Consider the following 52,209-nt stretch of genomic DNA (forward strand, 5'->3'; position numbering starts at 1 on the left):
ATCATTGCCAATAACTATTTGTGGCTTTTAAATACACAAGTGGCATTTATATCTGCCATGTTAATCACTTTGGGTTCATTTTGGGGATATAAAAAAAATATTCAAAATCGTCTTAAAGGGGTAGAGACATCAAACAATGCTTTGGATGAGCAAGATGCGATTGATAAAATTGATGACCCTTTTGATTTATACTCTGAGATTAATGAAGAAAAAGAGCAGTACTCCGCTTCTGAAATCAAAGAGATCATCACACAAGAGAAGAAGAAAATCAAACAACACAGCATTAAAAATGCCATTTTTTCTGCCAGTGGTTTTGCATCAGTCTATCGTATTCTAGGATACATGGTTTTGATTTTTGGATTTTTTGCTTTAAATAACAATGGCTTATTACATGTCTTTGCATATATTGCAGGGCTTCTTACAGTCACCCTTGCAACACTTGCTGTGAATCTCAGTTCAAAATCAGTGGCAGATCAATCGTAGCTTTTTTATCTTCAATGGTTAAAATGTAAGAGGAGTTTGAAGCATTATCCAGACTCTCTTGGAAGTTTAATTCACCATCACTGATAATCTCAATAGATATCAGGGAGTACTTCTCATTATCAATTCGGATATACTCACCGATTTTTAGTTTGATGGATGTGGTGATAATCGTGCACTCATCAAATGATTCATAAATTTTTCCTATGACCTTTAGAAGCTCTGGAACCATCATTTTAAATTCAGGAATCGAGGGGTCATAGTTTTTAATGAAATTAATCTCTTTTTTGGTTTTTTGAGTACTGATGTTCAAATCAACAATCGTAAAGATATTAGCAATCTCTCCATTTTTAGTAGAGATTTTATTCTCTTTTTTCACCATGGTTGATTTGTAGAGCTTGATATGAAGTTCATCTTCATTTTCATAGCCCACAGTGATGGCATAAAATACATAGTTCTTTATAGGAAGATTGATGTAAGTTGTATTAAAGCCGTACGTCGCAGGCGCATATTTTATTGCGATATCGTATAGCTCTTTAGCGTCTATACGATTGAGCAAGAACTGCGCTTCTGCGTTTGAGTAAAGAAGTTTACCCGTATTCGAAAATGTAATTATCGGGTTTAGATCAAGTTCAACCCAGTTTTCAAAAAAATTCATATATTAAAATTAACTCTCTACGTAATTTTTTAAATTTTTACCAACTTTAGGGTGTTTTAACTTCTTAATTGCACGTGATTCTATCTGTCTTACACGCTCTCTGGTAACCGTAAGCTCTTTTCCAATCTCTTCAAGTGTTCGGTCACTCTCATCATCCATAAGACCAAATCTCATTCTAACAACGGCTTGCTCTCGTTCATTCAATTGTCCAAGGATTTGATCAATTTGATTTTGTAAATCCTCTTTCATGATGTTATCAACGGGAGTTGGTGCTTTTTCATCTGGAACGAAGTCACCAAATTTACCATCATCATCAGACCCAATAGGTGCTTCAAGAGAAACCGGCTCTTTCGTGATTTTAATAACTTGTTTGACTTTATCCACTGGAAGACCCACTTCTTTTGCGATATCTTCTACATCGGGTTCTTTACCGTTCTCTTGGATTCCTTTTCGGATGATTTTATTAATACGGTTAATGGTTTCAATCATGTGAATTGGAATACGAATGGTTCGTGCTTGGTCTGCAATCGCACGTGAGATGGCTTGTCGAATCCACCACGTTGCATACGTAGAGAATTTGTACCCTTTTTTGTATTCAAACTTATCCACGGCTTTCATTAATCCAATGTTTCCTTCTTGAATCAAGTCCAAAAATGGCAAGCCTCGGTTGGTGTAACGTTTCGCAATAGAAACAACGAGTCGTAAGTTTGATTTGGCCATACGTGTTTTGGCTTCATCGGTGATTTTTTTACCCCGTTTAATCTGTTCTAAAACATCTTTTAACTCTTCAGGTTCTAAATCAAAGCCACCTTTACTCGCCTCTTTTGTTTGGAACAACTTCTTGATTTCCATATAGGTAGAAACCATCGTTGCTTCAGGTACAGAAGCTGTAATTTGTGCTTTTGATAAGTTAATAATATTATCTAAAAGCTTTTGGTGGTTTTTCTCCAGAGTTTCGTTAAACAGTGGAAGTTTGTACTCCAATCGTTTGAGTTCTGAATCAAACCCAGTGTCAGATTTAAGTGCCGTTTCCATCGCTTTTACGATCTCTGTAATGAGTTTAGACGTTGGTCCTAAATCAATCAATGCCTCTTTTAAGATCTTCTTTTTAAAGGCAATTGCAAGTTCGTGTTGCATGACATCTACTTCATCGTTTGCGTCATATTCTGGCTCTTTTGCAATGAATTTCATCCAATCTTTTTTTGCTTTTTCTAACACTTTAAACGATGCAATAATTGCTTCCGCTCGTTTGTCAAGTTTCTTTTGTTTTTTAGAATCTTCTGGATTTTCATCATCATCGATATCGTCATCATCGTCGCTGTCGTTATCGTCATCAGAGTCATCATCATTGTCTTCATCATCGAAGTTTTTAAAGAGCTCTTTTACTTTTCTCTCTCTGTTTACAAGAGGTTCTTTGTACTCTAAAATAAAATCGATTAAGTATGGAACAGAGCAGATGGCATCTAAAATAACATCTTCACCTGTTTCAATTTTTTTTGAGATTTCAATCTCTTCCTCTTTCGTTAAAAGAGGGATTTGTCCCATTTCACGTAAGTACATACGTACGGGTGAATCAGAACGACTCCACTCTAACAGCTCTTTATTTTTCAAAAGGTCGTAAACGTTATCTTCATTCTCTTTTTTGTTTCGTAAATCTTCTTTTCTTTTTGCTTCAGCTGCATTCATTCGTTTGGCTTGTTCTTGAGAAGAGATGAGTGTTACATTAAACAGTTGAACCAGTGCTAAAAGTTTTTTAACATTTGCACCTGATGGAGCCTTGGGAAAAATTTTGATTATCTTTTCATAGGTAAGTACTGAGTCTTTGTTATCTTTAACGATAGACTCGATTGCTTTATTTATGTCTTTAACTGCCATTCGTTATAAGTACCTCTCTTTAATAATGGGCTATATTATACCGAAATTCCCTAAAAAAATGATTAATTTGACTCGCTTAATAAATTATTTTTTAAATTTTAGGTACAATACGGTTCTTAAAAACAATATTTACGTTAGGAAAGTCGCTGTTTTAGGCGATTATAACTGGTTTAAAAAGGCAAAATATGAATAAAATTACAGGTAAAGTTTGGAATTTTGGAGCGAATATTGATACAGATATTATTATTGCTGCAAGATATTTAAACAGTTCAGATCCTGAGCACTTGGCAAAATATGTTATGGAAGATGCAGATCCTGATTTTCCTAAAAAACTCAGCAAGGGTGATATTATTGTGGCCGGTGAAAACTTTGGTTGTGGAAGTTCAAGAGAACACGCGCCAATCGCATTGAAAGCTGCTGGTGTTGCCGCAGTTGTTGCACCATCTTTTGCACGAATTTTTTACAGAAATGCATTTAATATGGGATTACCAATCTTTGAACTCCCAGAGTCTTTAGAGATTAAAGAGGGAGAGACCATCTCTATAGATTTAGATGCAGGTGAAATTACCAACAATACAACCAACAAAACATACAAGTTTATTCCCATTCCAGACTTCATGCAAGAACTGATTGCAACGGGTGGATTAATCAACTATGCAAAAGCAGAAATGTCAAAAGGAAACTGAGCATGAAAACATATAATATTTCAATTATCAAAGGTGATGGAATTGGTCCAGAAATTGTCGATGAGGCGATTAAAGTTTTAGATGCAGTTTCATACGCGTGTGGCTTTACATTGAACTACACAGAGTATTTAATGGGTGGTATTGCGATTGATGTGACTGGAAAACCTCTTCCTGATGAGACAGTAAAAGGTGTTTTAAACTCAGATGCGTGTCTGTTTGGTGCTATTGGTGGAGAAAAATGGGACACTTTACCAAGAGATTTACGACCTGAAACAGGGCTTTTAAACTTCAGAGAAGCAATGGGGGTGTATGCAAACCTGCGACCAGCTATTATTTATGATGAGTTAGTGAATGCTTCAACATTGAAACCTGAAGTAATTGAGGGTGTCGATATCATGGTGGTTCGAGAGCTTATTGGTGGAATTTACTTTGGTAAGCCAAGAGAGAATGATGGATTTAAAGCATTCAATACCATGGTATATACAAAACCAGAGATTGAAAGAATCGGTAAAACTGCATTTGATTTAGCAATGAAGCGAGACAAACGTGTGTGTTCAGTGGATAAAGCAAACGTTCTTGAAGTGTCTCAACTGTGGAGAGATACCATGGAAGAGATTGCCAAAGATTACCCAGAAGTAGAGTTAACACACATGTATGTTGACAATGCGGCAATGCAATTAGTTCGTAACCCAAAACAGTTTGATGTAATCGTTACTGGAAACATTTTTGGAGACATTTTATCGGATACTGCTTCTATGGTGGTGGGCTCTATTGGATTGTTACCATCTGCTTCAACAGGGGATAAAACAGCTATTTATGAACCAATTCATGGTTCAGCTCCTGATATTGCAGGGCAAGGAATTGCCAATCCAATCGCAACGATTGAGAGTGCAGGAATGATGCTAAGATACTCTTTAGGTGAAGAAGAGGCTGCCAATATGATTGATGCAGCAATTAAACGAGCACTTAAAGAAGGGTACCGAACAAAAGACATCGCTTCTTATGATGCAAAATCAGTGGTTACAACAACAGAAATGGGCGATGTAATCGCAAACTTCATTAACAAAAAATAGGCTATACACTTCACTTTTTACAGAGCAAATTTATTTGCTCTGTTTGCCTTTTTTCTTTTTTACTTCTCATCACTTTTAAGTCGTATCATGTTAAAATAAATTACTATGTATAATAATGAATATCATTCATAGAAAGAGAAATATCAACGATTAGTTTTAAAAAAGCATTTGGAGTTTTTCATGGCTGAGAAAAAGTTTAGACTTGTTACACGAAGCGATATGGATGGTTTAGTGTGTGGAACACTGCTTAAGTATTTGAACATTGTCAATGAGATTATTTTCGTACATCCCAAAGATATGCAAGATGGCAAAATTGAGATTACAGGCGATGACATCACAACCAACTTGCCCTATGTAAAAGGGGTACATATTGCCTTTGACCACCATTTCAGTGAAACATTAAGAAATGAAAAAGTAGACAATCACATCATTGACCCCGACGCACCAAGTGCAGCACAAGTGGTGTATGACTATTATGGGGGAAAAGAGAAATTTCCTGCCAATTTTGACGCCATGATGGCTGCAGCCAATAAAGCCGATGCAGCACGATTCTCAAAAGAGGATATTTTAAATCCACAAGGCTGGGACCTGCTTAGCTTCTTGATGGATTCTCGAACAGGTCTTGGAAGATTCCGAGAGTTCAGAGTCTCTAACTACCAACTTATGATGGACTTGATTGACTACTGTGCTGACCATAGCATCGAAGATATCTTACAACTGCCCGATGTAAAAGAACGCGTGGATTTGTATTTTAAATACAAAGAGGAGTTTGAAGAACAACTCAAACGTTGCTCAACGATGTATGAAAATCTTATTATCATCGATTACCGAAATGAAGAGATCATCTATCCTGGAAACCGTTTCTTAATCTATGCCATGTACCCTCAAACCAATATCTCTATTCATGCGGTGTGGGGAAAAGATAAACAAAATGTGGTTTACAGTACAGGAAAGTCCATCATCAATAAAACGTCAAAAACCAATGTTGGAGAGCTGATGCTTTCTTATGGTGGCGGGGGACACCATGCTGCGGGCGGTTGTCAAATTGAACACGATAAAGCCGATGCGGTCTTGCAAGAGTTAATCAAAAAAATCAATCAGGACGGATAAAATGCCTATTATTAATATAACCATGACACACGAAGATGGTGGTGCAACCAAAGAGCAAAAAGAGCAATTGGCATACAAAATGACATCTGTGTTTGATGAAGTCTTTGGACGTGGTGGTAAAAGTGCCGTGGTGGTAATCAACGAAGTTTCAACAGACAATTACGCCATTGGCGGTAAAACCATCACGGATATCCGAAAAGAGCAAAAAACGAGTTAAACTAACTCGTTGGTGCTTCCAATTTTGTTAAAAGCTGTTCAAAAAAAGGCTTGAATGCTTTGAGTTTGAGCTTTGACTCTCTTTGTTTCTCTCCCCAAACACTCTCTGGGAAATAAGCATCCTCTTTAAATCGAGCCATGATATGAAAATGTACATGCGGCACATAGTTCCCAAATGAAGCAATGTTAATCTTCTCTGGTTCAAAGTATTCCAACATCTCTTTTTCAATGATATCCAGTGTTTGGAATATCTCTAAACGTGTTCTCATATCACATTGGCTGAACTCTTTATAAGGTTCTTGCGTGAAGATTTTCAGCCATGGCAGTTCGTTATTTTCTATTTTAATTTTAATAAACTCATTTTCATACAGTAATTGTTCTTTCATGCGTACTCCTTATAGTTGTTCAAAGTCAACCGTGACTTCATCCATTTGACTCTCTTTGAGATTCATTTTTGCATACTCCATGTGTAACCCTTTGCTTACGAAGAATTTAATAATATCTTTATCCAACTCTTGATCTTTTGCCATAAATGAAAGGATTCTCAAACTCTGATTGAGCGAGTTAGCATCTTTGTATGGTCGGTCATGTGCGGTCAAAGCTTCAAAGATATCGGCAACCGCTAAGATTCTTGCCTCAAAAGTGATTTCATCACCTTTAAGGTTAAATGGATATCCTCCACCACAAATTTTTTCATGGTGACCACCTGCAATCATTGGCACACGTTTAAGCTTTTTAGGAAATGGCAGTGATTCAAGCATCTTTATAGAGATAAGTGCGTGGTTGTTAATGACATGTCGCTCTTCGTTGGTGAGTGTCCCTTTTCGAATGGAGAGGTTATAGACTTCATTTTCACTTAACAGTGGTCGATCTTCACCATTAATCGTAACAGTGCGTTGTGCAATTTGTTCAATACGTGCCAAATCCTCATCTTTCATAAACTCTCCACCCACGTTTGATTGTTTGATAAAGGCAAACTCTTCATCAAGTGTTTGAAGGGTTTTTTGGTATGATTTTTCATCGATGTTGCCTTTAAGCAGTTCAATGTGCTGTTGGGTTTTAAGCAGTTCAAAACGGGTTTGGATTTCAGAGATTCTGTCATGAATGGTTTGCAGTTTTCGTGCTTTATCAACCACATATTCAGGTGTAGTGATTTTTCCAATATCGTGCATCCACGCCGCAATTTTAATCTCTTTGATTTCATCTTCGTTGAAAAATTTATCTTTATAAACTCCATCATCTTCATTAATTGCATTGACAATCATTTCAGATATTTGTGCCACACGTCCAATATGACCCCCTGTGTAAGGAGATTTCTCATCAATAGCTGCAGCAATAGATTTCATAAAGGAGTTCAATAACCCTTCTAACCCATCAATAAGCTGTCGGTTTGAAATCGAGATGGCTGCTTGTGAGGCCATGGATTGAATAAGCTTTTCATCATCTCGAGTGTAAGTGATGGTTTCACCTTTTGCATCTTTTTTATTAAGCAGTTGTAAAACACCAATAACATCGCCTTCGTGACCAATCATGGGAACAACCAGCATTGACTTAGTACGATACCCTGTGCTTTTATCAAAGTTTTTGGTTCCTTCAAAGTTAAAACCCACTTCATTGTACACATCATGGATATTAATCAGTTTATTCTCCAAAGCACACAGAGCGGCTACCATCTGTTTATTGGGCTTATCATCAATATAAAGTGGCAACGCTGGCCATGTGATTTCGTCTTGTGTTCCACCCATTTTGATGTTCAAGGAATCGGTTTGTACCACAGTAAATTGAAGGTGATTATCCTCTTCATCCATTAAATACAATGTTCCTGCATCCGAATCGGTGAAGTTTTTAGCTGCAATTAAAATTTTTTCCATAAGAACATCAAAGTTCTTTTCACTTGTAAGAGAGTGTCCAATCTCAATGAGTTCTTTAATATCTTTGGGTTTGACGCCACACTCATTGATGATGGGCTCTTGATTGGTTAAATCAATGATGTCCCCATCTTTTAAAATCATGCCATCATTTAAAAGCAGTTCTAAATCATTGATTTCATTGGTGATGGTGTCATAAAAAGAGGGTTTGAGATGATTCACATAAATGCGTACATCTTCTCTTTTTAATAAACTCAATTGTTCTTTTAAAAGTGCAGGAGTGAGGTGTTTGCTTGCAAGGGCAAGTTGTTTAAATGAAGATGGAAATGAAACATCAAAAATGGCAGATTTGATGATATTGTTACTATTAATCTCTTCGATCAAGGGGTCACACAAGTACGTATCCGAACTAAAAAGTGTCGCGACACCATTTTTTGTAATCACATAACCACAACTTGATTCGGTGTGGTTATTCTCTATGGCTTTTAGTGAGCAGTTCTCAAAAGTAATCGTTTCACCCAATTCAATGGGTTTAAAAACAATGGCATTGTGTTGTTTGTTAATAAGTTCAATTTTGGTAAAATCAGGCCATATATCATTGTTTAAAATGTATTGATGCAGATCATCAAGGGTTTTTTGTCGACCATAAATATAAAGAGGTGTTTGTCGATGAGTAAAAAAAGTATCTATAAAAAATGGTATATCAATAAGATGGTCTAAATGGGAGTGCGAAAGAAATATGTGATTGATATATTTAGCATCATCGCCAAGGCCTGCAAGAATATTACCTGCATCAATTAAGATGTGTTTGTCTATCTGTAGACAGGTGGAATTAAAATTGACCCCTTTGCTTCCAAAGGCCCCCAATATTTTAATGGTATTGCTCATTTTAGCTGCTCCTTGCATACATAGTTCTATTCTAGCAAAAAAAATATTAATTTATTAAACGCATTATTCAAGATTCTTTAAGCAAAAATTTATTATAATCCAACTCCATTTTTCAACCATTGAAGAATTTTTTATTAAATACTTGTGTGTTTTATAAAGAGTTGGTAAGGAGCAAAAAAGTGAGGGTACTTGAAGCAGATGCTCAGGTAGTACGCTTGTTTTGTTCTGACCTTTGGTTTGCTTACAGCTTACATTAAATGTCGGTGCGAAGCATAAAAAAGTGATACACTTCACTTTTTTTAGGGCTTCTTGCCTGTTGGAAAATGACAATAAACACAAAGGAAAGCAACAATGAAAGTTAGAGCTTCGGTTAAAAAGATGTGTGACAAGTGTAAAATTGTCAAAAGAAGAGGAATCGTAAGAGTGATCTGCGAAACTAAAAAACACAAACAAAGACAAGGATAAAAAGACATGGCAAGAATCGCAGGTGTTGATTTACCAAACAAAAAAAGAATGGAGTACGCATTAACGTACATTTACGGAATTGGTTTACACAATTCAAGATTAATCTTAGATGCTGTTGGAATTGATTACAACAAAAGAGCTCACGAGTTAACAGAAGATGAAGCAGCGAACATTCGTAAAGAGATCCAAGAAAACTACATGGTAGAAGGGGATTTAAGAAAGAAAGTTGCTATGGATATTAAAGCTTTAATGGATTTAGGTTCATACAGAGGTTTAAGACACAGAAAAGGTTTACCTTGTAGAGGGCAAAAGACTAAAACTAATGCTCGAACTAGAAAAGGTAAAAAGAAAACTGTTGGTGCAGCAGCGAAGTAAGGATAACTGATGGCAAAAAGAAAAGTAACTAGAAAAAAAGTAGTAAAAAAGAATATTGCTGACGGTATCGTACACATTGCAGCAACGTTTAACAACACAATGGTAACTGTTACTGATGCAGCTGGTAATGCGATCGCATGGTCAAGTGCTGGTAACTTAGGGTTCAAAGGGAGCAAAAAATCTACTCCATTCGCAGCACAACAAGCTGTTGAAGATGCTATGAATAAAGCAATGGAACATGGTATTAAAAACGTAGGTATCAAAGTTCAAGGGCCAGGTTCTGGACGAGACACTGCAGTTAAATCAATTGGTGCAATTGATGGTATCACTGTTAAATGGTTCAAGGACGTTACACCATTACCACATAATGGTTGTAGACCTCCTAAGAGAAGAAGAGTGTAAGGAGTAGGTAATGGCAAGATATAGAGGACCAGTAGAAAAAATCGAAAGAAGATTGGATGCAGACCTTGGATTAAAAGGTGAGAGAAGACTTAACGGAAAATCTGCATTAGAAAAAAGACCTTTCCCTCCAGGACAACACGGACAAAGAAGAACGAAAATCTCTGAGTACGGTTTACAATTAAGAGAGAAACAAAAAGCAAAATACCTTTACGGTGTTTCTGAAAAACAATTCAGAAAATACTTTAAAGAAGCAGCACGAAGAGAAGGTAACACAGGGGCAAACCTTATTACTTTAATCGAGCAAAGATTAGACAACGTTGTTTATAGAATGGGATTTGCTACAACTCGAGCAAATGCACGACAATTTACAACTCACGGACACGTTTTAGTAGATGGTAAAAAAGTTGATATTCCTTCTTTCATCGTTAAACCAGGTCAAAAAGTTGAAATCAAAGAAAAATCTAAATCTAATCCACAAGTTGCAAGAGCACTTGAATTAACTAACCAAACGGGTATGGTTGAATGGGTTGATGTAGATAAAGATAAAGTATTTGGTATCTTTACAAGAATTCCAACAAGAGAAGAAGTTGTTATTCCAGTTGAAGAAAGATTAATCGTAGAGTTATATTCTAAATAATAAAGCATAAGGCAGCATATGAAGAAATTCGCAGATACACCGTTTTTACCAACAGAAGTTGAAATCGAGGCCATTAGTGACACGCAAGCAAAAGTAACAGCTTATCCATTTGAAAGTGGGTTTGCTATTACTTTAGCGCACCCTTTAAGAAGACTTCTTCTTTCAAGTTCAGTTGGTTACGCACCAATTGCGGTGAAAATTGAGGGTGCAAGTCATGAATTTGACTCGTTACGAGGTATGCTTGAAGATATTGCTATTTTTATTATTAATCTTAAGAACATTAAATTTAAAATTACTAGTGATGAAGAGCAAGTCGTTGCTGAATACTCTTTTGACGGACCAAAAGAGATTAAAGGTGCAGATTTAGCTAACGCTGATGTTGAGATTGTTAGCCCAGATGTACACTTAGCAACTATCAACAGTGACTGTAATCTTACATTCTCAGTGATCATTCAAAAAGGTATTGGTTATATGCCTTCAGAAGATATCAGAGAGATTGTAAGCAACGATTACATTCCAATTGATGCATTCTTTACACCAGTTAAAAAAGTGGTTTACAACATTGAAAAAATGTTGGTTGAAGACAACCCTAACTATGAAAAAGCGGTATTTGATATTCAAACAAATGGACAAATTTCTCCAATCGATGCATTCAAAGAGTCTGTATCAGTTATGTATTCTCAAATGTCGGTTTTCAATAAAGTATTTGATCTATCAGAAGTAACGGTAAGTGAGAGTGGTGAAGAGCCAACTGAGTTAAAAGATTTGGTTGTTAAGATTGAAGACTTAAACTTAAGTGCTCGAAGCTTCAACTCTTTAGACAGATCAGGGTTAAAATTCTTAGGTGAGTTAGTACTTATGAGTGAAGTGGAAGTTAAGAACATCAAAAATCTTGGTAAAAAATCATTCGATGAAATTGCTGAGAAACTTGAGTCACTTGGTTTCCCAATCGAAGAGACACTTCCAGAAAATATCGCATCAGCTTTACGAAGAAAGCTTGAGCAGTTAAAAGCATAATAAAGGTTTAATATGAGACATAAGCACGGATATAGAAAGTTAAACAGAACTTCTTCTCATAGAAAAGCATTGTTAAAAAACTTAGCAATCGCTATCATTGAGAGAGAAAAAATTGAAACAACAGTTCCAAAAGCAAAAGAGTTAAAAAGATACATTGAGAGATTAGTGACTACTGCTAGAAATGCAGATTTCAACACTCACAGAGCAGTGTTTGCATTACTACAAGATAAAGAAGCAACTAAAAAATTGATCAATGAAATTGCACCAAAGTATGTTGACAGAAACGGTGGATACACATCAATTATCAAAACTCGAATCAGACGAGGGGATGCTACACCAATGGCATTCATTTCATTCGTATAATTTTTTTACGAATTTGAAAAAAGGTCAAAGCGGTGCTTTGGCCTTTTTTTGTACCCAAAAAATGCCGACTACTCTGAAAAAGGCCAGAGTTTTTTAGGCTGATTTTTAATGAATTTTATAGTATAATATTGCCTTGTTTAATAAGTCATATCACCTACTAAATATGACTCAGAGTGAAAGATAGGAGCATTCATTGATCACATTAAAAGAAGCACTTGCTCTAAGCAGCAGTGAAATTGAGAGTTTAAGAGACGAACTAAAAGAAAAAATCAAAAACAATAAAGAGCTGGGTGCGTATATTGAGCAGTTAACGAACCAAGACTTAAATGAGTCAGGTAGCGGTATTCCTATTGCTATTAAAGATAATATCAATGTAAAAAACTGGGAAATCACTTGCGCCAGTAATATTTTAAAAGGGTACATCTCTCCTTATAACGCAACGGTAATCAATAAACTACACGAAGCAGGGTTAGCACCATTAGGTAAAACCAACATGGACGAACTTGCAATGGGAAGTTCCACGGAGACTTCTTGTTATGGTAAGACGTTAAATCCAATCAACACTTTAAAAGTTCCAGGTGGAAGTTCTGGTGGAAGTGCCGCAGCTGTAGCAGCTGGACTTGCAGTGGCTGCACTGGGTACGGATACGGGTGGAAGTATTCGACAACCAGCAGCATACTGTGGTTGCGTGGGAATGAAACCAACCTATGGTCGAGTTTCTCGATACGGGATTGCCGCATACTCTTCGTCACTTGATCAAGTGGGACCTATCACACAAAATGTAGAAGATGCCGCAATTTTATACGACATCATAGCAGGGCATGATCCAATGGACTCAACCTCTTCAAACCAAACATCACCGGCAGTTGCACCTAATTTAAACCCAAATAGAAAGTTGACCATTGCAGTGATTGATAACTTCATTGAACAAGCCAGTGATGATATCAAAGAGGGACACCAAAAAGCTGTTGAAGCGTTAGAAGCAGCTGGGCATACCATTATTCACAAAAACATGGTAGATACCTCTAAGATTTTATCTTCATACTATATCGTTGCAACGGCTGAAGCTTCAGCCAACTTCTCACGACTTGATGGTGTTCGATACGGAAACCGAAAAGGTGAGGGTGGTTTAAAAGAGATGTATGTTAAAACCAAATCAGAAGGATTTGGACAAGAGGTACAAAAAAGAATTATGTTGGGGTCATTTGTTCTTAGTTCAGGATACTATGACGCTTATTATATCAAAGCACAAAAAGTGCGACACTTAATCAAAGATGAGTATGAAGCCATTTTTAAAGAAGCCGATTTAATCCTCTCTCCAGTAGCTCCTACAACTGCTCCTGAGTTTGGAAGCTTCAAAACCTCATTGGAGATGTACTTAAGTGATATTTATACCATTTCCGTGAACCTTGCTGGGTTGCCTGCATTGTCATTGCCAGTGGCAAAAAACAGTGAAGGAATGCCAGTAGGACTTCAATTAATAGGGCGTGCATTTGACGAACAAACCGTGTTTGATGGTGCATTAAGTTTAGAACAACAAGTCAATTATACAAAATAAGGGATAGACCATGAGAATTAGAAAAAGAGCTTTAACATTTGAAGATGTTTTATTAGTACCAGCAAAGTCTGAAGTTTTACCAAAAGAGGTGAGTTTAGAGACAAAACTGACAAAAGAGATTACCCTTAATACTCCTTTTGTAAGTGCGGCTATGGATACGGTAACTGAATACAGAGCGGCGATTGCAATGGCGCGTTTAGGTGGAATTGGAATTATCCACAAAAACATGGACATTGAATCACAAGTGATGCAAGTGAAAAAAGTGAAAAAGAGTGAGAGTGGGATGATCATTGACCCATTTACGATCACACCAGAACAAACCCTTCAAGATGCTGAAGATATTATGGCAGAGTATAAAATCTCTGGGGTTCCAGTTGTGGATGAAAACAATAAATTGATGGGTATTTTAACCAACAGAGACATGCGATTTACAAAAGACTTTACTGCAAAAGTAAAAGATAAAATGACCAAAATGCCTTTAGTGACGGCTAAAGAGGGTACTACTTTAGAAGACGCGGCTGAAGTAATGCACCAAAACAAAATCGAGAAACTGCCTATTGTAAATGAAAATAACAAACTCATTGGTCTTATTACAATCAAAGACATCAATAAAAAACGAGACTATCCAAACTCTATTAAAGATACATTTGGACGATTACGAGTGGGTGCTGCTATTGGGGTTGGACAACTTGACCGAGCAACTGCATTGGTTGAAGCTGGAGTTGACGTACTGGTACTTGACTCAGCGCACGGACACTCAAAAGGGATTTTAGACACGGTTGCTTTGATTAAAAAAGAGCTCAATGTTCAAGTCATTGCTGGTAACGTGGCAACAGCTGAAGCAACAGCAGATTTAATCAAAGCAGGAGCAGATGCGGTTAAAGTAGGTATTGGACCAGGATCTATTTGTACTACAAGAATCGTTGCAGGGGTTGGGGTTCCTCAAATTTCTGCGATTGATGAGTGTGCGGCTGAAGCAGCTAAACACGGTGTTCCTGTGATTGCAGATGGGGGTATTAAATACTCTGGGGATGTTGCAAAAGCGTTAGCCGTTGGTGCAAGCTGTGTTATGATGGGAAGTGCATTAGCTGGTACTGAAGAGAGTCCTGGTGAAGTGATTTTGTTCCAAGGAAGAAAGTTCAAATCATATCGAGGTATGGGTTCAATTGGTGCAATGAGCAAAGGAAGTACAGACAGATATTTCCAAGAAGGAACAGCCGCAGATAAACTCGTACCTGAAGGAATTGAAGGACGAGTGGCTTACCGAGGTGAGATTGCAGATATCATTCACCAATTTGCGGGTGGTTTAAGAAGTTCTATGGGGTATTTAGGAAGTAAAGATATTCCTACGTTCCAAGAGAGAGCGGAGTTTGTGGAGATTACATCAGCAGGATTAAAAGAATCTCATGTTCATGATGTAACGATAACTAATGAAGCGCCAAATTATCACATTTAAGAAGCTTTAGCTTTTTAAATATTCTACGTTCACCTTCCTTTTTAGAGACAGTCACTTACTTCAGTAAGCTTCTGCCTCTAAAAACTTGTCTGCCTTGACTCTTTAAATTCTAAAGCTTCTTGTGTTTTAATTTTTTGACTTACCTAAATTTAGAATTTCAAACATCTCTTTTAAATACTATAGAGATATGAACTATACTCGAAAATTGAAATATTTATTTGTAATATTATTTATACTGACACCCTAATTATAGGCTTTATAGAAAATGTTATGTTATCGAGATATTTAAGTAATAAATATATATAATGTATGTTTAATAAATAGTTATATCAATAAGGGAAAAAATGCTACCAATTAAAAATCTAGATTTTGGTTTTTCAGATGCAGAAAACTATAAAAGACGGGAGAACAAGGAACGTTTCAACAAAATCTTTATAAAAAATGAATTTCTTGAAACTTTAGTTTCTCCTTCAATATCTTTTTTGATTGGGGAAAAAGGTACTGGCAAAACCGCATATGCTGTTTACTTGTCTAATAACAATTACAAAAACTCACTTGGATCTATCCGATATATTAGAGAAACAGAATACCAAAAATTTATTACATTAAAAAAAGAAAAAAAACTTGGACTTTCTGATTATGCTTCCATCTGGAAAGTGATTATCTATCTATTGATTTCAAATAGAATTTATGAGAAAGAAGGAACAGTAGAGTTTTTCAAACGCTTTGGAAAATTTAAAGCTTTAAAAGATGCTATTGATGAGTATTATTATAAAGCTTTTTCACCTGAAATAATACAAGCTTTACAATTCGTGCAAGAGTCAAAAATTGCAGCTGAGTTATTAGCAAAATATGCAAAAGCTTCTGGTGAAGAAAAAGAAACATTTACTTTTTCGGAAAGCAGATTTCAGACGAATCTATTCTATATTCAAAAGAAGTTTGAATCTGCATTGTCTCAAATAAGACTTGAACACAATCACATCCTATTTATAGATGGCATCGATATCAGACCATCTTCCATCCCGTATGACGACTACTTAGAATGTATCAAAGGACTTGCTAATGCAGTCTGGGAAATAAACAACGATTTTTTTCCTACAATTAAAGGAGGCAAAGGTAGATTAAGAACTGTTTTATTAATTAGACCAGATATTTTTATTTCACTTGGACTTCAAAATCAGAATACAAAAATCCGTGATAATTCTGTTTTTCTTGATTGGAGAACAAATTACCCAAATCATCGAAACTCAAAAATTTTTGAAGTTTCTAACCATCTTCTAGCAGAACAAAGTAATCAAGAGCTAAAACCCGACAATGTTGATTTGTTATGGGATTATTACTTTAATTGGAATGCTCCGAATGTAAAGGATGAATATTCAATACCAACATCATTTATTGCCTTCCTAAGGTGGTCATATTATCGTCCAAGAGATATTGTCACTATGCTATCCATCATGCAAGAAGTAGTTCTCGAAAAAAATGTATCAAAACAAGTTTTTGAATATAAAGACTTTGATAATGTAGAGTTCAAAAGACGATACTCAAGCTATTTATTAGGTGAGCTAAAAGATCATTTGACATTTTATTATTCCGAAGAAGATTATGAAATATTCTTGAAGTTTTTTGAATTTCTAGAAGGTAAAAATACATTTTCTTACGATGTTTATACAGATACTTTTAATAAATTTATGGAATATGGAAACTCGATTAGCATTGATATACCGAGATTTATGTTAACAGCAAATGATTTTTTACAATTTCTCTATGATTTAAATATTATTTCCTATATTGAAACTCCTGAATTCGATATGCCTTATATCAGATGGTGTTTTAGAGAAAGAAGTTATTCGAACATTATGCCTAAGGTCAAGGAGAATGTTGATTATCAAATTTTTTATGGTCTATATAAAGCCTTGAATGTTGGTCAAGAATTCACGAAGCTATAACAAATCAGAGGAGCCAATAAATTACCCTGTGGGCAATTTATTGGCTCATTTTAAACCTTATTTTATGGATATAAAAATTATGGCAAACTTTTAGATTACTCAAATCATGAAATAAAAAAACTTATCAATTGATATTAAAATAGCATTGACATTTTCATATTTTTGTTATAAAATTTCGTCATCTTAATACAAAAGGAATAATTATGAAAATCGTAATTTCAAAAAACTTTAACGCGACCATTATTCCTACGACCACCCTTACATTTTAATAATTAAATAAATTTTTAATTATTCTCGTAAAAAATCAAACTGTTTAAAATATTTATTATTGTTATTATTTCTTTAAAGAGAATCTCTTTATAAATTCTGGCACTCTATATGAGTGACAAGTATGTATATATGAGTATTCTTTAATTACTTACACTAAATTTGTGAAATATAACAACATATAAAGTATTTAAAATCAATATTAATTGCAAATTTAAAAGGTATTATTATGCAAAAAATGAATGATATGGATCATAGGATATTAGGAAAAAAGTTAGAGTTGTTTATGTTTAGTGAGTTAAGTCCAGGAATGGCTTTTTGGTTACCGCAAGGGTCAAAATTGAAAAATAATCTAAAAAATATAATTTATAAATCTCATATACTAAGAGATTATGAATATGTAGAATCACCTGCAATGATGGAAGATAAGATGTGGAAAATATCTGGACACTATGAAAACTACAAAGAAAACATGTTCCCTTCCATTGTTGAAAAAAAAGATTATTTGTTAAAACCAATGAATTGTCCAATGCATATTTTAATGTATCAAAATAGTAAAAAATCTTATAAGGAATTACCTATAAGATATTTTGAGTTTGGGCAAGTTCATAGAAATGAATTAAGTGGAGTTTTGCACGGTTTATTTAGAGTTAGGGAGTTTGTTCAAGATGATTCACATATTATATGTATGCCAGAACAATTGGAAAATGAGATTTTATCAATACTTGATTTTATAAAATCTTTATTGAGTTTCTTTGATTTTGAATATAGAATAGATTTTTCTTCAAGACCTGATAAGTCAATAGGAAGTGATGAAAACTGGGAAAAGGCTGAGAACTCAATAAAAAATGCTTTGTCAAAATTTGGACAAGAATACCAACTAAATGAAGGTGATGGGGCCTTTTATGGACCAAAAATCGATATTAAAATCAAAGATATACATAAAAGAGAGTGGCAACTTGGTAGTATTCAAGTAGATTATAACTTACCCCAAAGATTCAATATGAAATATATTGATAATGAAGGTAAAGAGAAACAACCTATAATTATTCATAGAGCTATATTAGGGAGTATAGAAAGATTTATAGGTATTTTACTGGAACATTATAAAGGTGTTTTACCTGTTTGTATCTCACCAAATCAATTAGCCATTGTGCCTATAGCTTCTAATAGTCAATCCCAAATGCAATATATTGAAAAATTTAAAAAAGAGTTATTATTACATAATATAAATGTAAAAATATACAACTCTGATGATTCTTTAAATAGAAGAATTAAAAACTCTGAAAATGACAAGAACCCTTTAATATGTGTAGTTGGTGATAATGAAGTCAGAGAAAATAGTTTAAATATCAGAGATAAATTAAAAAAAGAGAATTATCAAGTTTCTTTAAATAGTTTTATAGAATATTTAAAAAATGAGATGGATGTGGTAGTATAAAAAGATAACAAGTGACCAACGGATTTGTATATCATTCAGTGTTATAAAAAGAGATCGATTGAAGTCACTTGTTCCTTGCTTCACTCTTTATTAAGATTTTTACAACCACCGTTGTTCCAATGTTTTCTTGGCTTTCATAGTGAATGGTTGCGCCCAAAAGTTCTAAAATTCTTTTTACGATGGAGAGTCCAAGACCACTTCCTTGTTTTTTATGGGATTCATCACCTTGGTAAAACTTATCAAAAATCTTTGCAATTTTTCCACTCTTAATCCCAATACCTTCATCTTTGATTCTAACAATAAGTTCATCTTCTTTTACGTATTCATCGATGTAAATTGTACTATTGACAGAAGAGTATTTCATGGCATTGTCAATGAGATTCATCCAAACATGCATCAAAAGTGATTTATCCGATTCTACAACTACATTACAAAGGTTTAAATCAAATTTTTGATTACGGTCACTCCACTTTTGTGATAGTACAATCACTGCACGTCGTATTTGTTCATCTACTCTAATCATGTCTTTTTTTGAGATAATTTGTTGATTATCTAAGCGCGACATTTGGAGCATATCTTCACAAAGTAATGACAAGCGTCTGGATTCTTGATGTATGAGTTCCAAATACTCTTTTTGCTTTTGTATTTCAAGTGGCGCATCTAATAACAATTCAGCAAAACCTGTGATTGCCGTAACAGGTGTTTTTATTTCATGGGATACATTACTCATAAAGTCTTTACGCATGTAATCCATACCAGAGAGTTCTTCTACCATTTTATTTACATTTGAAGAGAGTTCATCAAGTTCATGGGCATAAAGATGATTTTTCATCTCTCTTTTTTTACGGTAAACTCTTGCAGTAAAATCCCCTTGGGCAATTTTATTCACAGTTAAATTTAATGCTTCAACAGGTTTCAATAAATGTCCTGAACCGATGTATAAGGCAATAGCACCAATAATCATCGTCAAAGCACAAACCAGTAGACTCATAATAATCCCTGAGAAAAAGGTAATTGGTCCGTGATAAAACAACCAAGTACCAGTAATAACTATACCACATGCAATAAGACAAGAAACGAATAAAGTGGCAATAGAAATAAAAGAGATAAAAGAGCGAAGGTGCATTATATATTTCTTTTTCATGGTTTCCTTTTTAAATTTTATTTCATCATTTTTCATTTGTTATTATCTGTGAAATGGTATTTTGCCTTGTACCCAAGCCCTCTTATAGTTACAATCTCAAAATCCTGACATGATTCAAATTTGCGACGAAGTTTTTTGATATGAGAATCAACAGTTCGTTCATCTGCTTCTGATTCTACACCCCAAATTTCATTCATAATTTCATATCGAGTAAAAATTTTATCGGGATAGCTGAGTAAAAGAAAGAGTAGATAAAACTCTTTAGGGGGAAGGTCGTATTCTTTAGAGTCAATATTTATTTTTAATGCCTTGTAATCTAGAAAACTCTTTCCTATAATTAATTTATTTTCATTCGCTATCTTTGCTCTTCGCAGAAGTGCGTTTACTCTAAGAACCATCTCTTTTAGTTGAATAGGTTTAATCATATAATCGTCTGTTCCAAGTCTAAATCCCTTTTCAATATCTTCCATTTGATTTTTTGCCGTAATCATCAGAATAGGGAAGGAAGGTGCTGTCTTTCTAATCTCTTGTATAAGTTCATAACCATTTATTTTTGGCATCATAATATCTGAGATGACTAAGTCAACATATGTCGTATCCAAAATTTCTAAGGCCTCTTCACCATCAAATGCCGAAATAGTCTTGAAGTTTTCTTGTTTTAATTTCGTACATATCATCTTATTTAATGTCTCATCATCTTCAGCAACCAATATAGAAAACATCATTTTACCTTATATCTAAGATATTCCTTTTGGAAAATTATATCACACTTCCTTCTCTTAATACAAACCATATCTTTGAAGGTTTTATGTAGTATAACTCTCCAAGAAAAAGGAATTTATTTACAATGCAACTTTGTGCATGGAACCTTTGTCTGGCATAGTATTATAATTTATAGTTGCACCCACTCCAAAATGAATAAAGAGTTCAGGATAACCATCAACGGGGAGCCAATAAGAGATAATCTCTTTTTCTGCATATTTTGCTTTTTTGAATGTCGCTTCTTGTGAACGTAATGCTTTATTGGCTAAACAACCTTTGTGTGCTTCAGGTGCACCATGAGTAACACAATTCATTCCTTTTTCTAATCCAACTACTTTACACGCTGTATTTGTAGCAATGACTTCTTTGCTTTTATGAACAAGTGTTGCAGGCTCAGGAAAATTTCCCCACATCAGATCAAAAGCCTCAATTATTTTTGAATCAACCATCATTATCTATCCTTTCTTAAGTGTATTGCACAATAAATGTTGCGACACACAAAATAACTGCACTTGCACCCATAATCAAATGGCATTTTCGAAGCCACGGTGCTTTTGAACCAAAAAACATGAAAGCTCCTGTAATTCCTGCTATTGCTATTGCCAAACGAAACAATACATCCAGTATCAAATCCAGTGTCATTTCTTCTCCTTGTATATAATATTTTGCCAATCGAATAATGACAACCTTCATGTAGATATCTATTTGAACGTTCATTCTCTTTTGACAATACGAAGTATACATTTTGAATATGGTCTGAATGTGTCCAACAATAAATAAATGGTTTTTCTCTTGTAATATATATTTTTTATTTCTATTTCAGCTTTAGTGTATTAAACTTCTGTAATATTACTTGACTAAACAGTCAAGAGAAGGAGTTTTAAAATGAAAACAATAACAAAAATAAAAGAAGACAAAAACTACACTGCTGTAGATTTAGGTAAACTTGAAGATTTGATGGAATACTCTTTAATTCATAAAGTCAATAAACAAAAAATAGAAGGTAAGGTGTTTTTAAAAGAGGCAATACACTCAACGGGTACTGAGATATCGTTTAATTCACTGGCTCCTAAAACAGAACAACCATATTTTCACATTCATTATAAAAATGAGGAGACGTATATCATCTTAAAAGGGTATGGTTTCTTTCAAGTCGATGGTGAGTGTTTTGAAATACAAGAAGGCTCCGTAATACGCGTAGCACCTCAAGGTGTAAGAGGTATAAGAAATAATTCGGATGAAACCATGATTTATATGGTTGTGCAATCAAAAGAAAATTCATTGGAGGAGTATACAACTGATGATGGTGAGAGAGTCAAGTTTGATCCTAAATGGTAAAAAAATGTATGTTTCATACGTTAACACATTTACAAAATAAGGTCATGTATTGATTCAAAAGTTTGATTGGGAGTTATTCCTTTTTCTAAGTCTGTCTCACGAAACTTTCCTGTTTTAACAAGTACAGAATAGATACCGGCTTTTTGTGCACCTTCTATATCACTTTCGATATCATCGCCTATCATAACACACTCGTTTGGTTGCGCATTTAAAGATGCGGCTGCTAATTGGTAAAACTCTAATGAGGGTTTACCAATGAGTTGTGCTTTTTGTCCACTGGCATACTCTAAGGCACTGACAAAACATCCTGCATCAAGGCTGAGTTCATTGTCACTGTCTTTAAAATATCGGTTATTGGCAATGGCTACAAGTTGTGCACCTTGTTGTAGTCTTCTAAAAGCATGGTTGAGGTTTTTATAACTGAAATTATCTTGTGCATCACCAACAACGACATAGTTTGTGGGATACTTTTTGAGTGAATCAAAAAAGTGTATGACATTATCTGTCAGTAAAAACTGGGCATTGCTTTGATGTTTTTGTAAAAACATCTTTGTCATATCCAAAGCGGTGATCACTTCATCTTCACAAATATCAAATCCAAACTCTTGAAGTTTTTGAATGACTTGTGCGCCTGTTTTTTGAGTGGTGTTAGTAATAAAACGAATAGGGTAGTGCTTTTTGATTTTAGCAACGGCTTCAACAGCACCATCTATTGGAGCATCTCCTACATACAATACGCCACCAATATCACACAGAACTGCTTTTATATTTTTAGAAAACATGCTCTCTCCTTTTATAGAGAAATATCACTATTTTACCACAAGAAAGATTTTTATATTTTAGTTTCATAAATTAAAATGTTTACATTATTTTTTTCAAAACTTATAAAAGCAGTGAGCCCTCAATGTATTATAAGCTTCTATTAATACGTAAATAACTATTATTTTAAAAAACAAACAGGGCTAAGCATGGCAAAAAGTCAAAACAACAACAGTGTGAAAAGTTCAAAAGTGGACCTTATTAAACTAGGAAGTAATGCAACTCCCAAAGCATTTACAAAAGATACCACAACAGATAAACAAGTCGTCAATGCACGAAAAGCAGCCAGCCAAAACAAAGCCAAAGCGAAGAAAAAAGCCAAAATGGCAAAAGCTTCACGAAAAAAAGCGCGATAAACTTCAAGGAGCAGTGAGCGTTAATGAGACGAAAATATCTACTATTGGGCGTTGTTCTTTTTCTTTTTGCAGGGTGTACTGCAGGAGAGATGCAATCTTTTGCAACCGCCGCTTTAAGCAAAGACCCTTCACAAGCTTTCAAAGTATTAGCTAAAAATAGAGCCATAAGTTATACCGCCAATCCCAAAAGACTTAAAAGTGACATACAAAGATTGGCCAACATCGATAAAGTATTTAAAGAGTTCATCAACAGTATCTCAAAAGAGTGGGGCGAAGAGAATGTTGAAGTGCCCAAACAAAAAGAGTATGTTAAATATATAGAGAACTATAAAAGCAGGGCGTTGATTGACTTTGACAATGGCATAGTTACAGTAGAAACACTTGAAGACAAAGAGCCTCAAAAGAGCCTTAAAAATGCCATTACCACCACTCTTTTGCTTCCTGATGATCCACGTGCAGTTGATTTGTTTGGGGCATCAAAAGTGAAACTGGGTGCTACTCCTTATCTTTTAGGGGAAGTCAAAGATGATCAAAATAAAAATATACGATATGAGTGGAGAGCTAAAAGATATGCAGATATTTTGCTAAAAAACAACTACAAACAAAAAACAATCACCAACAGTGGTAAAAAACAAACCGTCTCTTATGTTACGATTCCCATGGTAAAAGACCATGCCAATGTACGAGTGGCAAAGTTTAAACCCTATGTTCAAAAATATGCCAAACGCTTTAACGTGAGCGAAAACCTTGTGTATGCCATCATTCAAACAGAGAGCAACTTCAACCAGTTTGCAGTCAGTAACGTCGGAGCCATTGGCTTGATGCAAGTTGTGCCAAACAGTGCAGGGAAAGATGCATATCGACATGCGAAGGGAAAAAACATTACCCCTTCAAGAGACTATCTTTTTAACCCAGCCAATAACATAGAACTTGGCAGTGCCTATTTACAAATACTCAATGAAAAGTATCTTGATGCAATTCAAAACCCAATCTCACGAGAGTACTGTGTCATCAGTGCTTACAACACGGGAAGTGGAAATGTCTTAAAAACGTTTAGTTCCAACCGTACAACCGCAGCTAATATCATCAACCAAAAGAAACCATCCGAAGTGTATGAGATACTGCGAACCAAACTTCCATACACGGAGACCAGACGCTATTTGTATAAAGTGGTCAACTACAAAAAAGAGTTTGTCAATATCTAAAAGAGCAACGCTAAATTACAAACTGCAATATATTTTACTTCTTTTCTTGTTTTAAGCTATACTGTTTTAAATATAACAGAGGTTAGCCCCATTAAAACAAAGGAAAGAAACGTGAATGGAAACATAGAAGTCACCTACAAAGTTGTCAATCAAAATGATTTAAACCTAACAATAACACTGCAAGAGCTTTTGAAAAATGACAAAATCATCAAAGCTATTAAGTCAGAGTTTGCCAAAGGGTATCGAAACATTGAACTTAAAACAGACTCAGAACTCTCAGACAAATTCAGACTGGAAACCACCAAAGAGCACCACAGCTTCACCGTACAAAAAGATGATTTTGCAGATATTATGTCCTTAGCAGAAGAGGATGCCACAAGTAAAAAGCTGCTTAAAAAAGAGTGTCTGGTGGAATTGGTCGATATTAAAACGTTGGATTAAATCAACCCTGAAGTGAAAGTTCCCTACAATTCTTTTATTCAAATGACAGGAGTGGGTATGCCCTTTTCAAACCTTCAGCTTTCACCTTTTTTATTAGAAGCAATCACTGAGAGTGGTTACAGCAATCCCACCCCTATTCAAGAAAAAGTCATTCCACTTGTTCTAAAGGGCTGTGACATGATGGCACAAGCTCAAACAGGCAGTGGGAAAACGGCCTCTTTTGTTTTGCCCCTTATTGAAAGCATACTTAAAAACAAAGCCAAAGGAAAAGCAAAGATTAAAGCGTTGGTGTTAACTCCAACCAGAGAGCTCACTCTCCAAGTGGCACAGACATTTAAGATGTTTACACAAGATGTAAAGGTTGTGAGCATCATTGGTGGGGAGAGCATTGGTGAGCAACTGCTTGAGATACAAAAAGGGTGCGATGTGGTAGTAGCCACGTCAGGGCGTCTTTTAGATGTCTTAAGTAAAAAGCAGATGAACCTCTCCTTTTTAGACTTCTTTGTCTTAGATGAAGCCGATAAGATGTTAAATCAAGGTTTTTCTGAAGAGTTGGACAGTATTTTAGAGCAAATCCCAAGCAAACGTCAAAATCTGATGTTCTCTGCCACCTATCCACCTAAGATAGTCACTATTGCTCAAAAGATTTCTAAAAATGCTGTGAAAGTGAACATCGAAGATGAAACTCCAACCGTAGAGAACATCACTCAAAGAGTCATTGAAGTGAACAAAGCCAACCGAAGTGCACTTTTACGAAAGATTATTAAAGAGCAACAACTTAAAAGTGTGTTGGTGTTTATGTCTACAAAAAGAGCGAGTGAGAACATTGCTCAAAAGTTCAGAAATCATGGGTTTAAAGCCTACTCTTTTCATGGTGATTTAGAACAAGAGGAGCGAAATCTAACGCTTAGGGATTTTAAAAATGCAGACATCGAAATTCTTTTTGCAACCGATATTGCGGCACGAGGATTGCACATCGAAGATATTGCTTGCGTGGTGAACTTTGACTTGCCCCGTTCAGCTTCTGATTATATCCATAGAATTGGACGAACCGGACGATCAGGTAAAAAAGGATTGGCGATATCGTTTATTGATTATGATGATTTTGAACACTTTAAACTCATAGAAAAACGGTGCGAAGTGAAGCTTCAACGAGAACAAATAGAGGGTTTTGAACTGCAAGGAAGTGCCCCTGCAAAGAAAAAAGGCAGTGCTCCCGTAAAAGGGAAACGAAAAAGCAAAAAAGACAAACTGCGTGAAAAACAAGCAAAATAGTTCTATGTCTTACTACGTTTATATTTTAAAGTGTTGTGATGGAACTCTCTACACAGGCATTGCAAAAGATGTGCAAAAGCGTTTAGAAGAGCATAATTCAAGCCAAAAAGGTGCCAAGTATACTAAGGCCAGACGTCCCGTAAAACTGCTTTACAGTGAAAGCTCAAAGGACAGAAGCAGTGCTTCAAAACGTGAGTATGAAATTAAGAAGCTTTCACGAACTCAAAAGTGTGCACTGATTCAAAGAAGTGAATCTGTTTGATGACAAACTAGTAAAACGTAGGTTCATGAGACTTTAAGCCTGAAAACATATAATCCTTCATATCAGACAGTATTAAACCATCATTAAAAAAAATAAAAGAATTTATATGAACGTAACAAAAGCTAAAATATCATCTATTTTTTTTCAATATTCCATACCTTCAGTGTTGGGAATGTTGGCCATTTCATCTGCAAGTATTGTGGATGGTTTTTTTATAGGAAATTATGTCGGTAATCGTGGACTTGCTGCTATTAATATCAGTTTTCCTGTTTTCTCTTTTTTATTTGGTTTTGCATTGATGTTATCTGTGGGTAGTAGTGTTGTATCGGGCAAATTTATTGGTGAAGGGAAGCTTTACAATGCTTCGGTGGTTTTCAGTAAAACCATAATAAGTATCACTCTTTTTAGTTTTTTAACGTGTACGATTTTGTTTTTAAATATTGAGACCCTCTTGCATCTTTTGGGTGCCAATAAAGAGTTGACTCCCATTGCCATAGAGTATTTATCGGTTATGTTGATATTTATTCCTTTTTTGATGATTGGTGTGGTTTTAGACTATTTTGTAAGAGTCGATAACCGACCTAATCTTGCTTTTGTAGCTTTGCTTTTAAGTGCTCTTATTAATGTGGTTTTAGATTGGTTTATGATTGTCTATTTAGAAAAAGGCATCTTTGGGGCGGCATTGGCAACGGGGATTTCTCAGCTGACTTTGTTGGTCACTCTTTTACCTCACTTTTTTTCACAAAAAGCAACGTTACAGTTTGTAAAACCTGCGGGGAATTACATTCAAATCATCAAAGCGTGTTACAATGGAACATCAGAGTTTGTCAATGAAATCTCAGTAGGCATAACCACTTTGATTTTTAACTATGTGATGATACAAAATTTTGACATAGAAGGGATTGCTGCATTTACGGTGATTAATTATCTTTTAATGATTGGCATCATGATCAGTTTTGGTATCAGTGACTCTTTGCAACCCATTATCAGCAAAAACTTTGGTGCAAAAAAATATACAAGAATAGATGCGTTTTTAAAATTGGCGTTTAGGTCTACAAGTTTAGTGGGAGTCGTTATGATTGCGCTGTTGCTGTTTTTACCTGAAACCTTAGCCAATATCTTTTTAGAAGACAACAATCTTGGCACAAAACAAATTGTTTTAAACTTTACTCTTTTTATATGGGTGGCTTTTCTTTTTAACGGCAGAAACTTGGTCATTTCAGCATATTTAACAGCAATGCATAAACCTTTGGCTTCAATGCTTATAGCACTTTCTCGAAGTCTTGTTTTTCCTGTGATTTTTATTCTTACGCTCCCTTTTGCATTTGGTGATAATGGAATATTTATGGCCATTCCTTTGGCAGAAGCATTGACTTTTGTAATTGCAACTGTTTTATTAAGTCAGTCTCAAAAGTTTGGAAAATAAAAAATGAAGTTGAATGAGTGAGTTGTGCTCTCTCACCTATGAAAGGTAAGGGAGAGGCAAAGAGTGATTAAAGTTCAGTTTTGGCTAAGAGTGCTTTCATCAGTTCAGCTTTATTTTGTAGTTCAGCATAGCCATTATCTTTTATCCAGTTTTCAATAAACTCTGTTTTATGAGCGAGTTCTTTTTGTTTGTACGATTCTGCTTCTGCTTCTACGTCCCAATTTCCATTTTTATCAAAAAATAATTCTTGAGCATGAACACCCTCTATTATAATTTTGGCTGGTACCATTCTGTTAAAGATGTTATAAGTGAATCCATCAAGTGCGACGGATGTGGTAGGTGGAGGAGGGGACTTTTCAGTGCTTACAACATTCATTTTTTCTTCGAAGCCAGAGAGTTCTTTCGGTGTTTTGACATCAAGTTCCATGGGATTTTCTTCAGTGGTTACGACCTTACTAAAAAACCCCGTATTAAAACTATCAACGATATCGTTAATTGAAGACATAAGAGACTCCTTTTATTACATTGTTACAAAATTATAGCAAAATAAACTTAAATCAGATTTACAATCATCCATTTATAGGCACTTGAACAAAAAAGAAGTAAGGTAAAAACGTCACATATCTTTTAAATGTTGTCTAAAATGAGTGACTTTAAGTGCTTTATTTATACAATACAGATTTAATAAACAGTTCGCTTTAAAATAAAATCGACACCAAGAAAATCAAACAGGAAATACTCATGATTTACAAACAATCCCCTTTATACGCTCGTTTAAAAGTAAGCGTAAATAAATGAAACAAGTATTGTTTTTTTGCTTCATGTTAAACACACTGCTTTTATCCAAGTGTGATACCGTAGATAGATCACGTTTTACGCTTATGGGAGAACACGTATATGATAAAAAGACACAATTGACGTGGATGCGATGCAGTGTTGGCAGTCAATGGAAAGAGGGGATTGGTTGTCAACAGATGCCAAAACTCATGAGTTTTTATGAAGCAAAAGAGGTTGAAAGCCGTTTAAAAAGTCAATGGCGTATTCCCACAATCGAAGAGTTGGAAACTATTTTTCTTGTTCAGTGTGAAAAAGATGCAATAAACACAACACTCTTTCCTGATATAAAACGTTTAGAGAGTTTTGCACCTTATTGGAGTACTACATCTGTCAAACAATTGCCTTATTTAATCTATTATATTGATTTTATTGATAAAAACATAGATGCACACAGCAAAGGTTTTTCGATGTTCCTTCGTTTGGTCAAAAGCAATGAGTCCCATAAACAATGACTAAGTTACTTTGTCTTTTCTTTTTCGTTTGTAATCCTTATTTGTACGCGTACAGTGAGTTGTATGAATCAGATTTGTACTATTTAGATAAAAATGAAGTGCTGTTATATAAGATTTTAAATTGGTGGGGCATTGAATCTCATGAAGAGAGTACCGAGTTTTGTTTTAACAGTATTAAAGTCAGGAGCAATAAAACCCTTCAGGTAAGCTATGATACGCAATTAAAGACATTAAAAATAGATTCAAAAAAGAAGTTTGCGCATTTGCTCTCTGTTTTTGAGAACAAGCATGTGTATTTAAAAAATGAATACATCAATAGCAACTATTTTCAAAAAGTCAAAGCAGAAAATATTCAAAAAATCAATACGATGCATTTAAAAAATGTCACTGTGAATGAATATGAAAAAATCAAAAAAAATCAAAAGAATCTGGCTTTTGAACTTGAAGGTAAAGTGGCAGGATTACTCTCTGGCAGTGGTAAACTCTCGCTTCATAGAAACGGTGATTTTCTACGTTCATGTCCACACAAAGAGAAAGAGACATTTGATATTGTTTTTAAGCTTTTAAATATAAAAACAAAAGAAGTTGTGGCTCAATATCTTTTAAAAGAGTAAGGGAAATAAACAACTCTCAATTTTGATTTAAATGCGTATAAGTTAGAATTAAAAAGTTTGAACAATAATTGCCATAAAGAAACAGTGTAAGAGTGATTCAAAGATAAGTTAACAAATACAAACAAATATATAGGAACAAAAAATGGATTATTTAAATATCAACAAAGAAGCATGGAACAGTAGAACAAAAGTACATATAAAATCGAAGTTTTATGATATAGAAGCGTTTAAAAAAGGGAAATGCTCATTAAACCCGATAGAACTGAAACAACTAAGTGATGTCCAAGGAAAGTCTTTATTGCATCTGCAATGCCATTTTGGACAAGACAGTTTGTCTTGGGTCAGATTAGGAGCCCACGTTACGGGAGTAGATATCTCTTCTGAAGCCATAAAAGAGGCAAATGCACTCAAAGAGTCTTTGGGATTGGATGCCACTTTTATAGAAAGTGATGTCTGTACGTTTGGACAAAAGAATAAACAGCAATTTGATATTGTATTTACTTCGTATGGTGTGTTATCTTGGTTGGAAAACTTAAATGATTGGGCACAAACCATTGCCAATGCTTTAAAAACGGATGGGGAATTTCATCTAGTAGAGTTTCATCCCTTTTTTGATATCTTATCGGGCTATTCTTATTTTCCCAAGAGTACTCCTGATATTGAGCAAGAGGGTACGTATACAGAAAACTGCGATGGTACAGCCTCTGCGATTGTTACGTGGTCTCACTCATTGAGTGAAGTAACTACTGCTTTGATCAATGCAGGATTACGCATTGAGTCTTTTTGTGAGTACCCGTATAGTCCATATAATTGTTTTGAGGGCTTAGAGTTTGTACCAAATTTTGGGTATCAGATGTTACACAAAGGGCAACAGGTTCCTTTGGTGTACTCAATTAAAGCAAAGAGAGTTGCACATTAAATATTGAGGAGTTGATGATGGTTTCAATGCAGTTTTTACTCACTTCTTTGGTGGTGGTTCTTATCCCAGGTACGGGTGTATTATACACTGTATCAGCAGGTCTGTTTTTAGGTAAAAAAGCCAGTGTTTATGCTGCACTTGGTTGTACGTTTGGTATTGTTCCATCATTGCTTGCAAGTGTTTTGGGCTTAGCGGCTATTTTTCATACAAGTGTATTGGCGTTTCAAGTTATAAAATATCTGGGAGTGGTTTATTTGCTCTATCTTGCATGGATAATGTGGCGTTCATCCTCTTCTTTTGTTTTGGATGAAAACAGAAATAAAACCAACGGTGTCTCTATTGCTATAAAAGGTTTTTTAATTAATATATTAAACCCCAAACTCTCTGTTTTTTTTCTGGCTTTTCTCCCTCAATTTGTTTCAACAACTCAACAAGACCCACTTTGGGAGATGCTTTTGTTGGGAGCTATTTTTATGTTGATGACATTGGTTGTATTTATTGTGTATGGTTTTATGGCAGGTTATTTCAGTCAACTGCTTCTTCGTTCTGAAAAATTGACATCAGCTATTCAAAAGTTTTTTGCTGGCAGTTTTGCAGTGTTGGGGTTAAAGTTGGCTTTTAGCGAACATCGATGATCAGAGTGTATTAAAAGAGTTACATAGATCTGTTAGTTCGGACATGCTTTTTTTCTCTAACTGCTCAATTGTTTGTAAAAGTTCTTCTTTGGTTTGAAACTCATATTGTTGACAAATAGACTCAATCAGGGCGTATTTGCTCGCTTTGGAGTTTTCAATTTTCATTTGCTCTTGTTGTTTTAAAAGGCTGTTTCGTTGAGTGATGACTTTTTTAACGTATAAATCAACGGCTTTTGCATCAAGTTTGTTGTCAACGTTAAAGATCTCTACGTCGGATAATATCATCTCCACGTCAGTTTTGATGTTTTCATAATTCACATCTGTGTTTTTATGAATGAGTGCTTCGATTTGTTGTGTGATTCCTTCAAGTGCAGCTGTGATCATTGTACCCCTTGTTTTGTCTTTGAGCGTCTGATTTTATCATAAAACAAACCAAAATCTAAATGAGAAAGTGCTATGATAAATAAAATCTTATAAAGAAGTGAGCGTATATGTTAAAGAGTCTGCGATTTAATTTAGAAGACGCAAGTCAAATCATCATAGGTTCTTTTGCTTTAGCAATACCGATTTCATTTTCAGAAGAGGCATGGAGTTTAAGTGAATCCTTGCCTTTTTTTAATATCTTTTTACTCTTGCTGTTATCGTTTTGTTTTTTGAGTTTCTATGCGTATCAAAGTGTCTTTCAAGCCAACATTAAGTACAAACAAGTCGCTTTTATCTTCAGAGTCTTTATTGCGTATTTAATGGCTTGTGTGGTTGTGGCACTGATTTTGTTGGCCATCAATAAACTGCCGCTTATTGATGAGACAATGATTGCGATAAAACGTGTGATTATCATATCCATGCCAGCATCCATGGGTGCCATTATTGTGGATGGATTTGATAAAGAGTAGGGTTACTTGATTTTATCAATGGTGACTTTAAACAGTAAGTCACACCCTGCAAGTGGATGGTTGTAATCCACACTCACATCCTCTTTGGTTACATCAATAACCGTTGCTCGAACAGGTTCTGCATCTTCAGCCTCTCCTTCAAGTACCATGCCAATTTCTAAATCAATGCCTTCAAAATCCTCAATGGGAAGAATTTGTACGAGTGTTTCGTCGTAGTCACCATACGCTTCATTGGCAGGTACATTGATCTCTTTGGTTTCACCTTCATTCATGTTTTGAATTCTGTCTTCAAGTCCTGAGATGATTTGTCGTGTGCCATACACAAACTCAATGGGTGCAGTGTCAATATTGCTGTCTATTTTTTCTCCATTGACTTTGAGTTCATAATACATGCTTACAAGTTGATTCTCTTTGATTGCCATTAATTTCCTTTTCTCATAAAATATAACTATATCAAAATAGTCTTAAGCACAACACAAAAGCAGTTATACTGCTTGGACTCTTTGTTGTTTGGCCCCTTTTCTATCCACACTGAAAAAAACAATAAAGTTACACAAGGTACCTATAACCAGACCATTAATACCTAAAGGAGAACTTAACAGATAGTTCCAAATAACCACTCCCAGTATGCCTGCAATTGAACCTGCAAGAAAACGTAAACGACTCACTTTTAAGCCCAATAAAGCAGAAGCTAAAGGAACCAACACTGTTGGCGCCCAAAAGTTATAGGAGTAGATAAGTATGTCCAATACACTGTCAATTGATAATGCAAAAATAACTGCAACAAGTCCTACAAAAAGGGTAATATAACGTGCCATTTTCAGTTCAGTCTCTATTGTTAAAGGCACTTTTTTTATGGGTTTAATTAAATCATTACTAAAAGCAATCGCTGCAGAGTTTAAAAAAGAGTCAGCCGATGACATGATGATTGAAATAATGGCTGCTATGACAATACCTTGAAGCAAAGGATTCAGTGAGTTTTGTATCACATATGGCATGGCAAGGTTTGCGTTGAGTTCAGGATTCATGGCAAGCGCAATCAGACCAATCAGTCCCGTCATTGCAAAAAAAGGAATCGAAAAAAGACCACTTAACAGTGTTCCTTGAGAGACCTTTTTTATCTCTTTCCCAATAAGCAATCGTTGTAAATAGGGTGGTACGAGGGTCTCTCCCAATAAAAAGGTTAAAAAAAAAGAGATTAAAATGAGAATACTATGTAGGTCTGTAGGCAGAGTAAGTCGTGCTTCTGGAACAGTTGCTTGTAGTACTTTCCATCCTCCCACACTCTCTAATCCAAAGTACAAAACCAAAGGCATCCCCACCGCTAAAACAATAAATTGAATAATATCGGTCCAAACAACGGCTTTCATTCCACCAATGGTGGCATAGATGATGACAATACTCATACCAATTAAAATACCATAGGTTTTGTCAATGCCTAAGAAAAGATTGAAAATATACCCAATGGCACCAATTTGTGCGCCTAAAATACCCGCACATAAAATAAACCCAAAAACACCACTGAATATTCTGGCCTCTTTCCCATATGCTGGTTCCATGATGTCACCTACTGAGATGGCATGTTCATAGTGTTGCATATTGGGCGCAATGTATTTTGCTACAAGGATCTCTTTGAGACTAAAACCCCAAAGTGCGATTATGTTTGATACTCCAACTAAAAATACTTTTTCAGCATTTCCCATTGAAAAGCCACCACCAATAAAAGAGGCACTCAATGTTGCAAAAATAGCAAGTGTACCAAATGATTTTCCTGCAACAGCATACTCTTTCATCCCTTTTATGTTTTGTCCGGCTTTGAGACCAACCAATAACACAACAAACAAGTAGACTCCAATGATGGCATTTTGCATAACAGACCTTTATTATAGTTAAGTCAATTGTTACATAATTATGATAAAAGTAAGTAATGAGAACTATTATTTTTTTTAAATAATAGAAATTTTTTTCATTTCAAGCAAAAACAATAATTTATTTGCTATAATTTCATCTCTTTGGGGACGTAGCTCAGCTGGGAGAGCACAACGCTGGCAGCGTTGGGGTCGTCGGTTCGAACCCGATCGTCTCCACCATCATATCGACCTTTGTTACACTTTTTCCTGTTTTCTTTGGGTAACGCTATGGTAACGAAAATAGACAATCTCTTTTTTAGCCTTAATATTATCATCACTACACATATTTTTTTAAACTAATAAAAACTATTCCAAGTAGTAATTAAAAGGTATACTGAGTGTTATGGGTTTTTCTGGTCGCATAAATTCTTTAGATGCCTGTTTTAAAATCTCTATACTGTTCTCATTTAATATCTTAAAAGGTGAAGCTTCTAAGAGTTGAATATTTGAGATGGTGCCATCAGTATGAATATGAACTTGAAGTAAAACTTTTCCTTCATATCCTCTTTTTTTTGCGATGTACGGATAGTTTTTGTACTTTTTAATGGCAGCAATGATTTGTGCCAGATTATTTTTGATGTACTGTTGTTGGTAACTCTCACCGCTTTTGACTCGCTTTTGACTCTCCTCTTGTTTTTTGAGTTGTTGTTGAGGCTTGATATTTTTAGGTTCAGGTTTCTTCTTTAAATCTTCTTTTTTCAAGGGTTGCTTCTCTTCACTCTTTTTAAGCTCTTTTTTGTTGGCTTTCTTTTTAGGTTTAATCTTTTTTTGTTCAACTTGTTTGATTCGTTTTTTGCTATTGGTATGCTCTTTTTTCTCTTTCACTTTTTTAATTTGAGTGTTTTTATGAATCATACTCATGTCAATGACTACCAGATTTTTTTTCTCAAGAGATTGCTTCTCCCATTGAATGAAAGTTGCAAAGAGTGAGACATGAATAAATAGTGAGATAATAAAGGCTTTAATGGTACGTGAATTCATCGTTTTAACTCTGTGATAATCGATATTTTCTCTAATTTTAAGAGCTTAAATAAATCAATGATTTGTACAAAGGTTTTAAAAGGCGTATTTTCATCCGCTTTTAAAGAGAGTGGAGTCTGCTTTTCAAGTTGGGCAAGTTCTCTCTTGAGCTCATCTAAACTGAGGATATGTTTATCAAAATAGATGACACCTTTAGCATCAATTAGGATATCACGCATCTTCAGTTTGCTTGTTTGAGTCGAAGTTGCATTGGGCAATTTTAAGTCAATTTTTCCTTGTGCAATAAACGTAGAGAATGTTAACACAATCGCTAAGAGTACAAGCATGATGTCAATAAAAGGGATGACATTCATGGAATCAAACTTTTTAAGACGCATGCAAATCTTCCCAAGTCGTCATAAGCACTTCTACTTTACGTGCCAAACCGTTATAAATAACTGTGGCAAAAATTGCGACTAAAATCCCTATTGCTGTTGCTTTAAGTGCCAAAGCCAAGCCCATCATCACACTGTTGGTATCAAAGGTGCTGTTTTCTGAGATTTTATAAAAAGTAATCATGATTCCACACACCGTTCCAAACAGTCCTACATACGGAGCATTGGATGCAATCGTTGAGATGGTGGTAAGGTTATTGGTTAAAGAGTTTTCTAATTCCCCCTTTTTTTTAAAAGATGAGACATCTAATGTGTTTAAATAGAAGTATCTCTCCAGTGCAAACCAAAGTGTTATAAAACTCATAAAAGCTAAAACTCCTATGATACTGTACTCTACATAGAGTTTAATAGAATCAATCATTGTGTGTCCTTTTGAGGTACTGCACTTGTATGTTTTCCAGTGCGTAAACATGACGTGGACCTGTTAAAAAGTCTTTTTGTGAATAGAGTGAGAAGCTCTCATTTTCATACACCACAATCACACTGTTACCAATGTCGGTATTAAAGAGTTCATTGTAACTGAATGCTACGGCATAATTATCCATGGCTGTAGTTAAAATGCTGACTTGGTTTAACTTCTTTTTGCTTTGAATATCGATGCCTGCTTTTTGTAGAAGTTGCATCAATAAAACGCCACTCACTTTTTTAGGTTCTTGTTTGACTTCTCCTGAACTACATACCACATCTACCTCTTTGAGTTGGGTTTGAGGCAGTTTAAAAAAGCTCTCTTTATTAAGTTCAAATTTATGTTTAACCACACCATCAACGCTTAACGTTGCACTAAAAGCCCAAAGGGCTAATAAGAAAAATGTAAAAATCAGTTTCATAGTAATACTCCTAAAGTTTTTTCAATATCATTAGTATTGAGTTTATTCATAACAGGACGCAAAATAATATGCTCTACGCCCAGAGATTTTAAGTGATTTATTTTGCTGTGAATTTCATCAATGCTTCCAATCAAACTCTCTTCAAAAATGACTTCATTGAGTTGCTTTGGCTCATGGTTAGGATTAAACTGAGCAACCAAGGCTCGGTTTTTGTCAGTTTGTTCTTTGATACTTTGTATCACTGTTTGTTTATCATGGGTAGGACAAAATATGCGTGCTAATATAATTTTTGGTTTTTTATTGTGTAGATGAAAGAGCTTATAGGTTAAAATCATCTGTTGAATTTCATCCAAACTCCATTTATGTCCAGCCATTAAAGGCAAATCATGTAAAGCGGCATACTGTATTACATCATCATTTAAAGAAGCTACGGAGAACTCTATGGGATGGTTGACTTGAGGTGAAAGTGTGAAAGCCTTGGTTTGATAATGTACCTTTTCATTTCGTAATATGGGTTGGATGGTATTTAAATTTTGTAACATGAAGTGTCGAGCACTCTGTTCTGTGAGGTTTAAATGTGAATTTTTAACTTCACTTCTCCCTCCCTTTGCTACACCTATATGAATCTTTCTTTGTGCAAGATGACTCAACATCGATATGTTTTCTGCTGTGTAAACAGGATCATAAAACCCCAAGAGTAAAGTAGCAACACCCAACTCTTTTTGAGTATGTTGTATTAAATGGTTAAGTATCATCAATGGCGCAGAGTTGACTCTCATAGGATGATAGTGATGCTCTGTGACCCAAACTCTTTCAATCACCTTATCAAAGAGTTTGATAAGGTTGATTTGTTTGTTCAAAGTGGATTGGAGATTTTCTTGATGTTCAAATAGTAACAGCAGTCCGTAGGTCATACCTCTCCTTTAGAATGAGTATTTTAAATTGGCAAAGAACTCTCGACCTGGTTCTGGAAAACCTGCATCAAATTCATAATCTTTGTCAAATAGGTTTTTTACACCCGCTTCAAAAGAGATATCTTTATAGTCAAACATCAGTTTAGTATCTACGCGAGTAAATGCTTCAGTTTTGTAGTAGACATCATTATTTTGTGAGTATTGTCCAGTTTGATACGTTGCATTGGCATAGTAAGCTAAATTATCCATGATGTTATATTTGAAATATGCAAATGCAGAGTGTTTTGGAATCCCCATACGTTTGAAATCTGAGTCTTGTTTGTTTTTGATTTTCATGTAGGTGTAGTTACCTCCAAACTCTGCTTGCTCTAAGTAGTAACTTACTTCAAGTTCAACCCCAGTGTGTCTGAAATCACCTACATTTTGATTTTGCTCCAGTGTTCCAACATTGACACTCTCAATTGCATCATCCACTTCGATTAAAAAAAGATTGGTTTTAAAGTGAAAGTTAGGTGTCAGTCGATTGGCATAAGAAAGCTCATAGTGTGTCGCTTTCTCTGCTTCTAAATCAGAGTTTGGAAGTGCTCTTCCCAGTCGTCTTGAATATCGCTCTTTCATGGTTGGTAAGTGTGTTTTACGAGCTACTGTGAAGCTTGTTTTTTGTTTTTTATCAATATCATAAAAGAGTCCAACTTGTGGGTTCAAGCTTGATTCACTGCTCCCCATATCAACTGGTGCCGTATTTGAATCCCACAACTTTTTAGGTTTCAAACGGTCATAACTTATTCCAGCAACAAGATTCAGACTATCACTGATACTGTATATATCTTCAAGTGCAACAGAGAAAGTTTCATCATCATATTCTTCATCAATGGCACCATCATCATACGCTCTGTGAACATCTTTTTTATATGTTACAGACGTTTTGATTTCATTAGAGACAAACTTGGTTCCAAATTCAACAGAACCACCGACACTGTAATCATCATAGTTACTGTCAAATGATGAATTTCGCGTCTGGGTAGAATAAGTCGCATCATCATAACTTTGTAGAGCGTTCTTATACCAATCTTTATACAAACGCGTTTTTAAATAACTGTTGTCAAACTGATGATTTGAAAGAAAGTAGATACTCTCTCTGTCCCAATATGGCCAATCCCAATATTTGTCTCGACTGTATTTTAAATCGCTCACGTGTGGTTGCTCTTTTTTTCCGTGTTGTTTTGAATAAACAAGCGCATATTCACTGTTATCTGTAGGTGTAATTCCTAACTTGATGCTTCCTTTGACGTCACTTGAACTTGAATTCTCACGTTGGTCATTGTCTTGTTGTGAAGTTGTGTCAAAATCTTTGGAGACATTAAAGTGGTGACGGTCTCTTATACTTCCAGAGAGTTGTAAGTAGAAGTCTTTTTGTTTGGTTCCTAAATTCACTGATGTAGTGTGGGCACTTCGGCTCCAATCATCATCATAGGTGATTCCCATGCTGATGTCTCCTTCAAACTCTTTTGTTGGACGTTTTGAGACTAAGTTGATCACTCCTGCCATGGTATTGGCACCATAAGTCACAGATGAAAATCCTTTTTCAATGCTGATTTTTGATAAATCTGCTGTTAAAAACCGAGAGTAATCAAAGTTTCCATCATACGGTACAGAAATAGGAATTCCATCCATGTAGACACTCACTCGTCTGGAATCAAAACCACGAATGGAGATAGTGGATTCATTTCGTCCCCCAAGATTTGATAAAAATACTCCTGAAGCACTCTCTAAACTTTCAGAGATATCCTCATGTGAGTGAAGCTCAAAGTCTTCACTGTAAAGCTCTACACTATTTTGAAGCTCAATATTATCACTGATATCGATCTCTCCCAGTCTGAATTGTTCACTCTCGTTTGCATATAACAACGAGGCCAAACAGATAGAACAAAATATTGTTTTTTTCATACGTTTCTCCTTTTTTTGATAAATTTAAAATGATACATGAAGTGCAATCGCACCATTAATTCCTACTTCATTTGGCAGATAATAACTGGTTGAAGAGACTTTGCTTAAGTGCTCTCTGTAACGTTTGTCAAAGATATTGTTCAGTTCAAATGCCAGCGTAGCTTCTTTAAAAAGACCTACTTTGCCAAACGCATAACTGAGTGAAAAATCGGTCAGCCCATAACCCGAAGTTTCAACCTCTCCATTGACGGAAGAGACTTTATTTTGATTATCAACCAATTCTTGTTTAATTTCCCAACTCAGACCTATTTTTTGACGTTGAGCCAGAGATAATGTGAGCTTTTGAGGAGTGATATATGCCAATGGTTCATTGTGCTCTTTATTTTTCCCTCGTGTATAGGTATAGGCTGCTTCCGCAAAGATATTCTCAAATACTTCAAATCCCATCATTAACTCAGCACCATAAATAACTGCTTCATCTAAATTAATAAATTGTTTAATCGGTAAGTTTGTACTATTGGTCACATAACCTGTATTGACCAATTCAATATAGTCTTTATATTTTTGATAGTATGCTGCAGTGGTATAGTAGAATTTCCCCATTTGACCATCTGCACCTATGTCTGCACCATAAACCTCTTCATTGTCTAAATCTTGGTTAGGGACTTGTGTTCCCATGTTGGGATTGTTTCCATACTGTTCATTAAAATAGGGTGTTCGAGTGGCATTTGATATTTTCAAGTAGGGAGTAAAAGCAGGGGATACTTCATATCCAATCGTTGCACTCAATGACAGAAGGTCATCTTTTTCATTGGTATTTTCTCGTACAATCTCACCTAAAAGTGCAGCAGGCACTCGTCCATCTGCAATGAATTTAGAACTGTTGATATTTGACGTGACATCTCTTTTGACTCGTTCATATCCTGCAGCGACATTAACAAAGAGTTTGTCCAATTGTATGTCATCTGATAAAGAGAGCATTTGTGATTTTATTTCACCTTCTGTGATACCAAAAGCACTTTGCCAAGGTGTCCAGCTTCCAGCTTGAAATCGTCTGACACCGTTGGAAATATACATATCTGAGTAGCTGGCTGAAAATCCTAACAGATGATGGTCTAAGGCTTTTTGGGCAGAGAGTTTAACCCCATGTGTATCGCTGTCTCTGAAGAGTTGTTGTTGATCCTTAATGGCATCTTCTCGTTCAATAAAGTAGTCATAATGCATTTGATTTTTAAAGTATTGAATGTCAATATTGATTAAGCCTGCAAATTGCTCTTTTTTAAAGCCCAAGAAGTAGCTTTTTCCTTCATCATTAGGACGACTGGTATAGGTCCACAAATCAGAAGCTGCATTATAAGCTCTTGTATAAGGGTCTTGAGAATCTGCTTTATCTCTCATATAACGTGCATACACATAACTGTCTTCAGAAGTCTTTACGGACATTGAGGCATTGAAGTTATTGGTATCATAGAGTGAATGAAGAACTTCATCCCCATTTCCATCTTCATAGTTAGCGTAATCATTTATACCACCACTCACTGAAAAGTTAAAGGTGTCATTGTATAAAGAGGCACCCATGGTAGTGGTATAACCATCTTTTGATAGAAATGATTGTTTCCCATTTAAAAACCCTGAGAGTTCGAGTTCTTTTTTATCACTGAAAGTAGGTTCTTTAAACTTTACAACCACAGCACCACTCATGGCACCCATACCAAGCTTGGCACCATTAGCTCCTCTGTAGACTTCTATATCTGCAATATCTGTCAGACCAAACAAGTTTGTAGAGTCATCATGTCCAGCATTCAAACGCATCCCTTCAATAAACACAGGTACACCTTTGTTTCCTCGACCACGAATATAGGGTTCAGATTCATACTCACTTGATTTTTTAAAATCAACATAAAACTCTTTTTTAAGTGCATCATTCATCGAGAGAGGTTTTACGGCTTCCTCTTTAAGTGTGATGGTCTTTTTCTCATCACTTAATCTGTTTACATTGATCAGTTGGTTTTCACTGATGTCAATCTCTTCTATGTGTACATCTTGTGCAAAAGTTGCACTAATACAGACTTGAGTCACTATTAGTGATAGTTTTAATTTCATTTACTCTCCTTTAATTTTTCTTTATATATTTTTTTATATAACGCATGGCAAAAAAAAGTTTTTATACAGCGACGCAAATTTTTCTGTCATGCAAACACTCGATTTTTGATTCGAGTTGATAGACTTTTTCAATATTCTCCTCTCTTATAATGGTATTGGGGTCACCTTTTTCAAGTATCTTTCCTTTGTTTAAAAAGATGGCCTCATTTGATACAAAAAAGACATGATCTGGGTAGTGACTGGTTTTTATAAATGTAATATTTTGTTTGGACAAAGCTTTGATTTGATTAAGCAGTTTGTACTGGTTGCCAAAATCCAAACCATTTACGGGTTCATCCATGATAAAAATATCGGCTTGTTGCGTGATGGCTCGAGCGATTAAAATAAGTTGTCGTTGACCACCACTTAACGTGGTATAGATTTCATCTTTTAAATGCCCAATGCCCAACAATTCAAGCGCCTCTTGTGCAATTTGTTTATCTTGCTTATTGAAATTAGTAAAGAGCGATTTATATGGCATTCTTCCCATGAGAACAACATCTTTGACTAAATATCCAAAGGAACCGTCGTGTATTTGTGGAATATATGCAACACGTTGAAAAAAGTGTTTGGATTTGATTTTTCGTATAGGTTGGTTTTCAAAATAGACTTCACCTTGTGAGGGTTTTAAAAAGCCCAGCAAAAGTTTTAATAGTGTGGTTTTCCCACATCCATTTGGTCCCAATATTGAAATCACATCTGAAGAGTTGATTTCAAAATCAATTCCTTTTAATATCTCTTTTTTTCCATAAGAAAACTTTAGATTCTCAACTTTAAACATTATCCCCAACCTTTTTTTACATTTTTCAGTGCATACGCAAAGAATGGAATCCCAATAAGAGAAGTTAAGATTCCAATGGGTATTTCTACGCTGAAAAGCGTACGAGATACATTGTCAATGATCAATAAATAAATACCACCCAAGAGTGCAGAAATCGGTACGATTAAGATATTGTTGGAACCAAAAAGTAATCGAGCAATATGTGGAATCACCAATCCTACCCACCCAATCATTCCTGCAAGTACGACTGTAAATGCACTGATAAATGTGGCAATTAAGATGATGATAAAGCGTGTCAACTTGACATTAATCCCTAAACTCTTTGCTTCTTCGTCTCCTAAACTTAAAATATTGAGATACTTAGAAAGAAATATCATCAAGAATATTCCCAATAAAATAGGAACAGTCACCAGATAAATGGTCTCTTTATCAATCAAAGCCAAACTTCCCATGAGCCAATATACTATAGCAGGCAGTTCATCATATGGGTCTGCCATGTATTTTGTAATGGAGAGCATGGAGCTAAAAAATGCAGAGCTTACAACCCCTCCTAAAATAAGCAGTATGAGTTGGTTTTGTTTGTTGAAAAAAGAGATAAACAAAGCTATGAATACTGCTAAAATTCCAAAAACAAAAGAGGAGGCTTGTATGAGTAAAAAATCTTTAAAAAATATCATTCCTAAAGCTGCTCCAAAGGAAGCACCTGAAAGCACTCCCAAAATACCAGGAGAGACCAAAGGGTTTTTAAACATGGATTGAAAAGCTACCCCTGAAATGGCCAATGATGCCCCAATCAAAATAGAGGCAATGACTCTTGGAAAGCGAATCTCTATGAGAATGTTTTGGAGCAGTTGCGCATTTTCAACGTCAGCTAGCCCTAATTTAAACAGAAAAAACTGTACAATTTGCATGGTTTGTATTTCGTATTGTCCCAATGAGAGTGAACACACAGCCAGTATGATTAAAAGAAAAAATAGCACTAAAATCGACTTCATATTAACAATTCACCAAAACTTCTTGTGAAAATAGCTCCAATGATGCTTTGTTTTTTTCAACTTCATTTGAAATCGGTTTTAAAGCTAAGTGGGTAACACCCAAAGCTTTTAACTCATTTATTTTTTCTACGCAGGTTTGTTTATCACCAATGATACCATTTTCAATCCAATGGTTTTCATCATAAAATATCGGGTTGCTGATGCCTTGAGATTCCATTTGCTCTCTGAATCGTTTTAAGGCGGGCAGTGCTTCATTTATAGCTTCTTCATTGCTTTGAGCCATATAAAAACCACGTGAACACATCATCTTAGCTGAAGCATGATGAGGATGGAATTCTTCATATTGTGTTAACATGTTTTTTATGAGTGCCATTGGCCACAGATGTGCCGCCATGAGCCCAATATCTCTTTGAGCTGCATAACGGATACTGCTTTCATCTTTAGAAGCTATAAACGTCGGAATATTGCCAATAGGTTTTGGATAAACATCGCTTGATTCTTTTAAGTGAGAAAATATTTGGTCAAGATTATGTAACATGGATTTACGCGCATCTTCAAAATCAAAATGTTCGTTTTGTTTTTTAAAGGGACCACCTTTTGCGACACCAAAATAGAAACGATTATTGCTAAGAATATTCAGAGTCGCAATCGCCTCAGCAACAATAATTGGATTGTAAATGGGAGTCAGTATGGAAGCTGTTCCTACATTTATTTTTTTTGTGGACGCAATGATATATGCCATGAGAGTCAGGATGGAAGAGCTTAGACTGAATTTATTAAAGTGATGTTCAGTAATCCAAACATCATCAAAATTCAATTTTTCAGCGTGCATAATCAGATCGTGTTGATTTTGAAAAGCTGTTGAGTAATTGTTACCCCAGTTCTCATATAAAAGCATTAAACCTATATTCATTTTCTACCTACTTGCAATTTTTCGTTGTATATTGTAATATATAACGAATAAAAAGTCAACAGTTATTTACAAAAATATTGTATAAAAAATATACAGTTTGACCAAAAAGACTAAAAAAAGGAGTATTAATGAAGAAAATTTTATTTTTTCTGATGATTGTTGGTACTGTTTTCGCTAAAGAAAACTTTACTGTTTTTGGAGCTTCACCTCCAGCAACCTATTTTTTGTACTCATTCAATCCTAAGGTAATTGCAGGAATAAATTATCAATTCAAGCAACGTGAATTGACTTTTATTGACAGTAGTATAGCACAATTACCTGTAATTGGAGGTTGGTTTGGGCAAGGAAATACCCCAAATTTTGAAACTTTATTAAAAGTACAACCTAATTTGGTGCTCACTTGGAACTACAATAATGGATATAAGCCTGTAGATGACAAACTTAAAGGATTGGGTTTTAAAACGTATGGTGTGAATATTGCCACTATTGATGATTATGTTCATCTTTATAAAGAAGTAGGTGAAGTATTAAGAATGCAAAAACGAGGAGAGCGTCTTTCAAACTATGTACGCAAAGCTTTGCAAAAAGTACAGAGTGTGAAAGAGAAGGTTCAAGTAAAAAAAGTGGTCTATTATGCAGAGGGTGTAGATGGTTTGTTAACAGAGTGTCATGCCTCGATTCATGCAGATTTAATTGAATATGTTGGAGCGTACAATCCTCACAGATGCAGTAATAAAATTGGTTATGGACGTGAACGTATCACTGCCGAACAGTTGATGTTATACGACCCAGATGTTATTATTACACAAGAACGCAGTTTTTATGAAAATATTTATAAGTCACAACGTTTTAGAGATATTAAAGCAGTTAAGAATAAAGCAGTCTACTTGATACCAAGTACACCATTTAGTTGGTTTGACAGACCTCCTTCTTTTATGAAAATATTGGGAGCTCAATGGTTAAGCAGTCTTTTGTATACTGACTTGTATCCAAATAAGATTGAGAAGGATGTTGATGCATTTTATCAACTCTTTTTAAATGTCAAATTGAACAATAAACAAATAAAACAATTACTAAAGGATAATAATGGAAACGTTTTGGGATTTTAAATCTAAGAATTACCCAAGCCCACTGGATGCTTATGGATTAGTAACCCCCACTAAAGTGATTAATAAAGTAAGAGAGTTTGGTGTTGATTTTCACCAAAAAAGTATTTTAGATATTGGGTGTGGTACCGGTTTGTACAGCTCTATTATATCAAAAGAGGCTCAACATATTACAGGTGTGGATCTCTCTTCTGGAATGTTGCAACGATTTAAAGAGTATATTGCACACGATGGTGTTGAAAATATTGAGTTGTTGCAAAGTGATTTTAAACTTTTTGATGCACAACAGCAGTATGATATTGTATTAAGTGCTATGACACCAGCTATTGGAAGTTTCGAGGATTTACATACCATGATGGATTTGTCAAAAAAAACTTGCATTTATGTCTCTTTTTCTGCTCCAAGACATTCTCCTTTAATGGATGATATCCTTGCATTATTGGGAGTTGAAAATAAGTATAAAAGTAAATTCTTTGATACCAAAGAGTATTTAGAGTCTTTAGGATATCAGGTTCATGAAGATTTTTTTGAACACAATTGGTTACAAGAAGGAACCGTTGATGAGATGACAGATGATGTATTAGAACATTTAAAAATGAAAGATATAGAAGTGACTCGTATGAAAGTCAAGGAGCTTTTACAACCTTATGTAAAAGAGGACAAAATCATACGAGAGACTTTTTCAACAATTGGTCTGTTGGTCTGGCATGTGGCATGATTCAAAGAGGAGACATCATCTCCTCTTTGAGACTAAAAAGCCCCTTTAGTTATCTCTGTTAACTCATCATGTGTGAGTTTAATGTGAAAAAAGAGTTCGTAAAACTTTTGAATCTCTTGCTTGATATCTTTTGTATAATATTGTGGATACATCACAGAACTTAACCAATGAATTCCTAAAAGTCTCATGAATGAAGGAGGTCTGTCTATCCAGTTAAAAGGTGTTTTAGGCACTAAATAGACTCTTTTATTTTTGACTGCATCAAGCATCTTCCACTGAGCATTGAGAAAAATATCTTTGTAAAATTTTGCTGACTGTACGATGATAAAATCTGGATTGGCTTTAAAGATGCTCTCAAAGTTCAAACTCTCCATTCCCATGATATTTTTTTGAGTGCACTCATAGATATTATTTGCATTGATGTATCGAAATTGTGTGGTATGAAATGAGTTACTGCAGTCACTTTGTAGACCGTTAGCTCCTTGTGCATAATAAAAACTCACTTGCTGCTCTTTTGGAATTTTGTGAGTCATTTGGGCTATCTCATGTAATGTTTTCTCTGCATATGATGCCAGTGCCTCTCCTCTTTGTGTCATATTAAATAGTTTTCCCAAAAAACGAAAAGTTTGAGGTGTTTTTTCAAGCACATCAGCTTCAATCATTACTATAGGGATGTTGACTTTTTGAAGACTACTTTGGACTTGTTTGAGTAGAAAATCATTCTGCCATGCCAAAATAATTTGTGCATTGACACTTAAAAGCTTCTCAATACTTGCACCTTTTTGATTTCCATGCCATCCACCCAGGATAGGAAGATTCATAAAATGTTCTCCCAAATATTTTTCACTACCATAATTGTTTTGATTGTAAGCAGGAAAGTTAAGTCCTGCAAGCAGTTTTGGATTGTACAAAGCCACTAAAAATGTCGTGGGTGGAGCTGAACCAAAAACACGCTCTATGTTTTGAGGTACTTCTACATTGGTTTGACTCATATCTGTGATGGTTCGAGCAAAGAGTTGAAGAGTCAAACTGCATACAACAAAAAAAAGAAACAGAAATCTACTTTTCATGAGGCTCTCCTAAATTAAATTCATGTTCAATCTCAGAAAAAGGGTATCGTTTTGGGGTTTCCATCATGGTACGTCTGTTAATCATACGAAGTGACATGGCTTCAATCCATTCCCAAAAAGCTTGGATATGTTCTCTTGGAAAGTCAATATCTTTGAGTGTTTTTTTATAAAACATCAACCAAATATCACGAGCATGTTCATCAATGGTGAAAGGAAAATGACGTGAACGAAGGTGAGGGTGTCCATGTTTTGAAGAGTATCTCTCTCCTCCTCCTAAGGCTTCCATAAAAAATTCTGCTGTTCTTTGTGTGACCATTTCAAACATTTTTTCATCTTGACTGAAGAGATCTTTGATGGCACTTTTTTTCAAAAGTCCATGATGGTACTTCACCATTTTTATAATGTTTTCTTCACCAAATTCTTTAAAAATAGTTTTTGGAGGAAATGGTACTGGAGGATAAATGAAATCAACCATCACAGGTTTTACTCCATTGGGGTCAAATTTTTGAGTAATATCACAATTCCCAAAACTCTGAATTTGTTCTAGGGGTTCATGTCTTAAATTGACAATGGTCGGATTTTCTTTCATATGTGTCCTTTACTTATCTTTAATTGTGAAAAAGTGCAAATAGGTAAGTAAATAAACATCGTAGTATATTAAAATATATAACGATTGTCAATAAAAAATGAGTTACTATGAAACAATAGGCAATTCGTAGGGCATAAAAACTGTTAGCATTTTTTTATACATAGGTACTTTGATTTACTAGCAGTGTTGGGTCGAAAGTTCAAATCTCTTCGTTATCACTATCATATAAATCTTTCAGACATTTTCTCTTATTTTTTTTGGGGAAAGAAAACGGATAATTCTTTTTTTATACTTTTTTCATACAGAGGTCTACAATGAATACAAAACTTAGCGTGAGGTTTGATTTTTAATCGTTTAATTCCAATTTGTTCATCACACATTTCACATATGCCATAGGTTTTATCTTCTATTTTCTTAAGGGCTATATCTATCTCAGTTAGTTCTTGAAGTTGTTTTTCTCTTAACAATCTTAAATTATGACTGTCTGTAGAAATTTCTGCATAGTCCATTTCGTCATAACTTGTCTCACTTAATAATCCTTTTATAATATCTTGACTGGTACGGGTTTCTTCTAAAAGTTTTGTTTTCTTATCAAGTAATTGATTTTTTAAATTTTCGATATCTTTGTCTTTTAACATGCTAATCCTTTTAAAGTAGATGTCCAAAATGCTCTTTTTTTGTCTGTAAATAATTTTTATTGTGTTGGTTGATTTTTGTAATGGCGGGAATTCGCTCAATAATCTTGATGCCACTTTGCTCAACAAAGTCTATTTTCTTTGGGTTATTGGTAATAAGCTTAATTTGTTTTACTCCTAAATCCTTGAGGATATATTCAACCACTCTATAATCTCGTTCATCCTCTTGAAAACCCAGTTTTAAATTGGCTTCAACGGTGTTAAACCCTTGGTCTTGAAGGTTATAGGCATTGATTTTATTGACCAAACCAATATTACGTCCTTCTTGTCTGTGATAAATAACCAAACCACCTTCTTTTGCAATGAGTTCTAACGCTAAATCAAGTTGATTATTGCAATCACACTTTAAACTGCCAATACTATCACCCGTAAGACATTCGCTGTGGATTCTCACTAAAGGTGTTTCAATGCAGTCAAAATCTTTGCTCATGATGGCTAAATGTTCTTGACAACCATCTTTATAGGCTTTGACATTAAATCTACCATATCGAGTTGGAAGATTGGCAACCTTTGATTCAACAATATTTATCCTATCTTTTTTGTTAAGATATGAGCGAAAAAAACAAGATTTTGAACCTGTATGACAAGCAGAATTTCCAACTTGTTCTACAATAACTAAAATAGTGTCTTCATCACAATCTACTCTTAAATCAATAAGTTTTTGAATGTGACCACTGGTTTCACCCTTTTTCCAAATTCTATTTTTACTTCTTGAAAAATAGTGCACAATTTTTGTATTAACTGTTAACTCTAATGCTTCTTGGTTCATGTATCCTAGCATTAATATTTCGTTGGTTCCAAACTCTTGTGTAATTACAGGAACCAAACCATTTAATTTTTTAAAATCAATTTTTATCATTTTTCTTTCTTATTTATATTTTTTATGTTTTAGTGTAAATACAATAAGTGCACACAATGAACTTATCATAATAATAGAGGGACCTGAACTCAAATCAAAGTTATAAGATATTGTTAATCCAATAAGGGAAAAGAGTATTGATAGCAGTGTGGCGTTTACCATCATAGCAGATAAACTTTTTGAAAAAAAACTTGCAATATATATAGGAATTGTTAAGAGTGCTATAACTAAAATAAGCCCGACAACTTTTATTGCAACTACTATAGTTAAACTGGATAATACCAATATAAGTGTATAAAAAAACTTTGTTTTTATACCTCTTAAAGCGGCATACTCTGTATCATAGGATACTGCTAATATATCTCTGTAAAAAACAGATATGATGCTTATAATAACAGCTAGAAGTATACTCATATAGATAAGGTCATTTTCCGTTACGGCTAACAGCGAACCAAAGAGATAGCTCATGAGATCTGATTGATAACCAGGAGTAAGATCTACTAGAATAATACCAAAAGACATACCTGTTGCCCACATGATACCAATAAGAATATCCAAATGTTCTCTTTGCTTATAACTTGCCAACGCAATAATAATGGTTATAAATATACAAAAAAGAGAAGTAGAAAGAAGCATGGGAAGACCCAGATAAATTGCCAAGCCAATCCCCCCGTAAGCACTATGGGCAATTCCACCAGATAAAAATACCATTTTATTAATTACAACCAAACTACCTATAATCCCAGTAATGATACTTACTAATATAATTGATATCAATGCATGTTGCATAAATGTATAAGAGAGTGTATTAAAGAATGATTCTAACATCTACAGTCTCCTAACTTTTCTAATAATTCAACTTCACAAATATGAGAATTTGTATCTTCGAATTTTCTTTTTATTTTACTAAGGTCATGCGCTACTATAGTTTTATTGATATAAAATGCCCTTGTGGCATATTGCAATATCACTGAAATATCATGACTTACTACGAGCACAGTTATATGTTCACTGAGCTCTTTTAAAGTGTTGTATATCTGTTCACAACCTTTGACATCAATGCTTGCAGTAGGTTCGTCAAGCATAAGTATTTTTGGATTTGAGAAAAGTGCACGTGCTATAAATACTCTTTGTCTCTGACCGCCTGAAAGGTCAGCAATGGTTTTAGAAGCAAAATCAGCCATATTTACTTTTTTTAGAGTTTCAAGAGCTTTCTTTTTTTCCTCTTTTTTATATCCAAATAGTCTTTGACTAAGTGAGTTTTGTCCCATCATTACGACCTCTAATACATTTATAGGAAAGTTAATATTGATGTTTGTATTTTGAGGAACATATCCAATTTGTGATGTTTGTGTTATATACTCTTTGCCGAATATAGTGATGTTCCCTTTTTGTAAAGGGTTTATTCCCAAAAGAAGTTTTAATAGAGTCGATTTACCTCCGCCATTTGGTCCTATAATGGTAATAAAATCTTTCTCTTGTACAGAGAAGTTAATATCGGTTAAAACCTTTTGCTTTTCATAGGAAAAGCAAAGGTTTTCTACTGTTATAATAGTGTCAGTTGTTGTTTGCAATTGCATCAGCCATTTTTATCAAATTATTTGACCAATCTGCAGCTAAAGGTGTCTCTTTTATAACTTTTACATTGAGTTCGCTTGCAATAGCTCTAGAGCTTTTATCTGAAAACTCAAGTTGCGTAAATACTGCTTTTATATTCTCTTCTTTAGCATAATCTATAATTTTACTTAACATCTTTGGTTTTGGTTCTTTCCCCTCAACTTCAATAGCTACTTGAACGAGACCATACTCTTTTGCAAAATATCCCCATGATGGGTGAAAGACTAAAAATTTTGATCCTGTTTCAATATTCATCAAGAGATTTTTAATTTTGCTATTCGTAGCATTTATCTCATCTAAGAAATTTTCATAGTTTCTTTTATAATATGAGCTGTTTTTTGAATCAATACTGACTAAAGCATCATAGATGTTTTTTGCCATAATTTTTACATTTGAAGGACTTACCCAGCTATGTGGATCGTTTTCACCATGATGGTGATGATGTTCATGTCCATGTTCATTTGCTTCAGGGTGTTGTGCAACTGGTTCTACATCATTTCTAGCCAAGTCTTTAAAGAAGTGCTCTTTCCCTTCAAACTCAAAAGGCAAGTGTTGTGTAAAGAATATATATTCTCCATCCTCTTTTATAGATACTTTAAATAGAGTTTGATCTTTATTTTGATCAAAGTGTAATTCATAAGTTGTTTCATTTTTACTTAGGGTATCACCATGTTTTGCAATAGTTGTTTTTGATTCAAAAATCTTTTTTGCTTCATCCTCATGTTCTTCTATTACATCACCTTCATCTCCATGATGATGACCGTGTCCATGATTATCTTCATGAACTTCCATCATTAAAAATCTCATTTTAGGATCGGCATATTTTCCATCAACTTTATCAAAGCTCCAAGTGTATTCCCCTTTTTTAAGCTCAAAAACACCAGCCCATTCAAAAGGCAATTCCTCTTCGCTATGAACTCCATGTTGATCATGGTCCTCATGTTCAGTAAACATCTTTCCATGATCAGGCATCTTTATAAATTTAATACCTTTTGTCATCTCGATAAACTTCATTTTTTTATTTTGCTCTTTAAATTTATTTAACCAAGCATTTTCAAACTCTATCTTGATAGGAAAATAAATATCTGCTTCAGAGATGGCAACCATTTGAGAAGGTTTTGGTTCATATGAGTGTGGATCACTTCCTGGTTTAACCATGGTTGTTACATTTACTTTATCACCCCCAATTTTTTCAACAAATGTTTGCTGTGGTATGACACTTACAACAACATTAACCTTTGCATAACTTACTGTTGCAAATAATAAACTAAATAGTAAAAGAACAGATTTTTTCATTTTGTCTCCTTTTGCAACTGAGTTGCATTTATGGAATAGTAACAAATAAAAAATTAAATGCAACTAAGTTGCATTTTGATAAATGAATAAAATAAAATTCATAGGGTGTACGTTTCAATTTATTTCTCTGGGCAACAGGCTTAAACAGTTAGATTAATAATTAATTAATTATAATTGGAATCTGAAAAGATTGTGTTATAATAAATGAAAAGTACTTATTATGAAAAAGATTTTTATTATATTCTTTTCATTATTC

At 34.8% G+C, this 52,209-nt stretch carries 59 protein-coding genes, 1 tRNA gene and 1 pseudogene (1 of these 61 cut by a window edge); 30 read left to right on the forward strand and 31 right to left on the reverse strand.

Features of this window, described 5'->3' with window-relative positions:
* Positions 1–483 carry the 3' portion of a hypothetical protein gene (locus CRV04_RS02325; protein ID WP_228126443.1) on the forward strand. 72 nt of this gene lie to the left of the window's left edge, so only the last 483 of its 555 coding nucleotides appear in the window; its start codon lies off the left edge, out of view; it ends in the stop codon at positions 481–483.
* Here CRV04_RS02325 and CRV04_RS02330 read toward each other — a convergent pair.
* Both CRV04_RS02330 and rpoD read right to left on the reverse strand, forming a co-directional pair.
* Complete coding sequence (locus CRV04_RS02330; protein WP_128995006.1) at positions 452–1,138, reverse strand: hypothetical protein; 687 nt, start codon at positions 1,136–1,138, stop codon at positions 452–454. The two genes, CRV04_RS02325 and CRV04_RS02330, sit on opposite strands and share 32 nt — an antisense overlap.
* A gap of 9 nt (positions 1,139–1,147) precedes the next feature.
* Positions 1,148–3,013: an RNA polymerase sigma factor RpoD gene (gene rpoD / locus CRV04_RS02335; RefSeq protein WP_128995007.1), complete on the reverse strand. Its 1,866-nt coding sequence runs from the start codon at positions 3,011–3,013 to the stop codon at positions 1,148–1,150.
* 185 nt (positions 3,014–3,198) lie between these two features.
* Here rpoD and CRV04_RS02340 point away from each other — a divergent pair, with 185 nt between their 5' ends.
* The 4 genes from CRV04_RS02340 (at position 3,199) to CRV04_RS02355 (ending at position 6,099) form a co-directional block, all read left to right on the forward strand.
* On the forward strand, positions 3,199–3,699 hold the full coding sequence (locus CRV04_RS02340) for a 3-isopropylmalate dehydratase small subunit (protein WP_128995008.1): 501 nt from the start codon (positions 3,199–3,201) through the stop codon (positions 3,697–3,699).
* A 2-nt stretch (positions 3,700–3,701) separates the two neighbouring features.
* On the forward strand, positions 3,702–4,772 hold the full coding sequence (gene leuB, locus CRV04_RS02345; protein ID WP_128995009.1) for a 3-isopropylmalate dehydrogenase: 1,071 nt from the start codon (positions 3,702–3,704) through the stop codon (positions 4,770–4,772).
* Between the two features lie 180 nt (positions 4,773–4,952).
* On the forward strand, positions 4,953–5,882 hold the full coding sequence (locus tag CRV04_RS02350) for an exopolyphosphatase (RefSeq protein WP_128995010.1): 930 nt from the start codon (positions 4,953–4,955) through the stop codon (positions 5,880–5,882).
* A gap of 1 nt (position 5,883) precedes the next feature.
* Positions 5,884–6,099 carry a tautomerase family protein gene (locus CRV04_RS02355; protein ID WP_128995011.1) on the forward strand — a complete coding sequence of 72 codons (216 nt, stop codon included), beginning with the start codon at positions 5,884–5,886 and terminating at the stop codon, positions 6,097–6,099.
* A 1-nt stretch (position 6,100) separates the two neighbouring features.
* On the opposite strand, the gene CRV04_RS02360 is transcribed toward CRV04_RS02355, so the two are convergent.
* The gene (locus tag CRV04_RS02360; RefSeq protein WP_128995012.1) at positions 6,101–6,484 is read right to left on the reverse strand and encodes an HIT family protein; all 384 of its coding nucleotides are present in this window, start codon (positions 6,482–6,484) and stop codon (positions 6,101–6,103) included.
* A gap of 9 nt (positions 6,485–6,493) precedes the next feature.
* Positions 6,494–8,854, reverse strand: coding sequence for an HD domain-containing phosphohydrolase (locus CRV04_RS02365; RefSeq protein ID WP_128995013.1), 2,361 nt, complete (start codon positions 8,852–8,854; stop codon positions 6,494–6,496).
* A 351-nt stretch (positions 8,855–9,205) separates the two neighbouring features.
* Between CRV04_RS02365 and rpmJ the strand changes: the two genes are divergently transcribed.
* From rpmJ to thrS, 10 genes are all read left to right on the forward strand, one after another.
* Positions 9,206–9,319, forward strand: a complete 114-nt coding sequence (rpmJ, locus tag CRV04_RS02370) for a 50S ribosomal protein L36 (RefSeq protein WP_128995014.1) — start codon at positions 9,206–9,208, stop codon at positions 9,317–9,319.
* A gap of 6 nt (positions 9,320–9,325) precedes the next feature.
* The gene (rpsM, locus tag CRV04_RS02375) at positions 9,326–9,694 is read left to right on the forward strand and encodes a 30S ribosomal protein S13 (RefSeq protein WP_128995015.1); all 369 of its coding nucleotides are present in this window, start codon (positions 9,326–9,328) and stop codon (positions 9,692–9,694) included.
* Positions 9,695–9,703: 9 nt separating this feature from the next.
* Entirely contained in the window at positions 9,704–10,096 is a 393-nt protein-coding gene (rpsK, locus tag CRV04_RS02380) for a 30S ribosomal protein S11 (RefSeq protein ID WP_128995016.1), read from the forward strand.
* Between the two features lie 10 nt (positions 10,097–10,106).
* Entirely contained in the window at positions 10,107–10,733 is a 627-nt protein-coding gene (gene rpsD, locus CRV04_RS02385; RefSeq protein ID WP_128995017.1) for a 30S ribosomal protein S4, read from the forward strand.
* Between the two features lie 18 nt (positions 10,734–10,751).
* The gene (locus tag CRV04_RS02390) at positions 10,752–11,750 is read left to right on the forward strand and encodes a DNA-directed RNA polymerase subunit alpha (RefSeq protein ID WP_128995018.1); all 999 of its coding nucleotides are present in this window, start codon (positions 10,752–10,754) and stop codon (positions 11,748–11,750) included.
* Positions 11,751–11,762: 12 nt separating this feature from the next.
* Positions 11,763–12,113 (forward strand): 50S ribosomal protein L17, encoded by a 351-nt coding sequence (gene rplQ / locus CRV04_RS02395; RefSeq protein WP_128995019.1) that lies wholly within the window; start codon positions 11,763–11,765, stop codon positions 12,111–12,113.
* A gap of 193 nt (positions 12,114–12,306) precedes the next feature.
* Complete coding sequence (gene gatA, locus CRV04_RS02400) at positions 12,307–13,671, forward strand: Asp-tRNA(Asn)/Glu-tRNA(Gln) amidotransferase subunit GatA (RefSeq protein ID WP_128995020.1); 1,365 nt, start codon at positions 12,307–12,309, stop codon at positions 13,669–13,671.
* 10 nt (positions 13,672–13,681) lie between these two features.
* Positions 13,682–15,127 (forward strand): IMP dehydrogenase, encoded by a 1,446-nt coding sequence (guaB, locus tag CRV04_RS02405; RefSeq protein ID WP_128995021.1) that lies wholly within the window; start codon positions 13,682–13,684, stop codon positions 15,125–15,127.
* Positions 15,128–15,471: 344 nt separating this feature from the next.
* On the forward strand, positions 15,472–17,073 hold the full coding sequence (locus CRV04_RS02410) for a P-loop ATPase, Sll1717 family (RefSeq protein WP_128995022.1): 1,602 nt from the start codon (positions 15,472–15,474) through the stop codon (positions 17,071–17,073).
* 496 nt (positions 17,074–17,569) lie between these two features.
* A complete protein-coding gene (thrS, locus tag CRV04_RS02415) occupies positions 17,570–18,781 on the forward strand; it encodes a threonine--tRNA ligase (protein ID WP_128995023.1) in 1,212 nt (403 codons plus the stop codon).
* Between the two features lie 64 nt (positions 18,782–18,845).
* On the opposite strand, the gene CRV04_RS02420 is transcribed toward thrS, so the two are convergent.
* The 4 genes from CRV04_RS02420 to CRV04_RS12845 form a co-directional block, all read right to left on the reverse strand.
* Positions 18,846–19,925: a sensor histidine kinase gene (locus CRV04_RS02420; RefSeq protein WP_228126444.1), complete on the reverse strand. Its 1,080-nt coding sequence runs from the start codon at positions 19,923–19,925 to the stop codon at positions 18,846–18,848.
* 32 nt (positions 19,926–19,957) lie between these two features.
* Positions 19,958–20,647: a response regulator transcription factor gene (locus CRV04_RS02425; protein ID WP_128995025.1), complete on the reverse strand. Its 690-nt coding sequence runs from the start codon at positions 20,645–20,647 to the stop codon at positions 19,958–19,960.
* A gap of 120 nt (positions 20,648–20,767) precedes the next feature.
* A complete protein-coding gene (locus CRV04_RS02430) occupies positions 20,768–21,139 on the reverse strand; it encodes a hypothetical protein (RefSeq protein ID WP_228126445.1) in 372 nt (123 codons plus the stop codon).
* Between the two features lie 13 nt (positions 21,140–21,152).
* A complete protein-coding gene (locus CRV04_RS12845) occupies positions 21,153–21,329 on the reverse strand; it encodes a hypothetical protein (RefSeq protein ID WP_164969100.1) in 177 nt (58 codons plus the stop codon).
* Positions 21,330–21,572: 243 nt separating this feature from the next.
* Here CRV04_RS12845 and CRV04_RS02435 point away from each other — a divergent pair, with 243 nt between their 5' ends.
* Positions 21,573–22,025: a cupin domain-containing protein gene (locus tag CRV04_RS02435; RefSeq protein ID WP_128995026.1), complete on the forward strand. Its 453-nt coding sequence runs from the start codon at positions 21,573–21,575 to the stop codon at positions 22,023–22,025.
* Between the two features lie 29 nt (positions 22,026–22,054).
* Here the strand turns inward: CRV04_RS02435 and CRV04_RS02440 are convergent, their stop codons facing one another.
* Complete coding sequence (locus CRV04_RS02440) at positions 22,055–22,807, reverse strand: TIGR01458 family HAD-type hydrolase (RefSeq protein ID WP_128995027.1); 753 nt, start codon at positions 22,805–22,807, stop codon at positions 22,055–22,057.
* 186 nt (positions 22,808–22,993) lie between these two features.
* Here CRV04_RS02440 and CRV04_RS02445 point away from each other — a divergent pair, with 186 nt between their 5' ends.
* The 6 genes from CRV04_RS02445 to CRV04_RS02470 all read left to right on the forward strand — a co-directional run bounded on the left by CRV04_RS02445 (position 22,994) and on the right by CRV04_RS02470 (position 27,809).
* Positions 22,994–23,200 (forward strand): hypothetical protein, encoded by a 207-nt coding sequence (locus tag CRV04_RS02445; protein WP_128995028.1) that lies wholly within the window; start codon positions 22,994–22,996, stop codon positions 23,198–23,200.
* Positions 23,201–23,223: 23 nt separating this feature from the next.
* Positions 23,224–24,405: a murein transglycosylase domain-containing protein gene (locus tag CRV04_RS02450; RefSeq protein WP_128995029.1), complete on the forward strand. Its 1,182-nt coding sequence runs from the start codon at positions 23,224–23,226 to the stop codon at positions 24,403–24,405.
* Positions 24,406–24,516: 111 nt separating this feature from the next.
* A complete protein-coding gene (locus tag CRV04_RS02455; RefSeq protein WP_128995030.1) occupies positions 24,517–24,846 on the forward strand; it encodes a hypothetical protein in 330 nt (109 codons plus the stop codon).
* A 57-nt stretch (positions 24,847–24,903) separates the two neighbouring features.
* Entirely contained in the window at positions 24,904–26,121 is a 1,218-nt protein-coding gene (locus CRV04_RS02460) for a DEAD/DEAH box helicase (RefSeq protein ID WP_128995031.1), read from the forward strand.
* Positions 26,122–26,125: 4 nt separating this feature from the next.
* Entirely contained in the window at positions 26,126–26,383 is a 258-nt protein-coding gene (locus CRV04_RS02465) for a GIY-YIG nuclease family protein (protein ID WP_128995032.1), read from the forward strand.
* A gap of 106 nt (positions 26,384–26,489) precedes the next feature.
* Entirely contained in the window at positions 26,490–27,809 is a 1,320-nt protein-coding gene (locus CRV04_RS02470; RefSeq protein WP_128995033.1) for an MATE family efflux transporter, read from the forward strand.
* 67 nt (positions 27,810–27,876) lie between these two features.
* On the opposite strand, the gene CRV04_RS02475 is transcribed toward CRV04_RS02470, so the two are convergent.
* Complete coding sequence (locus CRV04_RS02475; protein ID WP_128995034.1) at positions 27,877–28,314, reverse strand: hypothetical protein; 438 nt, start codon at positions 28,312–28,314, stop codon at positions 27,877–27,879.
* A gap of 289 nt (positions 28,315–28,603) precedes the next feature.
* Between CRV04_RS02475 and CRV04_RS02480 the strand changes: the two genes are divergently transcribed.
* The 4 genes from CRV04_RS02480 to CRV04_RS02495 all read left to right on the forward strand — a co-directional run bounded on the left by CRV04_RS02480 (position 28,604) and on the right by CRV04_RS02495 (position 31,266).
* Positions 28,604–29,098 carry an Lcl C-terminal domain-containing protein gene (locus CRV04_RS02480; protein ID WP_128995035.1) on the forward strand — a complete coding sequence of 165 codons (495 nt, stop codon included), beginning with the start codon at positions 28,604–28,606 and terminating at the stop codon, positions 29,096–29,098.
* Between the two features lie 41 nt (positions 29,099–29,139).
* On the forward strand, positions 29,140–29,712 hold the full coding sequence (locus CRV04_RS02485; RefSeq protein ID WP_128995036.1) for a hypothetical protein: 573 nt from the start codon (positions 29,140–29,142) through the stop codon (positions 29,710–29,712).
* 142 nt (positions 29,713–29,854) lie between these two features.
* Positions 29,855–30,631, forward strand: coding sequence for a class I SAM-dependent methyltransferase (locus CRV04_RS02490; protein WP_128995037.1), 777 nt, complete (start codon positions 29,855–29,857; stop codon positions 30,629–30,631).
* Between the two features lie 14 nt (positions 30,632–30,645).
* Complete coding sequence (locus CRV04_RS02495; protein ID WP_228126446.1) at positions 30,646–31,266, forward strand: LysE family translocator; 621 nt, start codon at positions 30,646–30,648, stop codon at positions 31,264–31,266.
* Here the strand turns inward: CRV04_RS02495 and CRV04_RS02500 are convergent, their stop codons facing one another.
* On the reverse strand, positions 31,267–31,650 hold the full coding sequence (locus CRV04_RS02500) for a hypothetical protein (protein ID WP_128995038.1): 384 nt from the start codon (positions 31,648–31,650) through the stop codon (positions 31,267–31,269). It lies immediately after the preceding gene.
* Between the two features lie 107 nt (positions 31,651–31,757).
* Here CRV04_RS02500 and CRV04_RS02505 point away from each other — a divergent pair, with 107 nt between their 5' ends.
* Complete coding sequence (locus CRV04_RS02505) at positions 31,758–32,159, forward strand: DUF2391 family protein (protein ID WP_128995039.1); 402 nt, start codon at positions 31,758–31,760, stop codon at positions 32,157–32,159.
* A gap of 2 nt (positions 32,160–32,161) precedes the next feature.
* Here the strand turns inward: CRV04_RS02505 and CRV04_RS02510 are convergent, their stop codons facing one another.
* Positions 32,162–32,581, reverse strand: coding sequence for an FKBP-type peptidyl-prolyl cis-trans isomerase (locus tag CRV04_RS02510; RefSeq protein WP_128995040.1), 420 nt, complete (start codon positions 32,579–32,581; stop codon positions 32,162–32,164).
* Positions 32,582–32,644: 63 nt separating this feature from the next.
* Entirely contained in the window at positions 32,645–34,030 is a 1,386-nt protein-coding gene (locus tag CRV04_RS02515) for a sodium:solute symporter family protein (RefSeq protein WP_128995041.1), read from the reverse strand.
* A gap of 143 nt (positions 34,031–34,173) precedes the next feature.
* Here CRV04_RS02515 and CRV04_RS02520 point away from each other — a divergent pair.
* Positions 34,174–34,249: transfer RNA gene (locus CRV04_RS02520), tRNA-Ala, on the forward strand.
* Between the two features lie 126 nt (positions 34,250–34,375).
* On the opposite strand, the gene CRV04_RS02525 is transcribed toward CRV04_RS02520, so the two are convergent.
* From CRV04_RS02525 to CRV04_RS02570, 10 genes are all read right to left on the reverse strand, one after another.
* Positions 34,376–35,050, reverse strand: a complete 675-nt coding sequence (locus tag CRV04_RS02525) for an energy transducer TonB (RefSeq protein ID WP_128995042.1) — start codon at positions 35,048–35,050, stop codon at positions 34,376–34,378.
* On the reverse strand, positions 35,047–35,427 hold the full coding sequence (locus CRV04_RS02530) for a biopolymer transporter ExbD (RefSeq protein ID WP_128995043.1): 381 nt from the start codon (positions 35,425–35,427) through the stop codon (positions 35,047–35,049). Before CRV04_RS02530 ends, CRV04_RS02525 begins: the two co-directional genes overlap by 4 nt.
* On the reverse strand, positions 35,417–35,845 hold the full coding sequence (exbB, locus tag CRV04_RS02535; RefSeq protein WP_128995044.1) for a TonB-system energizer ExbB: 429 nt from the start codon (positions 35,843–35,845) through the stop codon (positions 35,417–35,419). The genes CRV04_RS02530 and exbB overlap by 11 nt, the downstream gene beginning before the upstream one ends.
* A complete protein-coding gene (locus tag CRV04_RS02540) occupies positions 35,838–36,311 on the reverse strand; it encodes a hypothetical protein (RefSeq protein ID WP_128995045.1) in 474 nt (157 codons plus the stop codon). Before CRV04_RS02540 ends, exbB begins: the two co-directional genes overlap by 8 nt.
* Positions 36,308–37,225, reverse strand: coding sequence for an LLM class flavin-dependent oxidoreductase (locus CRV04_RS02545; RefSeq protein WP_128995046.1), 918 nt, complete (start codon positions 37,223–37,225; stop codon positions 36,308–36,310). The genes CRV04_RS02540 and CRV04_RS02545 overlap by 4 nt, the downstream gene beginning before the upstream one ends.
* Before the next feature lie 9 nt (positions 37,226–37,234).
* Positions 37,235–39,172: a TonB-dependent receptor plug domain-containing protein gene (locus tag CRV04_RS02550; protein ID WP_128995047.1), complete on the reverse strand. Its 1,938-nt coding sequence runs from the start codon at positions 39,170–39,172 to the stop codon at positions 37,235–37,237.
* A gap of 24 nt (positions 39,173–39,196) precedes the next feature.
* A complete protein-coding gene (locus CRV04_RS02555; protein ID WP_128995048.1) occupies positions 39,197–41,275 on the reverse strand; it encodes a TonB-dependent receptor in 2,079 nt (692 codons plus the stop codon).
* Between the two features lie 61 nt (positions 41,276–41,336).
* A complete protein-coding gene (locus CRV04_RS02560; RefSeq protein ID WP_128995049.1) occupies positions 41,337–42,095 on the reverse strand; it encodes an ABC transporter ATP-binding protein in 759 nt (252 codons plus the stop codon).
* Positions 42,095–43,090 (reverse strand): FecCD family ABC transporter permease, encoded by a 996-nt coding sequence (locus tag CRV04_RS02565; RefSeq protein ID WP_128995050.1) that lies wholly within the window; start codon positions 43,088–43,090, stop codon positions 42,095–42,097. The genes CRV04_RS02560 and CRV04_RS02565 overlap by 1 nt, the downstream gene beginning before the upstream one ends.
* Before the next feature lies 1 nt (position 43,091).
* Positions 43,092–44,003: an LLM class flavin-dependent oxidoreductase gene (locus CRV04_RS02570; protein WP_128995051.1), complete on the reverse strand. Its 912-nt coding sequence runs from the start codon at positions 44,001–44,003 to the stop codon at positions 43,092–43,094.
* Between the two features lie 128 nt (positions 44,004–44,131).
* On the opposite strand from CRV04_RS02570, the gene CRV04_RS02575 reads away from it, so the two are divergent.
* Complete coding sequence (locus CRV04_RS02575) at positions 44,132–45,112, forward strand: ABC transporter substrate-binding protein (RefSeq protein ID WP_128995052.1); 981 nt, start codon at positions 44,132–44,134, stop codon at positions 45,110–45,112.
* On the forward strand, positions 45,090–45,827 hold the full coding sequence (locus tag CRV04_RS02580) for a class I SAM-dependent DNA methyltransferase (RefSeq protein WP_128995053.1): 738 nt from the start codon (positions 45,090–45,092) through the stop codon (positions 45,825–45,827). The genes CRV04_RS02575 and CRV04_RS02580 overlap by 23 nt, the downstream gene beginning before the upstream one ends.
* 32 nt (positions 45,828–45,859) lie before the next feature.
* Here CRV04_RS02580 and CRV04_RS02585 read toward each other — a convergent pair whose 3' ends face one another.
* The 8 genes and pseudogenes from CRV04_RS02585 to CRV04_RS02615 form a co-directional block, all read right to left on the reverse strand.
* Positions 45,860–46,897, reverse strand: coding sequence for an ABC transporter substrate-binding protein (locus CRV04_RS02585; protein WP_128995054.1), 1,038 nt, complete (start codon positions 46,895–46,897; stop codon positions 45,860–45,862).
* The gene (locus CRV04_RS02590; protein ID WP_128995055.1) at positions 46,887–47,486 is read right to left on the reverse strand and encodes a globin domain-containing protein; all 600 of its coding nucleotides are present in this window, start codon (positions 47,484–47,486) and stop codon (positions 46,887–46,889) included. Before CRV04_RS02590 ends, CRV04_RS02585 begins: the two co-directional genes overlap by 11 nt.
* A gap of 248 nt (positions 47,487–47,734) precedes the next feature.
* Positions 47,735–48,124: an RNA polymerase-binding protein DksA gene (dksA, locus tag CRV04_RS02595; RefSeq protein WP_128995056.1), complete on the reverse strand. Its 390-nt coding sequence runs from the start codon at positions 48,122–48,124 to the stop codon at positions 47,735–47,737.
* 10 nt (positions 48,125–48,134) lie between these two features.
* Positions 48,135–48,710 (reverse strand): GTP cyclohydrolase II, encoded by a 576-nt coding sequence (ribA, locus tag CRV04_RS12945; protein WP_228126450.1) that lies wholly within the window; start codon positions 48,708–48,710, stop codon positions 48,135–48,137.
* A gap of 12 nt (positions 48,711–48,722) precedes the next feature.
* Positions 48,723–49,040 (reverse strand): annotated as a pseudogene (gene hisI, locus CRV04_RS12950) (phosphoribosyl-AMP cyclohydrolase); the annotation flags it as partial.
* Positions 49,041–49,049: 9 nt separating this feature from the next.
* Positions 49,050–49,868 (reverse strand): metal ABC transporter permease, encoded by an 819-nt coding sequence (locus tag CRV04_RS02605; protein WP_128995058.1) that lies wholly within the window; start codon positions 49,866–49,868, stop codon positions 49,050–49,052.
* Positions 49,862–50,620 (reverse strand): metal ABC transporter ATP-binding protein, encoded by a 759-nt coding sequence (locus tag CRV04_RS02610; RefSeq protein ID WP_128995059.1) that lies wholly within the window; start codon positions 50,618–50,620, stop codon positions 49,862–49,864. Before CRV04_RS02610 ends, CRV04_RS02605 begins: the two co-directional genes overlap by 7 nt.
* Positions 50,598–51,953, reverse strand: a complete 1,356-nt coding sequence (locus CRV04_RS02615; protein ID WP_128995060.1) for a metal ABC transporter solute-binding protein, Zn/Mn family — start codon at positions 51,951–51,953, stop codon at positions 50,598–50,600. The genes CRV04_RS02610 and CRV04_RS02615 overlap by 23 nt, the downstream gene beginning before the upstream one ends.
* Between the last annotated feature and the right edge of the window lie 256 nt (positions 51,954–52,209).

The organism is Candidatus Marinarcus aquaticus (assembly GCF_004116335.1).
Lineage (GTDB): Bacteria > Campylobacterota > Campylobacteria > Campylobacterales > Arcobacteraceae > Marinarcus > Marinarcus aquaticus.

Excerpts from the sequence above, each read along its gene's own strand:
- CRV04_RS02330 (WP_128995006.1), bottom strand. The coding sequence starts at position 1,138 with ATGAATTTTTTTGAAAACTGGGTTGAACTTGATCTAAACCCGATAATT.
- rpoD (WP_128995007.1), bottom strand. The coding sequence starts at position 3,013 with ATGGCAGTTAAAGACATAAATAAAGCAATCGAGTCTATCGTTAAAGAT.
- CRV04_RS02340 (WP_128995008.1), top strand. The coding sequence starts at position 3,199 with ATGAATAAAATTACAGGTAAAGTTTGGAATTTTGGAGCGAATATTGAT.
- leuB (WP_128995009.1), top strand. The coding sequence starts at position 3,702 with ATGAAAACATATAATATTTCAATTATCAAAGGTGATGGAATTGGTCCA.
- CRV04_RS02350 (WP_128995010.1), top strand. The coding sequence starts at position 4,953 with ATGGCTGAGAAAAAGTTTAGACTTGTTACACGAAGCGATATGGATGGT.
- CRV04_RS02355 (WP_128995011.1), top strand. The coding sequence starts at position 5,884 with ATGCCTATTATTAATATAACCATGACACACGAAGATGGTGGTGCAACC.
- CRV04_RS02360 (WP_128995012.1), bottom strand. The coding sequence starts at position 6,484 with ATGAAAGAACAATTACTGTATGAAAATGAGTTTATTAAAATTAAAATA.
- CRV04_RS02365 (WP_128995013.1), bottom strand. The coding sequence starts at position 8,854 with ATGAGCAATACCATTAAAATATTGGGGGCCTTTGGAAGCAAAGGGGTC.
- rpmJ (WP_128995014.1), top strand. The coding sequence starts at position 9,206 with ATGAAAGTTAGAGCTTCGGTTAAAAAGATGTGTGACAAGTGTAAAATT.
- rpsM (WP_128995015.1), top strand. The coding sequence starts at position 9,326 with ATGGCAAGAATCGCAGGTGTTGATTTACCAAACAAAAAAAGAATGGAG.
- rpsK (WP_128995016.1), top strand. The coding sequence starts at position 9,704 with ATGGCAAAAAGAAAAGTAACTAGAAAAAAAGTAGTAAAAAAGAATATT.
- rpsD (WP_128995017.1), top strand. The coding sequence starts at position 10,107 with ATGGCAAGATATAGAGGACCAGTAGAAAAAATCGAAAGAAGATTGGAT.
- CRV04_RS02390 (WP_128995018.1), top strand. The coding sequence starts at position 10,752 with ATGAAGAAATTCGCAGATACACCGTTTTTACCAACAGAAGTTGAAATC.
- rplQ (WP_128995019.1), top strand. The coding sequence starts at position 11,763 with ATGAGACATAAGCACGGATATAGAAAGTTAAACAGAACTTCTTCTCAT.
- guaB (WP_128995021.1), top strand. The coding sequence starts at position 13,682 with ATGAGAATTAGAAAAAGAGCTTTAACATTTGAAGATGTTTTATTAGTA.
- CRV04_RS02410 (WP_128995022.1), top strand. The coding sequence starts at position 15,472 with ATGCTACCAATTAAAAATCTAGATTTTGGTTTTTCAGATGCAGAAAAC.
- thrS (WP_128995023.1), top strand. The coding sequence starts at position 17,570 with ATGCAAAAAATGAATGATATGGATCATAGGATATTAGGAAAAAAGTTA.
- CRV04_RS02420 (WP_228126444.1), bottom strand. The coding sequence starts at position 19,925 with ATGAAAAAGAAATATATAATGCACCTTCGCTCTTTTATCTCTTTTATT.
- CRV04_RS02425 (WP_128995025.1), bottom strand. The coding sequence starts at position 20,647 with ATGTTTTCTATATTGGTTGCTGAAGATGATGAGACATTAAATAAGATG.
- CRV04_RS02430 (WP_228126445.1), bottom strand. The coding sequence starts at position 21,139 with ATGATGGTTGATTCAAAAATAATTGAGGCTTTTGATCTGATGTGGGGA.
- CRV04_RS12845 (WP_164969100.1), bottom strand. The coding sequence starts at position 21,329 with ATGACACTGGATTTGATACTGGATGTATTGTTTCGTTTGGCAATAGCA.
- CRV04_RS02435 (WP_128995026.1), top strand. The coding sequence starts at position 21,573 with ATGAAAACAATAACAAAAATAAAAGAAGACAAAAACTACACTGCTGTA.
- CRV04_RS02440 (WP_128995027.1), bottom strand. The coding sequence starts at position 22,807 with ATGTTTTCTAAAAATATAAAAGCAGTTCTGTGTGATATTGGTGGCGTA.
- CRV04_RS02445 (WP_128995028.1), top strand. The coding sequence starts at position 22,994 with ATGGCAAAAAGTCAAAACAACAACAGTGTGAAAAGTTCAAAAGTGGAC.
- CRV04_RS02450 (WP_128995029.1), top strand. The coding sequence starts at position 23,224 with ATGAGACGAAAATATCTACTATTGGGCGTTGTTCTTTTTCTTTTTGCA.
- CRV04_RS02460 (WP_128995031.1), top strand. The coding sequence starts at position 24,904 with ATGCCCTTTTCAAACCTTCAGCTTTCACCTTTTTTATTAGAAGCAATC.
- CRV04_RS02465 (WP_128995032.1), top strand. The coding sequence starts at position 26,126 with ATGTCTTACTACGTTTATATTTTAAAGTGTTGTGATGGAACTCTCTAC.
- CRV04_RS02470 (WP_128995033.1), top strand. The coding sequence starts at position 26,490 with ATGAACGTAACAAAAGCTAAAATATCATCTATTTTTTTTCAATATTCC.
- CRV04_RS02475 (WP_128995034.1), bottom strand. The coding sequence starts at position 28,314 with ATGTCTTCAATTAACGATATCGTTGATAGTTTTAATACGGGGTTTTTT.
- CRV04_RS02480 (WP_128995035.1), top strand. The coding sequence starts at position 28,604 with ATGAAACAAGTATTGTTTTTTTGCTTCATGTTAAACACACTGCTTTTA.
- CRV04_RS02490 (WP_128995037.1), top strand. The coding sequence starts at position 29,855 with ATGGATTATTTAAATATCAACAAAGAAGCATGGAACAGTAGAACAAAA.
- CRV04_RS02495 (WP_228126446.1), top strand. The coding sequence starts at position 30,646 with ATGATGGTTTCAATGCAGTTTTTACTCACTTCTTTGGTGGTGGTTCTT.
- CRV04_RS02500 (WP_128995038.1), bottom strand. The coding sequence starts at position 31,650 with ATGATCACAGCTGCACTTGAAGGAATCACACAACAAATCGAAGCACTC.
- CRV04_RS02505 (WP_128995039.1), top strand. The coding sequence starts at position 31,758 with ATGTTAAAGAGTCTGCGATTTAATTTAGAAGACGCAAGTCAAATCATC.
- CRV04_RS02510 (WP_128995040.1), bottom strand. The coding sequence starts at position 32,581 with ATGGCAATCAAAGAGAATCAACTTGTAAGCATGTATTATGAACTCAAA.
- CRV04_RS02515 (WP_128995041.1), bottom strand. The coding sequence starts at position 34,030 with ATGCAAAATGCCATCATTGGAGTCTACTTGTTTGTTGTGTTATTGGTT.
- CRV04_RS02525 (WP_128995042.1), bottom strand. The coding sequence starts at position 35,050 with ATGAATTCACGTACCATTAAAGCCTTTATTATCTCACTATTTATTCAT.
- CRV04_RS02530 (WP_128995043.1), bottom strand. The coding sequence starts at position 35,427 with ATGCGTCTTAAAAAGTTTGATTCCATGAATGTCATCCCTTTTATTGAC.
- exbB (WP_128995044.1), bottom strand. The coding sequence starts at position 35,845 with ATGATTGATTCTATTAAACTCTATGTAGAGTACAGTATCATAGGAGTT.
- CRV04_RS02540 (WP_128995045.1), bottom strand. The coding sequence starts at position 36,311 with ATGAAACTGATTTTTACATTTTTCTTATTAGCCCTTTGGGCTTTTAGT.
- CRV04_RS02545 (WP_128995046.1), bottom strand. The coding sequence starts at position 37,225 with ATGACCTACGGACTGCTGTTACTATTTGAACATCAAGAAAATCTCCAA.
- CRV04_RS02550 (WP_128995047.1), bottom strand. The coding sequence starts at position 39,172 with ATGAAAAAAACAATATTTTGTTCTATCTGTTTGGCCTCGTTGTTATAT.
- CRV04_RS02555 (WP_128995048.1), bottom strand. The coding sequence starts at position 41,275 with ATGAAATTAAAACTATCACTAATAGTGACTCAAGTCTGTATTAGTGCA.
- CRV04_RS02560 (WP_128995049.1), bottom strand. The coding sequence starts at position 42,095 with ATGTTTAAAGTTGAGAATCTAAAGTTTTCTTATGGAAAAAAAGAGATA.
- CRV04_RS02565 (WP_128995050.1), bottom strand. The coding sequence starts at position 43,090 with ATGAAGTCGATTTTAGTGCTATTTTTTCTTTTAATCATACTGGCTGTG.
- CRV04_RS02570 (WP_128995051.1), bottom strand. The coding sequence starts at position 44,003 with ATGAATATAGGTTTAATGCTTTTATATGAGAACTGGGGTAACAATTAC.
- CRV04_RS02575 (WP_128995052.1), top strand. The coding sequence starts at position 44,132 with ATGAAGAAAATTTTATTTTTTCTGATGATTGTTGGTACTGTTTTCGCT.
- CRV04_RS02580 (WP_128995053.1), top strand. The coding sequence starts at position 45,090 with ATGGAAACGTTTTGGGATTTTAAATCTAAGAATTACCCAAGCCCACTG.
- CRV04_RS02585 (WP_128995054.1), bottom strand. The coding sequence starts at position 46,897 with ATGAAAAGTAGATTTCTGTTTCTTTTTTTTGTTGTATGCAGTTTGACT.
- CRV04_RS02590 (WP_128995055.1), bottom strand. The coding sequence starts at position 47,486 with ATGAAAGAAAATCCGACCATTGTCAATTTAAGACATGAACCCCTAGAA.
- dksA (WP_128995056.1), bottom strand. The coding sequence starts at position 48,124 with ATGTTAAAAGACAAAGATATCGAAAATTTAAAAAATCAATTACTTGAT.
- CRV04_RS02605 (WP_128995058.1), bottom strand. The coding sequence starts at position 49,868 with ATGTTAGAATCATTCTTTAATACACTCTCTTATACATTTATGCAACAT.
- CRV04_RS02610 (WP_128995059.1), bottom strand. The coding sequence starts at position 50,620 with ATGCAATTGCAAACAACAACTGACACTATTATAACAGTAGAAAACCTT.
- CRV04_RS02615 (WP_128995060.1), bottom strand. The coding sequence starts at position 51,953 with ATGAAAAAATCTGTTCTTTTACTATTTAGTTTATTATTTGCAACAGTA.